Origin of the sequence: Streptomyces roseirectus (genome assembly GCF_014489635.1) — a bacterium.
GTDB lineage: Bacteria > Actinomycetota > Actinomycetes > Streptomycetales > Streptomycetaceae > Streptomyces > Streptomyces roseirectus.
Map to the genome: position 1 here is coordinate 6,481,208 of NZ_CP060828.1, position 56,379 is coordinate 6,537,586.

At 71.2% G+C, this 56,379-nt stretch carries 51 protein-coding genes and 3 tRNA genes (1 of these 54 running past the window's edge); 28 read left to right on the top strand and 26 right to left on the bottom strand.

Annotated features, from left to right (window positions below; genetic code table 11):
- A protein-coding gene (locus tag IAG44_RS27690; RefSeq protein ID WP_187749788.1) for a sensor histidine kinase crosses the window boundary here: on the top strand, positions 1–222 show its 3' portion. 1,278 nt of this gene lie to the left of the window's left edge; the window shows 222 of its 1,500 coding nt (coding positions 1,279–1,500); the start codon falls outside the window, past its left edge; its stop codon occupies positions 220–222.
- Between the two features lie 8 nt (positions 223–230).
- Here IAG44_RS27690 and nirD read toward each other — a convergent pair whose 3' ends face one another.
- From nirD to IAG44_RS27710, 4 genes are all read right to left on the bottom strand, one after another.
- A complete protein-coding gene (gene nirD, locus IAG44_RS27695) occupies positions 231–581 on the bottom strand; it encodes a nitrite reductase small subunit NirD (protein ID WP_187749789.1) in 351 nt (116 codons plus the stop codon).
- On the bottom strand, positions 578–3,166 hold the full coding sequence (gene nirB / locus IAG44_RS27700) for a nitrite reductase large subunit NirB (protein ID WP_187749790.1): 2,589 nt from the start codon (positions 3,164–3,166) through the stop codon (positions 578–580). The genes nirD and nirB overlap by 4 nt, the downstream gene beginning before the upstream one ends.
- A gap of 214 nt (positions 3,167–3,380) precedes the next feature.
- Positions 3,381–4,004: a biliverdin-producing heme oxygenase gene (locus IAG44_RS27705; RefSeq protein WP_187749791.1), complete on the bottom strand. Its 624-nt coding sequence runs from the start codon at positions 4,002–4,004 to the stop codon at positions 3,381–3,383.
- Complete coding sequence (locus IAG44_RS27710) at positions 4,001–5,107, bottom strand: polyprenyl synthetase family protein (protein ID WP_246562137.1); 1,107 nt, start codon at positions 5,105–5,107, stop codon at positions 4,001–4,003. The genes IAG44_RS27705 and IAG44_RS27710 overlap by 4 nt, the downstream gene beginning before the upstream one ends.
- 205 nt (positions 5,108–5,312) lie before the next feature.
- Here IAG44_RS27710 and IAG44_RS27715 point away from each other — a divergent pair, with 205 nt between their 5' ends.
- Entirely contained in the window at positions 5,313–6,095 is a 783-nt protein-coding gene (locus tag IAG44_RS27715; protein ID WP_187749793.1) for a sulfite exporter TauE/SafE family protein, read from the top strand.
- Positions 6,096–6,114: 19 nt separating this feature from the next.
- Here IAG44_RS27715 and IAG44_RS27720 read toward each other — a convergent pair whose 3' ends face one another.
- The 3 genes from IAG44_RS27720 to IAG44_RS27730 form a co-directional block, all read right to left on the bottom strand.
- Entirely contained in the window at positions 6,115–6,732 is a 618-nt protein-coding gene (locus IAG44_RS27720) for a class F sortase (protein WP_187749794.1), read from the bottom strand.
- A 113-nt stretch (positions 6,733–6,845) separates the two neighbouring features.
- Positions 6,846–7,367 carry a hypothetical protein gene (locus tag IAG44_RS27725; RefSeq protein WP_187749795.1) on the bottom strand — a complete coding sequence of 174 codons (522 nt, stop codon included), beginning with the start codon at positions 7,365–7,367 and terminating at the stop codon, positions 6,846–6,848.
- 209 nt (positions 7,368–7,576) lie between these two features.
- Entirely contained in the window at positions 7,577–8,038 is a 462-nt protein-coding gene (locus IAG44_RS27730) for a gamma-glutamylcyclotransferase family protein (protein WP_246562138.1), read from the bottom strand.
- Positions 8,039–8,155: 117 nt separating this feature from the next.
- Here IAG44_RS27730 and IAG44_RS27735 point away from each other — a divergent pair, with 117 nt between their 5' ends.
- A complete protein-coding gene (locus IAG44_RS27735; RefSeq protein ID WP_187749797.1) occupies positions 8,156–9,802 on the top strand; it encodes a M4 family metallopeptidase in 1,647 nt (548 codons plus the stop codon).
- Between the two features lie 66 nt (positions 9,803–9,868).
- Here IAG44_RS27735 and IAG44_RS27740 read toward each other — a convergent pair whose 3' ends face one another.
- Positions 9,869–10,273, bottom strand: coding sequence for an ATP-binding protein (locus IAG44_RS27740; protein WP_187749798.1), 405 nt, complete (start codon positions 10,271–10,273; stop codon positions 9,869–9,871).
- Positions 10,274–10,409: 136 nt separating this feature from the next.
- Between IAG44_RS27740 and IAG44_RS27745 the strand changes: the two genes are divergently transcribed.
- A complete protein-coding gene (locus IAG44_RS27745) occupies positions 10,410–11,297 on the top strand; it encodes a helix-turn-helix domain-containing protein (protein WP_187749799.1) in 888 nt (295 codons plus the stop codon).
- A gap of 4 nt (positions 11,298–11,301) precedes the next feature.
- On the top strand, positions 11,302–11,481 hold the full coding sequence (locus tag IAG44_RS27750) for a DUF397 domain-containing protein (RefSeq protein WP_187749800.1): 180 nt from the start codon (positions 11,302–11,304) through the stop codon (positions 11,479–11,481).
- A gap of 205 nt (positions 11,482–11,686) precedes the next feature.
- Here IAG44_RS27750 and IAG44_RS44575 read toward each other — a convergent pair whose 3' ends face one another.
- The 4 genes from IAG44_RS44575 to IAG44_RS27770 form a co-directional block, all read right to left on the bottom strand.
- Complete coding sequence (locus IAG44_RS44575) at positions 11,687–12,190, bottom strand: type II toxin-antitoxin system RelE/ParE family toxin (RefSeq protein ID WP_343075753.1); 504 nt, start codon at positions 12,188–12,190, stop codon at positions 11,687–11,689.
- The gene (locus IAG44_RS27760; RefSeq protein ID WP_187749801.1) at positions 12,073–12,441 is read right to left on the bottom strand and encodes a VOC family protein; all 369 of its coding nucleotides are present in this window, start codon (positions 12,439–12,441) and stop codon (positions 12,073–12,075) included. Before IAG44_RS27760 ends, IAG44_RS44575 begins: the two co-directional genes overlap by 118 nt.
- 97 nt (positions 12,442–12,538) lie before the next feature.
- Positions 12,539–13,024, bottom strand: coding sequence for a GNAT family N-acetyltransferase (locus IAG44_RS27765; RefSeq protein ID WP_187749802.1), 486 nt, complete (start codon positions 13,022–13,024; stop codon positions 12,539–12,541).
- Positions 13,021–13,554, bottom strand: a complete 534-nt coding sequence (locus IAG44_RS27770; RefSeq protein WP_187749803.1) for a hypothetical protein — start codon at positions 13,552–13,554, stop codon at positions 13,021–13,023. The genes IAG44_RS27765 and IAG44_RS27770 overlap by 4 nt, the downstream gene beginning before the upstream one ends.
- Before the next feature lie 208 nt (positions 13,555–13,762).
- Between IAG44_RS27770 and IAG44_RS27775 the strand changes: the two genes are divergently transcribed.
- Complete coding sequence (locus IAG44_RS27775; RefSeq protein ID WP_223006899.1) at positions 13,763–14,059, top strand: hypothetical protein; 297 nt, start codon at positions 13,763–13,765, stop codon at positions 14,057–14,059.
- Here the strand turns inward: IAG44_RS27775 and IAG44_RS27780 are convergent.
- From IAG44_RS27780 to IAG44_RS27800, 5 genes are all read right to left on the bottom strand, one after another.
- Positions 14,046–14,564, bottom strand: coding sequence for a hypothetical protein (locus tag IAG44_RS27780; protein ID WP_187749804.1), 519 nt, complete (start codon positions 14,562–14,564; stop codon positions 14,046–14,048). The genes IAG44_RS27775 and IAG44_RS27780 overlap by 14 nt on opposite strands.
- Complete coding sequence (locus IAG44_RS27785; RefSeq protein WP_187749805.1) at positions 14,561–16,123, bottom strand: hypothetical protein; 1,563 nt, start codon at positions 16,121–16,123, stop codon at positions 14,561–14,563. The genes IAG44_RS27780 and IAG44_RS27785 overlap by 4 nt, the downstream gene beginning before the upstream one ends.
- The gene (locus IAG44_RS27790) at positions 16,123–17,589 is read right to left on the bottom strand and encodes a hypothetical protein (protein WP_187749806.1); all 1,467 of its coding nucleotides are present in this window, start codon (positions 17,587–17,589) and stop codon (positions 16,123–16,125) included. Before IAG44_RS27790 ends, IAG44_RS27785 begins: the two co-directional genes overlap by 1 nt.
- Before the next feature lie 20 nt (positions 17,590–17,609).
- A complete protein-coding gene (locus tag IAG44_RS27795; RefSeq protein ID WP_187749807.1) occupies positions 17,610–18,731 on the bottom strand; it encodes a hemopexin repeat-containing protein in 1,122 nt (373 codons plus the stop codon).
- 220 nt (positions 18,732–18,951) lie between these two features.
- A complete protein-coding gene (locus tag IAG44_RS27800; RefSeq protein WP_187749808.1) occupies positions 18,952–20,439 on the bottom strand; it encodes an MFS transporter in 1,488 nt (495 codons plus the stop codon).
- Positions 20,440–20,919: 480 nt separating this feature from the next.
- Between IAG44_RS27800 and IAG44_RS27805 the strand changes: the two genes are divergently transcribed.
- From IAG44_RS27805 to IAG44_RS27815, 3 genes are read left to right on the top strand one after another with little or no spacing between them, the layout of a single operon-like run.
- Complete coding sequence (locus IAG44_RS27805; RefSeq protein ID WP_187749809.1) at positions 20,920–22,440, top strand: amino acid adenylation domain-containing protein; 1,521 nt, start codon at positions 20,920–20,922, stop codon at positions 22,438–22,440.
- The gene (locus IAG44_RS27810; protein WP_187749810.1) at positions 22,437–23,684 is read left to right on the top strand and encodes a ferredoxin reductase domain-containing protein; all 1,248 of its coding nucleotides are present in this window, start codon (positions 22,437–22,439) and stop codon (positions 23,682–23,684) included. Before IAG44_RS27805 ends, IAG44_RS27810 begins: the two co-directional genes overlap by 4 nt.
- Positions 23,685–23,698: 14 nt before the next feature.
- Positions 23,699–24,466 (top strand): enoyl-CoA hydratase-related protein, encoded by a 768-nt coding sequence (locus IAG44_RS27815; protein ID WP_187749811.1) that lies wholly within the window; start codon positions 23,699–23,701, stop codon positions 24,464–24,466.
- Here the strand turns inward: IAG44_RS27815 and IAG44_RS27820 are convergent.
- Positions 24,453–25,139: a SanA/YdcF family protein gene (locus IAG44_RS27820; RefSeq protein WP_187749812.1), complete on the bottom strand. Its 687-nt coding sequence runs from the start codon at positions 25,137–25,139 to the stop codon at positions 24,453–24,455. The genes IAG44_RS27815 and IAG44_RS27820 overlap by 14 nt on opposite strands.
- A 391-nt stretch (positions 25,140–25,530) precedes the next feature.
- Here IAG44_RS27820 and IAG44_RS27825 point away from each other — a divergent pair, with 391 nt between their 5' ends.
- The 4 genes from IAG44_RS27825 (at position 25,531) to dnaG (ending at position 31,058) form a co-directional block, all read left to right on the top strand.
- Positions 25,531–26,295 (top strand): sirohydrochlorin chelatase, encoded by a 765-nt coding sequence (locus tag IAG44_RS27825; protein WP_187749813.1) that lies wholly within the window; start codon positions 25,531–25,533, stop codon positions 26,293–26,295.
- 115 nt (positions 26,296–26,410) lie between these two features.
- The gene (locus tag IAG44_RS27830; protein WP_187749814.1) at positions 26,411–27,757 is read left to right on the top strand and encodes a deoxyguanosinetriphosphate triphosphohydrolase; all 1,347 of its coding nucleotides are present in this window, start codon (positions 26,411–26,413) and stop codon (positions 27,755–27,757) included.
- 88 nt (positions 27,758–27,845) lie between these two features.
- Entirely contained in the window at positions 27,846–29,102 is a 1,257-nt protein-coding gene (locus IAG44_RS27835) for an NAD(P)/FAD-dependent oxidoreductase (protein ID WP_187749815.1), read from the top strand.
- A gap of 60 nt (positions 29,103–29,162) precedes the next feature.
- Entirely contained in the window at positions 29,163–31,058 is a 1,896-nt protein-coding gene (gene dnaG / locus IAG44_RS27840; RefSeq protein WP_187749816.1) for a DNA primase, read from the top strand.
- On the opposite strand, the gene IAG44_RS27845 is transcribed toward dnaG, so the two are convergent.
- Entirely contained in the window at positions 31,029–32,021 is a 993-nt protein-coding gene (locus IAG44_RS27845) for a nucleotidyl transferase AbiEii/AbiGii toxin family protein (protein ID WP_425508473.1), read from the bottom strand. The two genes, dnaG and IAG44_RS27845, sit on opposite strands and share 30 nt — an antisense overlap.
- On the bottom strand, positions 32,009–32,581 hold the full coding sequence (locus tag IAG44_RS27850) for a hypothetical protein (RefSeq protein WP_187749817.1): 573 nt from the start codon (positions 32,579–32,581) through the stop codon (positions 32,009–32,011). The genes IAG44_RS27845 and IAG44_RS27850 overlap by 13 nt, the downstream gene beginning before the upstream one ends.
- Before the next feature lie 137 nt (positions 32,582–32,718).
- On the opposite strand from IAG44_RS27850, the gene IAG44_RS27855 reads away from it, so the two are divergent.
- Positions 32,719–33,984 carry an RNA polymerase sigma factor gene (locus IAG44_RS27855; RefSeq protein ID WP_187749818.1) on the top strand — a complete coding sequence of 422 codons (1,266 nt, stop codon included), beginning with the start codon at positions 32,719–32,721 and terminating at the stop codon, positions 33,982–33,984.
- A gap of 39 nt (positions 33,985–34,023) precedes the next feature.
- Here the strand turns inward: IAG44_RS27855 and IAG44_RS27860 are convergent, their stop codons facing one another.
- The 4 genes from IAG44_RS27860 to IAG44_RS27875 all read right to left on the bottom strand — a co-directional run bounded on the left by IAG44_RS27860 (position 34,024) and on the right by IAG44_RS27875 (position 39,791).
- Entirely contained in the window at positions 34,024–35,952 is a 1,929-nt protein-coding gene (locus tag IAG44_RS27860; RefSeq protein ID WP_187749819.1) for an ABC transporter ATP-binding protein, read from the bottom strand.
- Positions 35,952–37,685: an ABC transporter ATP-binding protein gene (locus tag IAG44_RS27865; RefSeq protein ID WP_187749820.1), complete on the bottom strand. Its 1,734-nt coding sequence runs from the start codon at positions 37,683–37,685 to the stop codon at positions 35,952–35,954. Before IAG44_RS27865 ends, IAG44_RS27860 begins: the two co-directional genes overlap by 1 nt.
- Positions 37,686–37,872: 187 nt before the next feature.
- Positions 37,873–39,327, bottom strand: coding sequence for an FGGY family carbohydrate kinase (locus tag IAG44_RS27870; RefSeq protein ID WP_187749821.1), 1,455 nt, complete (start codon positions 39,325–39,327; stop codon positions 37,873–37,875).
- Between the two features lie 173 nt (positions 39,328–39,500).
- Entirely contained in the window at positions 39,501–39,791 is a 291-nt protein-coding gene (locus tag IAG44_RS27875; protein WP_187749822.1) for a YtxH domain-containing protein, read from the bottom strand.
- A 139-nt stretch (positions 39,792–39,930) separates the two neighbouring features.
- Between IAG44_RS27875 and IAG44_RS27880 the strand changes: the two genes are divergently transcribed.
- The 4 genes from IAG44_RS27880 to IAG44_RS27895 all read left to right on the top strand — a co-directional run bounded on the left by IAG44_RS27880 (position 39,931) and on the right by IAG44_RS27895 (position 43,326).
- Positions 39,931–40,003: transfer RNA gene (locus tag IAG44_RS27880), tRNA-Asn, on the top strand.
- Between the two features lie 5 nt (positions 40,004–40,008).
- Positions 40,009–40,081, top strand: a tRNA-Asn gene (locus IAG44_RS27885).
- Between the two features lie 189 nt (positions 40,082–40,270).
- Positions 40,271–40,344 (top strand) — tRNA-Ile (locus tag IAG44_RS27890).
- 1,416 nt (positions 40,345–41,760) lie between these two features.
- Positions 41,761–43,326: a carboxylesterase/lipase family protein gene (locus tag IAG44_RS27895; protein ID WP_246562139.1), complete on the top strand. Its 1,566-nt coding sequence runs from the start codon at positions 41,761–41,763 to the stop codon at positions 43,324–43,326.
- A 72-nt stretch (positions 43,327–43,398) separates the two neighbouring features.
- On the opposite strand, the gene IAG44_RS27900 is transcribed toward IAG44_RS27895, so the two are convergent.
- The gene (locus tag IAG44_RS27900) at positions 43,399–45,249 is read right to left on the bottom strand and encodes a glycosyltransferase (RefSeq protein ID WP_187749823.1); all 1,851 of its coding nucleotides are present in this window, start codon (positions 45,247–45,249) and stop codon (positions 43,399–43,401) included.
- A gap of 752 nt (positions 45,250–46,001) precedes the next feature.
- Between IAG44_RS27900 and IAG44_RS27905 the strand changes: the two genes are divergently transcribed.
- Positions 46,002–46,235, top strand: a complete 234-nt coding sequence (locus tag IAG44_RS27905) for a type II toxin-antitoxin system VapB family antitoxin (protein ID WP_187749824.1) — start codon at positions 46,002–46,004, stop codon at positions 46,233–46,235.
- Positions 46,232–46,639: a PIN domain nuclease gene (locus tag IAG44_RS27910; RefSeq protein WP_187749825.1), complete on the top strand. Its 408-nt coding sequence runs from the start codon at positions 46,232–46,234 to the stop codon at positions 46,637–46,639. The genes IAG44_RS27905 and IAG44_RS27910 overlap by 4 nt, the downstream gene beginning before the upstream one ends.
- Before the next feature lie 15 nt (positions 46,640–46,654).
- On the opposite strand, the gene IAG44_RS27915 is transcribed toward IAG44_RS27910, so the two are convergent.
- Positions 46,655–47,929 (bottom strand): tannase/feruloyl esterase family alpha/beta hydrolase, encoded by a 1,275-nt coding sequence (locus IAG44_RS27915; RefSeq protein ID WP_246562140.1) that lies wholly within the window; start codon positions 47,927–47,929, stop codon positions 46,655–46,657.
- A gap of 199 nt (positions 47,930–48,128) precedes the next feature.
- Between IAG44_RS27915 and IAG44_RS27920 the strand changes: the two genes are divergently transcribed.
- The 8 genes from IAG44_RS27920 (at position 48,129) to IAG44_RS27955 (ending at position 56,372) form a co-directional block, all read left to right on the top strand.
- A complete protein-coding gene (locus IAG44_RS27920; protein WP_187749826.1) occupies positions 48,129–49,214 on the top strand; it encodes a sensor histidine kinase in 1,086 nt (361 codons plus the stop codon).
- On the top strand, positions 49,208–49,837 hold the full coding sequence (locus IAG44_RS27925; protein WP_425508474.1) for a response regulator transcription factor: 630 nt from the start codon (positions 49,208–49,210) through the stop codon (positions 49,835–49,837). The genes IAG44_RS27920 and IAG44_RS27925 overlap by 7 nt, the downstream gene beginning before the upstream one ends.
- A gap of 229 nt (positions 49,838–50,066) precedes the next feature.
- Complete coding sequence (locus IAG44_RS27930; RefSeq protein WP_187749828.1) at positions 50,067–51,587, top strand: FG-GAP-like repeat-containing protein; 1,521 nt, start codon at positions 50,067–50,069, stop codon at positions 51,585–51,587.
- A gap of 226 nt (positions 51,588–51,813) precedes the next feature.
- Positions 51,814–52,722 carry a DUF6807 domain-containing protein gene (locus tag IAG44_RS27935; RefSeq protein ID WP_187749829.1) on the top strand — a complete coding sequence of 303 codons (909 nt, stop codon included), beginning with the start codon at positions 51,814–51,816 and terminating at the stop codon, positions 52,720–52,722.
- A 23-nt stretch (positions 52,723–52,745) separates the two neighbouring features.
- Positions 52,746–54,014 carry an ABC transporter substrate-binding protein gene (locus tag IAG44_RS27940; protein ID WP_187749830.1) on the top strand — a complete coding sequence of 423 codons (1,269 nt, stop codon included), beginning with the start codon at positions 52,746–52,748 and terminating at the stop codon, positions 54,012–54,014.
- Positions 54,011–54,937: a carbohydrate ABC transporter permease gene (locus IAG44_RS27945; protein ID WP_187749831.1), complete on the top strand. Its 927-nt coding sequence runs from the start codon at positions 54,011–54,013 to the stop codon at positions 54,935–54,937. The genes IAG44_RS27940 and IAG44_RS27945 overlap by 4 nt, the downstream gene beginning before the upstream one ends.
- Positions 54,934–55,788 carry a carbohydrate ABC transporter permease gene (locus tag IAG44_RS27950; protein ID WP_187749832.1) on the top strand — a complete coding sequence of 285 codons (855 nt, stop codon included), beginning with the start codon at positions 54,934–54,936 and terminating at the stop codon, positions 55,786–55,788. Before IAG44_RS27945 ends, IAG44_RS27950 begins: the two co-directional genes overlap by 4 nt.
- A gap of 59 nt (positions 55,789–55,847) precedes the next feature.
- Positions 55,848–56,372, top strand: coding sequence for a hypothetical protein (locus IAG44_RS27955; RefSeq protein WP_425508534.1), 525 nt, complete (start codon positions 55,848–55,850; stop codon positions 56,370–56,372).
- Positions 56,373–56,379 lie beyond the last annotated feature (7 nt).

Below are 56,379 nucleotides of genomic sequence, written 5' to 3' on the forward strand. Positions count from 1 at the left end.
GACGCCCCCAAGGGCGGCACCGGCCTCGGCCTCGCCCTCGTCCAGCGCCTGGCCCACGCGAGTGGCGGCGAGGCCCTGCTGCGCACCGCCCCGCTGGGCGGGCTTGACGCCTTCGTGCGCCTGCCGGTGGCGCCAACTGCCAAGCAGGGCGGCGGAAGTGGCGGACACACGTCGGCGCACCGCCCGGTGAGAGAACTCCAGGCGGTGCGCGGACAGGGGTAGTCGGGGGTTCAGCCGAGCCGGACCTCGTACGTCGCGACGCTCACGTCACCGTCGTCCAGGCAGGCGCCGCTCGTCAGGTCGAAGCGCTGCTTCAGCAGGGGCGAGGCGACGAACGGGCGGCCCTGGTGGGTGCCGGTCAGGCCGCGGGAGAGAACTCCCGCCCCGCTGAAGGGATCCCGGTTGTCGATCGCGTACAACTCGCCGCCTCGGTCCCGGAACACGGCCACCTGACGGCCGTCCGGCAGCAGCGCGGCGACGCCCCGGCCCGGCAGCAGCGCGGAGAGGTCACAGACCGTCAGCCAGCCTTCGTCCAGGCTGACTTGGACCTTCAGGTCGGTCGTCTCGGGCGCCAGGGTCATCGCTGGACACTTCCTTCCATGGGACGCATGCCGATCGACAGCAGGGGCAGGTCGGGCTTGATCTGGTCGCGCTCCGGGACGAACCCGACGACCGGGTCGGGGGTGTCGGGCGCGTTCACGAACGACACGAACCGGGCCAGTTTCTCCGGGTCGTTGATGGTCTCGGCCCACTCGTCGCGGTAGTTCGCGACGTGCGCGGCCATCAGCGACTCCAGCTCCTCGCAGATGCCGAGGGAGTCCTCCACCACCACGTCACGCACGTGGTCGAGGCCGCCGGGGATCCGCTCCAGCCAGGTCGAGGTGCGCTCCAGACGGTCGGCGGTGCGGATGTAGAACATCAGGAACCGGTCGATGAGCCTGATGAGTTGGGTGTCGTCGAGGTCCTGCGCGAGGAGGTCCGCGTGGCGCGGGGTGGCGCCGCCGTTGCCGCCGACGTACAGGTTCCACCCGTTGGACGTCGCGATGATCCCAAAGTCCTTCGACTGGGCCTCCGCGCACTCGCGGGCGCAGCCCGACACCGCCGACTTCAGCTTGTGCGGCGACCTCAGGCCCCGGTAGCGCAGCTCCAGGTCGATCGCCATCCGCACCGAGTCCTGGACGCCGTAACGGCACCAGGTCTGGCCGACGCAGGACTTCACCGTGCGCAGCGCCTTGCCGTACGCGTGCCCCGACTCGAAACCGGCGTCCACCAACCGGGCCCAGATCAGCGGGAGTTGTTCGACGCGGGCGCCGAAGAGGTCGATGCGCTGACCGCCGGTGATCTTCGTGTAGAGGCCGAAGTCGCGGGCCACCTCGCCGATGACGATCAGCTTCTCCGGGGTGATCTCGCCGCCGGGCACGCGCGGCACGATCGAATAGGAGCCGTTCTTCTGGATGTTGGCGAGGAAGTGGTCGTTGGAGTCCTGGAGCGCGGCCTGTTCGCCGTCCAGGATGTAGACGCTCGCGCCGATCACCGGGGCGAGGGAGGCGATGATCGAGCCCACCGCCGGCTTGCAGGTCTCGCAGCCGTCACCGCCCCGCGCGCCTTCGCGGCCGTAGCGGTCTAGGAGTTCACGGAAGGTGTTGATGCGCAGGGCGAGGACGATCTCGTACAGCTCCTCGCGGGTCTGCCCGAAGCAGCCGCACAGGCCCTTGTCGACCTCGACGCCGCTCGCCTCCAGCTCGGCGGTGACGAGCTGGCCCAGCACCTTCACACAACTGCCGCAACTGGTACCGGCCTTGGTGCATTTCTTGACCTCGGGGACCGTGGTGCACGCGTGCTCGGTGACCGCCCCGCGGATCGCGCCCTTGGTGACGTTGTTGCAGGAGCAGATGACCGCCTCGTCCGGCAGCGCGGACGGCCCCAGCTGGGCGCCGCCGCTCGAACCGGCGGGCAGGACAAGGGACTCGGGGGCGACCGGCGGCACGGAACCGGTGAACGCCCGCAGCGTGCCGTACGCTTCGGCGTCGCCGACGAGGATCCCGCCGAGCAGGGTGCCGTCGCGGGCGATGACCAGCTTCTTGTAGAGGCCGGAGCGGGCGTCGGAGTAGACGACCTCGAGGCAGTCCTCGGCCGCGCCGTGCGCGTCACCGAAGGAGGCGACGTCGACGCCGAGCAGCTTCAGCTTCGTCGACAAGTCCGCGCCCAGGAAGGCCGATTCGTCCTGCGCGATGGTCGCCGCGACCGTCTCCGCCTGCTCGTAGCCCGGCGCGACGAGTCCGTACACGCGGCCGTCCGCCGCGAGCGCGCACTCGCCGATCGCGAACACCGCCGGGTCGGTGACCGTACGGCACTGCTCGTCGACCGCGATGCCGCCGCGCTCGCCCACCGACAGGCCGCAGTCCCGGGCGAGTTGGTCGCGCGGGCGGACCCCGGCGCTGAACACCACCATGTCCGTGGCCACTTCGGACCCGTCGGAGAGCTTCATGCCGGTGACCGCGCCGTCCGCGCCGACGACGATCTCCTGCGTGCCGGTCCCGGTGTGGACGCTCAGGCCCATCTCCTCGATGGTCCGCAGCAGCGCCGCGCCACCGCCCTCGTCGACCTGCACCGGCATCAGCCGGGGCGCGAACTCCACGATGTGCGTGCTGAGTCCGAGCCCCTGCAGCGCGCCCGCCGCCTCCAGGCCGAGCAGCCCGCCGCCGACGACGGCACCGACCGTCGCCCTCGCCTTCGCGTACTCCTCGATCGCGAGGAGGTCGTCGATCGTCCGGTACACGAAGCAGCCGGCCGCGTCCTTGCCGGGCACGGGCGGCACGAACGGGTAGGAGCCGGTCGCGAGGACCAGGGTGTCGTACTCGACTCGCAGGCCGGAGCGGGCGGTTACCGTCCGGGTCTCGCGGTCGACGGTCTCCGCCGGGTCGCCGACGTGCAGCTCGATGCCGTGCTCGGCGATGAACTCCATGTCGGTCATGGACAGCTCCTCGGGGCTGGTGCCCGAGAAGTACGAGGTGAGCTGCACGCGGTCGTACGCCGGACGCGGCTCCTCGCACAGCACGACCACGCGGTGCGTGGCGGTCAGGCCGCGCGCGGCGAGCGCTTCGAGGAAGCGCTGGCCGACCATGCCATGGCCGACAAGCACGATCGTGGGGGTGTCCGTGGGCATCAGGAGCCTCCGTCGTTCGAGGTCATGACGTCGAGACTGCGGCGCGGAGGTTACCCGGCCGCATCACGTCTGTTTCCCACGGGGAACGCTGCCCTCAGCGGGGGCCCGTACGGGGTGTGAGGTCCCGGAGCGTGCCGCGCCGGGACCTGTGAGGAAACCAGTTTTCCCAGGTGAAGAGGGGTACTACGGGTCTACCGGGAGGGTATTACGGGGTCTACGGGTGGGCCGGGGACAGGGCCCGGGACACCGCCGCCGTGTGCGCGTACGCCCGCTCGGCGGCCCGCACCGCCCGTTCCCGCTCCCGCGCGCCCGGCAGAGCCTCGTCCAGCCGGGCCGCGACCGCCTTCCAGCGCGCCCGGTCCCCGCTCCCGTAGTACGCGAGCCCGGCGCCGTCGCTCAGCCCGTACGCCGCCGACACCGGGCCGCGCAGGTACAGCGCACCCATCGTCGACCCCTCCAGCACATAGAGGAACCCGAGCAGCCCCTCCGGCTCCGTGCGCGCCGTCTCGCGGACGTCCCCGGTGAACGCGCGCACCTCGGCCGCCACCAGCGCGGGCCGGGGCAGCACCCCGGACGCCGCGAAGTGCCCGAGGTCCCGGTCGAGGTACGGCACCTTCGCCAGCTCCGCCGACCACACCCGCGCGACGGCCGGACACGCCGACCGCGTCAGCTCGTCCTCCAGCGCCGCCAACACCGGCCGGTAGGCGGCGAGTTGGCCCACGTACAGCTCGACCGGCAGCGAGCCCGCGAGCATCGCGACGGCGAACTCCGTGTGCTCCAGCGTGTCGTGCCAGCCCCGGGTGCGGGACCGCAGCAGCCCGACCGCCGAGCCGTTCACGCGCCGCTCCGTTCGGCGAGCGTGCGGTGGAGGCGGTCGATGAGGTGGCCCTTGCGGTCGATGGTCAGGTCGAAGTAGGCGGCGCTGTAGGGGGATCGGCACACCGAGTGGACCGTCTCCTTCGCCGCGCGCTTCAACTCCACGGCGTCGGCGGCGAGTCGGAGGAGGGTCGCGTCGAGCTTGGGGTGCGTGAGGACGTAACTCCGCAGGTCGGCGCTACTCAAGTTGGCGTCAGTACGCGGTGGTTCGGCGTCGAGCAGTTCCAGGAACACCCGGTTGCCCAGCCCGTCGAAGTCCTCGTGGGTGTTCGCGCCGCCGAACTCCGGTACGACGTCGGTGAGATCGTTGAAGAGCTGGCTCGCCAGGCCCAGCCGGCGCATCGCGTCGGCCAGCGCCTCCCGGTCCCGCTCCCGGACGCCGAGCGCCGCGAGGGCCGCGTCCAGCGGCATCCAGAACAGGGTGCCGGTCTTGAGCGCGGCGACGGACTCCCAGAAGCGGACGCGGTCCGCGTGCGGCGCGGTCAGCAGCGCCTCGCGCGTCACGTCCGTACGGGACGCCAAGTCGCCGGCCTGGCCGGTGAAACCCCGGCCCACGCTCTCCAACAGGGCGGCCACAGCAGCGGGTTGGCCCGCGTGCCGCAGCGCCGCCGTCACCAGCCAGGCCCCGGTGTTCAGGGCGATCGGCACACCGTGCGTGGCATGCAGCGCCGGTTCGCCGTACCGGACCGCGCTGCCGTCCTGGATGTCGTCGAGCGCGACGGCCGCCTTCAGCAGGATACGGACGGCGACGGCGGTCCGCCGGATCGCCGCGAAGTCGTCCGCGTCGGTCAACTCGCCTGGAAAACCCCGGTAGTTGCGGTACGCCCAGTACACCATCGACGGGCGCAGCGGTGCCGTGCCGCCGGGGGCGTCCGGTCTCGGCGGCAGCGCCTGCTGGCCCACCTTGGAGCCGAGGGCGTCCTCGATCGGGGCGTACAGGGTGCGGCGCAGAGCGTCGGCGTACACCTCGCCCTCGTCGCCCTCACCGCCGTCCGCGAGCGCGTCGACGAAAGCGCGCAGGTCGTCCTCCAGGAGGGCGGCGTCCTGGCGGACGATCTTTTCCACATCCGTAGCAACCGGTTCCACATAGGCAGCATCGGGCCCGTGAGCCGGTTCGGTCCAGATGCCCTTCTAGCCATCGATTCGACGGACGACGGCATGTCTTTGGCTGGGAAAGGGCGTTTGCGCGCGGCGATCCAGGCCCCGCCGAACCTCAGGACTCCCTCAGGTCGATGGACGCTGCACACATCCCGTCCGTAAGGTCGCGATCATGCCCGACATACCGCTGACCACCCTGTTGCTGCTCTGCCTCGCCGCGCTCGCGGCGGGCTGGATCGACGCGGTGGTCGGCGGCGGGGGGCTCCTGCTGCTCCCGGCGCTCCTCCTCGGACTGCCCGCCGGGACGCCGGCCGCGCACGCGCTCGGCACCAACAAGGCCGTTGCGATCGTGGGGACTTCGGGGGCGGCGGTCACGTACGTCAGGAAGACGCGGGTGGACGTCCGGCTCGCCGTCCGCATCGGTGTGGCGGCGCTGATCGGGTCGTCCGGGGGTGCGTTCCTCGCGGCCGGGATGAGCACCGAGGTCCTGAAGCCGGTGATCATGGTCGTGCTGCTCGCGGTCGCGGGGTTCGTGATCGCGCGGCCGGCTTTCGGCACGGCTCCGGCGACCGGGCCGGCGGGGCCGCGCCGGGTGCTGGCGGCGATCGGGCTCGCGGGGGTGGGGATCGGGTTCTACGACGGGCTCATCGGGCCCGGCACCGGGACGTTCCTGGTGCTCACGCTGACCGCGGTGCTTCACCTCGACCTGGTGAGCGCGTCGGCCACCGCGAAGATCGTCAACTGCTGCACGAACGCGGGGGCGTTGGTGACGTTCGCCGTGCAGGGGGCAGTGATCTGGCAGCTTGCCGCGCTCATGGCGGTGTTCAACCTCGTCGGCGGGACCGTGGGAGCGCACACCGCGTTGAAGCGGGGGAGCGGGTTCGTGCGGGTCGTCCTGCTGACGGTCGTGTTCGCGCTGGTGGTGAACATGGCGTACGAGCAGTGGCTGGCCTGAGCCTCGGGTACTACGGGTATCACCGGGTCCCCGTCAGGTGCGCGAAGACCACCACGTTCCCCTGATAACCCGTAGTCCTGGAGTAGGGGCCCCCGCAGGTGATCACCCGTAGCTCGGGGCGGTCGGCGGCGCCGTACACCTTCTCGTCGGGGAAGGCGCTCGCCTGGTACACCTCGACGGCGTCGACGGAGAAGAGGGCGACGGTCCCGTCCCGGCGCTCGACCTCGATGACGGCGCCCTTGCGGAGCGCGCCCAGGGAGTAGAAGACGGCGGGGCCGTCGGCGTTGTCGACGTGGCCCGCGACGACGGCCGTCCCCGTCTCGCCGGGCGTGGTGCCGGCCTCGTACCAGCCCGCGAGGTTCTTCTTCGCGGCGGGCGGGACGTCGAGGCTCCCGTAGGGGGTGAGCCCCAGGCCCGTCAGGGGCGCGTCGACGCCGATGGACGGGATGCGGATGCGGTCCGGGGGAGAGGGCGGCAGCGCGGGCGCCGACCGGGGGTCGACCACGGCGGAGCGGGCCTGCGCGGCGGACGGCTGCGGCGGCGCGTGCTCATCGGCGCCGTGGTGCAGCAGCCAGGCGCCCGAGCAGAGGGCGGTGACGGTGACGGCCGCTATCGCGGTGTTGCCGACCCTGGGCATGGGACGTTCCCCTCTCCTCGTCTGGTCCCCGTACCCCCTCCGGGCCACGAGGGGCGTCGGACCCGGAGGGGGAGGGGGATGCGGTACCGGAGGACGGACAGCGGAGGGGTCCGTCAGATCCCGTCGCCTCTCGCCCGGCGATGCAGGAGCCAGGTACCGCCCGCGGCGGCGACGGCGAGTGCCGCCACGCCGGCCGCGGTCTGCACGGGGTCGGGACCGAGCGCGCCGCCGACCCCCGTCTTCACACTCCCTCTCGGATACGCCGGCCGGCGGGCCGTCGCGAGCGTCACCACGAGGTCGCCGGTGACCTTCCTGCCGCCCTCGGCGCACGCGGCGACGATCTCGTACGTCCCCGGCTGCGCGCTCGGCGGCACCTTGAACTGGCCGATGGCGTCGCCCTCGTGGGTGGACGGCGCGAGCGTGAACCGGCCGGCGCCCACCGCGCTCGCGTCCCCGGCGGCCGTCCCGCCGTCGCCGCAGGCGGTGGTGTTGACGGTGACCTGCCCGCCGGGGACCACGGTCGACGGGTACACCTCCAGACGGTCGCCGTCCCCGCCGTACGCGGGCGCCGCGGCCCCGCTCGCGGCGGCCACGGCGAGCGCGGTGCCGGTCAGCAGCCGGACGGTACGTCGCATCGGTGCTCCTCCGAGCCTCGGTCGTGCCTCTGCTCTTCCGAGGTAAGAGGCAGCGGGGCGGGAGCGCTTCCTGAGGGGATGTCAGAAAGGGGATGAACGGGTGGCGGAGGTACGGCGCCGCGGCCGGTGTTTCAGCAGGTCACGGGGGTTTCGGGGCGGGGGTGCGGAAAACCTTCCGGGGGAGGGGTGAACGGGTGACCGACACACCGTCAGCTCGACGCGCGTCCGGTACCGGTTTGGCGCAGGGGCCCGCGCCGGGTGAGCCAGTCACCCTCCGGTACGAGGGTGCCGGTGCGGCGCAGGCGGGCGGTGACGCGGGGGCCGGCGAGGTAGACCCAGGCCCGTACGACGTCGGAGCCACGGCCCCGTACGACGTCTCGGGTAACTCTCAGGTAGGGGCTGTCCGGGTCGTCCGCCCGGTATTCCTCCAGGAGGTCCAGCCCGCCGAGGACGTCGGGGTAGTACTCGGGTCGGACGGTGACGAGGTCCCCGTGGACGAGTCCGCCGGGCGCCTCCACGGCGTACGGGTATCCCGGGCCGTCGTACAGCACCGCGCCGGTCAGCCGCGCGGGCTCCTCGGTGAGGGTGCGGCCGGACAGGAACAGGGCGTGGTTGGCCTCGCCGGGGCGCAGAGTGCCGTAGACGAAGAAGGGGAGCGGCGCGGGGGTCACGGAGGGATTCTCTCCCGGCGCTCCCCACGGGCGCGCTATGGACATGACAACGCGCGGCGCCTATAAATCGCAGTCGGCGTCAGCGCCACCCCCACTTACGCGTACCCGAGGAGTCAGATGAGCCCGTTGAGGCAGCACGTCCGAGGTTCCCGTCTCGCCGCGGCCGGCATCGCCGCCACCACGGCCACCCTCATGGCCGCCGTCCTGAGCCCCGTCGCCGACGCGGCCGACCGGCCCACCCGCGCGCAGGCGGTCGACAACGCGGCGAGCGCCGTCGCCGAGCGCGCCGCGAGCCTCGGCCTCAACTCGGCGCAGGGGACCAGCGTCCGGGACGTGGTGGTGGACAAGGACGGTGCGCAGCACGTCCGTTACGACCGCACCTTCCGTCAACTCCCGGTGCTGGGCGGCGACTTCGTGGTCCACCTCGCGCCCGACGGCGAGTACCGGGGCGCCGACCGGGCGACGCGGCACACCATCGCGCTGGCGTCCATAACCCCGGCGGTGTCCGCGCCCAAGGCCGCCGACACCGCCGTCAACGCGCTGCGCGCGGCCCACCTCGGCGCCGGGATCTCCCAGGTGAAGGCCAAGCCCCAGCTGGTCGTCGACGCCCTGCACGGCGCCCCGAAGCTGGCGTGGAAGACCGACGCCGTCGGCCTCGACTCCCAGGGCAACCCGGTCGCCCGCACCGTCGTGACCGACGCGCGCACCGGTACCCAGATCGACGCCTGGGACGCGATCGAGACGGCCGCCGGTGACGGCCAGTCCCTCTACGGAGGTACGGTCCCGCTGGAGACGACCCTCTCGGGTACGACATACCAGCTCAAGGACCCGACCCGGGGCAACACCTACACCGGTGACGCCGAGAACAAGACCGACCTGTGCATCTTCGGCATCTGCATCAGCCGCGCCCCCGCGACCCTCTTCACCGACGCGGACAACCACTGGGGTACGGGTACTACGGGGAGCAGGGCCACCGCCGCCGTCGACGCGCAGTACGGCACCGACGTCACCTGGGACTACTACAAGAACGTCCACGGCCGCAACGGCATCGGCAACGACGGCAAGGGCTCCTACAACCGCGTCCACTACGGCAACAACTACAACAACGCGTTCTGGGACAACAGTTGCTTCTGCATGACGTACGGCGACGGCGACGGCAGGCAGCTCGGCCCGCTGGTCTCCCTCGACGTCGCGGGCCACGAGATGTCCCACGGCGTGACCTCCAAGACCGCGAACCTCACGTACTCCGGTGAGTCCGGCGGGCTCAACGAGGCGACGTCCGACATCTTCGGGACGCTGGTCGAGTTCCACGCCGCCAACTCCAACGACGCGGGCGACTACCTGATCGGCGAGAAGATCGTCCGCTCCGGGTTCGGGCGGGACGCGCTGCGGTACATGGACCGGCCCAGCCGTGACGCCAACTCCGCCGACTACTGGAGCAGTTCGGTCGGCAACCTCGACGTCCACTACTCCTCCGGCGTCGCCAACCACTTCGCGTACCTCCTCGCGGAGGGCAGCGGCACGAAGACCATCAACGGGGTGACCTACAACTCGCCCACGTACAACGGCTCCACGCTCACGGGGATCGGCCGGGCCAAGCTGGGCGCGATCTGGTACCGCGCGCTCACCGTCTACATGACGTCCTCCACGAACTACGCGGGCGCGCGGACCGCGACCCTCAACGCCGCCCGCGACCTCTACGGCACCGGCAGCGCCGAGCACAGCGCGGTCGCGGCGGCCTGGAGCGCCGTCAACGTCAACTAGCTTCTCCTGCAACGCGAAACGGCCGTCCTGGCACGCGACTTGACCCAGGGCGGCCGTTTCCTTCGTTCACACCGTGTCCAGCTCGCACCACACCGTCTTGCCCACGACCAGCTCGCTGACTCCCCACCGGTCAGCGGTCTCCTCGACGATCAGCAGTCCCCGGCCGAAGTTCTCGTCGGGGGTGGCGGTACGCGGCGTCGGCAGCAACTCGCCCCTAGCGTCGGTGACTTCGATACGGAGCGCCTTCTCCGTGAGGAACAGCTCGACACGGAACAGCCGCCCGCGCAGGGTGCCGTGGAAAATGGCGTTCCCGCCGAGTTCGGATACCAACAGCCCCGCCCTGTCGGCGAGTTCGGGGTGACCCCAGTCGTGGAGCAGGCGCTGGGTGCGGTGGCGGGCGTGGGTGACGTTCTTGGGGTAGGGGGTGTACTCGGCGAGGTCGTGACGCAGGGGTTCTACGGGTGCGGTCATACCGCTGCCTCCACTGCTGTGTGATCGGTACGTCACCGAACGTAGAGCGGCGGGAACCTCCATCGCAAGATGGGAAAGGAGGAATTCATCCTTTCGGGGTTTGCATGGGAGGTGGCGTCGGGTCAGACTGATCGCTGTGAGCACACAGCAACTGACGCAGGGCAACAGCACTTCCTCGGTCCTCGGGCGCCGACTCGGCGGAGAACTCGCCAAGTTGCGCCTCGCCGCCGGCCTCACGCAGGGCCACGCCGCCAAGGTGTTGACGGCCTCGACGACCAAAGTGGCCAAGATGGAGGGTGGTTGGGTCTCCATGCGGGACCCGGACATCCGTGCGCTGTGCGAGCTGTACGCCGTCCACGACCCCGGAGTCATCGGCGGGCTCCTGGAGTTGGCGCGGGTCGACCGGGAACGCCGCCGGGCCAAGGGATGGTGGGACGACTACGCGATGTCCGGGGTCGCGCAGGAGTACGTCGCGTTGGAGAACGCGGCCACGGCCATCAAGGCGTGGCAGCCGGGCTACCTGCCGGGTCTGCTCCAAACTCCGGATTACGTAAGGGCGTTGAGGCGTGCGCCGATGTCCGTGGTGACAGAGGAGACGCAGCCGGACGATGAGTTCGTCGAGTCGAGGCTCGCCCGCCAGCGCCGTCTTCACGAGAAGCCGCTGCTCACGTACCAGGCCGTGATCTATGAAGCCGCACTCCGCAACATCCCCGGCGGGGTGGCGACCGTCAGGGGGCAACTCGAAGAACTGCTGAGGGCGACCGAAGCGCCGAACGTCACCTTGCGGGTCTTTCCGTTCAGCGGCGGAACCCACCAGGGTTTGAACGGCCCTTTCACCATCATCTCGTTCGCCGAACCGGGTGCCATGGACGTCGTCTACATGGAGTCACCCTTCAACAAGCGCTGGGTGGAGGGAGGGGAGGACGCGGCTGCTTACGATGTTCTGTTCGAGAAGATCGCCGTACACTCGCTGAGTGAGCGAGAGTCGGTGACGTTGCTCGACAAGCTACGTAAGGAACTGTGAGTCCGTGTTCGAGTACCGCAAATCCAGCTACAGCCATGAAGACGGCGAGTGCGTCGAGGTCGCCACCAACCTCCCCACCTTCATCGCCGTACGCGACTCGAAAACCCCCACCGGCCCCAACCTCCGCCTCACCCCACCCACTTGGACCACCTTCGAAACGGCCCTGCGCGAAGGCGCTCTCTGAAGGGAACGGGGTTCCCGTGCCGCCCAGCGCCTTGACGTACGCGGCGAGGGTATCGACCTCGCTAGTTCGGCGAGGCGGTGCACGCGGGACGCCAGGATCATCGCCTGCGCCCCTTCCTCGATCTGCTTCTTCTCGGCGTCGGTGAAGGCGAAGTCCTCGGCCAGGTCTCCCCAGGAGACGGCCTGCGGGTCCTTGAGGTGATCTGTCACCGTGCCCCGTCCTCTCCGTCGATGCGCTTCAGGTGTTCCGCGTACGCCTGCTCTGCCTGGGGTACCGCGACGCGGTACCAGCCGGACCAGTTGCCGGCCTTGTCTCCGCCGACGAGGATCACGGCCTGGCGGTCCGGATCGAAGACGAACAGTAACCGCACCTCCGTGGCCCCGGCCGAGCCGGGGCGCAGTTCCTTGAGGTTCGGCAGCGTCGAACCCTTGATCGTGTCCACCAGGGGGCGACCCAGCGCCGGCCCCTCCTCCTGGAGAGCGGTGACGGCCTGGCTGACCTGGAGGAGGGTGTTGCGGTCGGTGCGGCGCAGGCTGACGTGGGGATTCGCTCCGGCGACTGCGTGAGCGGCCTCGCCTGGAGGCGCGTGCCTCAGTCCACCGGCGCCACCCGGATCAGGTTCCCGTCCGGGTCCGCGACGACGAACGTCCGGCCGAACACGGCATCGCGCGGTGCGCTGACCACCCGGACGCCCTCCTTCGCCGTCCACTCCTCGAACCGGCGGTCGATGACGTCCGCCCCGCCGGGCAGCGTGACGCACACCTCGCTCGTTCGGCGTACCTCCGGGGTAAGCCCCTCACCCTGCTCGCTCCACACCGACAGCGCCGCGCCCCCGCCGAGGTCGAACGAGATGTACCGGGGCGACTCGAAGGTCGGCTTGATCTGAAGCAGGTCCGCGTAGAAGCGGGCGGCTTCCGGCGCGTCGGTGACGTAGACGATGAACACGATCGAGCCCGACATGGCTAACTCCTAGGTCGTACTGGCTGAACGACTTGGAGTCTCCGCCCCATACCTGACAGGTACCGTCAAGTTTTCTCGGGAACCGGCGGCGCGCACATCACGAACCTCCCCCGACCTCCAGATGGAACCGCACCTTCTCCTTCGCGCGAGCCCCCAACCGGTCGTAGAACCTGATCGCGTCCGTGTTCCACGGCGGGGTCTGCCACTGGACCTGTTCGAGCCCCAGCGCGCGGGCTTCGGCGACCACGGCGGCCACCAGGAGGGGGCCGACCTTCAGACCCCGGTGGCCCTCGCGGAGGAATAGGCAGTCCATGTGGAGGTACTCCGCCCCGTCCCACGTGGAGACCTCGGGAGCGCACGAGGCGTATCCGATGATCTCCGTCTCGTCCAACTCGGCGACGAAGCAGCGCAGTCGAGGGGACGGCGTGCCGAACAGCAGCCTCTCCAGTCGCCGGGCGAGGTCCGGGGGAGGGGCCGCCGCGCGCTCGAACTCGGCGTGCTCGGCGGCCAGCCGGGCCACCTGAGGGAGATCGGCGACACCCGCGCGACGCACCCGTACCCGTACCTCTGCGGGACCACTCATCGGACGTCCCCCTCCAGTACGTCATATCGCCAGGCCGCGAGCCGTTCCTCGACCCCGCCCCGCCCGTCCAGCACATGCCGCGCGAAGGCGTCCCGCTCATGCGCCAGGACCGCCGCCTCCCACACGCACGGCGCCAACCCCTGCCGCCCCGGCCGGAGTTGCCCGGCATCCCCGGCGGGCCCGGTGAAGATCGCGAGATCGGACATGTACCCCTCGATCCAGGTCTGCACCAGCACGTAGTCCCCGTCGCCGCCCGCGTGCACGAGCAGCACGGACAGCCCCAGCGACCCCCGTGACCGCGCCGACGCCAGATACTCACCGGCAACCCGCAGCCCACTCCCCGCCTCCACCTCCGTCACCCTCCGCCCCGGCGCCTCGATCGCATAGACCTTCACCAGATGCCCAGCCACCTCCCGACTCCCCAACGACCGCACCGTACGTGCGTGATACTCCTCGGCCAACGCCACCAACGCGTCCTCGTCGACAGCACTCAGAGCCTGGCTGAGCTGGGATCCTGCGAGTTCGGTCATACGGACATGATGCACAACGCCCCAGCAGCTTCGTCCCGAGAACCCCCAGGGGTCACTTGACGCCCACTCCACCACCCGCCGACCCTTGTCGCTCAGCCCGACCGGCGGCGCGAGAGGCGAAGCGAGATCAGTGAGTGGGGCAACGGGGTCACGAGGAACCGGAGTTCGGATCGGAGTCGTCTGCGGCGGGCTGACCTCGGTCGCCTCCGTGGCCGCCATCGGACGCGTCTGGAGCGCGTGCGACGTGGGATCCGGCGCCGCGGCGAACTCCCTCGCGCTGGCGGCGATCGCCCCCGTCGTGTGGCTGGCCGTGACCCTGTCCTGGGTGCTCGTGTGCGGCTCGGTCGGGCGGGTTCACCGGGGCGCGGCACTGGTGGCGGGGGCCCTGCTCAACGCGTGGCTGCTCTGGTTCTCCGTCGTCTGGCTGGGCGTCCTGGACTCCTACCCCGACCCGAACTGCCCAGGAAACGTCCCCGCCTGGTGGCCCCGCCTCATTCCCGCGTGACCTTCAGATACACCTCGGCCACCACAGCCAACTCCGCTCCCAGCACCATGAGTTGCCGCCCCGGAGACAGCCGCCCGTCCGCCGTCACCGGCACCACCTCGTCCACCCCCAGCACCGGCGCCTCCCACCCGGAGAACCGCACCCGCAGCCCCTGCTCGAAGGCGTCGGACGTGTGCCAGAGGAACAACTGGTCGTCGCCGAAGAGGAGGTAGCGCGGGCCGGGGGAGACCGAGTCGTGGTGGAGGACCTTCCGCGGCTCTACTGTCATGTGGCCCAGAGACTCCCCGTCCACATCGACCCGCCCGAGGAACAACTCCCCGGTGTAAGGCGCCGCCTCACCCACGCGGAACGTCAACTCCCCGGCGGTCCCGTACAGTTCGCGAGCCGTCCGGTACAGATCGGACGTCGGCCGGACCCGGGCGAGCGTCAGGAACCCCTCGCCCCCCAACCGCACGGCGTACACGGTCCCCACCCCGAGGAGCAGCCAGTCCCCCCGCGCGCTCACCACTCCAACGTCCCGTCAGGATCAGGGCACTTGGGCAGGCGTCGGCAGACGAGTCCGGCGATGAACACGTCGTCCTCCTCCGTGTCGGAGGTCCAGGCGGCGGAGGACGTCATCTCGTACTCCTGGAACCGGATGGAGAGGGTGGGCCCGTGGCTGACGACCTGGACCTTGACCAGCTTGCGCCGGGGAGTGCGGACGGCGAAGACGGCGCCGTCGCTCAACTGGCCCCCGGCGATGGGGGAGTGGGCGTAGGGGAGGACGTCGAGAGCGTGCCCGTCGAGGGAGTCGTAGTCGACGAGCCCGAGGGCCGCGAGCCCGGTACGGGGATGGCCGGGAACCAGGGTGCCACCGGACCCGCCCCACTCCCAGCGATGGTCCGCGATGTCCATCGTGACGTGCAGCCGCCCGGTGTCCCACTCGCACGTCGTCATCGGCGAGAAGTTGTTCTCCCCACTGCCGAACGCCGTGTACTGGTGCGCCTCCCGGGTCAGATGAACCTTGCGGGCGAGCGCGATCGACTCGACGTAGGACGGGCAACGCCCCTGCGGCACAGCGCCACCGTCGCTCAACTCCCGCACCCCGGACGAGAATCGCCACGCCCGCGACCCGAACAGCTCCATCGGCGGATCCAGCCAGGGCCGCAGCACCGACACCACCCGGTACTCGAACGACAGGGAGGCGAAGGAGTCGTCCGAGGCCCGCGACCCCAGCGCCGCCCCGAACTCCTTCGGCGCCCCCGGGGCGAGCGTGAGGAACAGCTCCCGGTTCATCGTCACGGCTGTCCAGGGTGTGTCGAGCGCGGCGGCGGGGGAGTAGTAAGTCGGCGCGTAACGAAGCCCGTTGGGGGCCGTCGAGAACTGGCCAGGGATGTTCGGGTTGAACGTGTCCCGGTGCCGTTTCCACACCCCCGACGGCGACTTGGCCGCCAGCTCCGACGACTCCCGCAGCGCGTCGTCGACCTCGGCCTTGTGGCCCACCGTCTGCCACGCGTCCATCGCGTCGTCCCGGGCCTGCCGCAGCCGGGGCTCGTCGACCCGCGTCCACTGGTCCCGCACGGCCTGATCGGACGACAGCGCCGCCGCGCTCTCGGCCCGGTGGTACTCGGTGTCCGCGTCCAGCCACGCCTGCCGCGTCGCACGGTACGCGCGCAGCTCCGGCGACGGGACGGGCGTCCCCGTCGCCGGATCGGAGTCGTACAGGTACGCCAACGCCCCGTCGTAGCGCGCCCGTTCGTCCGCCGTCAGCGCGCTGCGCGCCAGGTCCGCGCCCAGGACCTCGCCGTACACGTCCCACAGGTGCACGGTCGCCGGCGGACGCCACAGCGGGTGGGTCGGGACCCGGTTCACCAACTCCCCGAACTCCGCGAGGACGTTGGCCCTGCGGGCGTCCAACGCGCCCTCGAAACGGAACTCCGCGTCCTGGTACACCAACGGGGTCACCGGCAGCGACACCAGGTGGTCCGCGTCCGAGAGCATGTGCCAGAAGTGGATCCCCAGGCCGTACATCGACGCCGCGTCCACGGGGGACGCGGCCCACACGTCCAGCGCCTCGGCGTCCATCAGACCAGCGACCCGGGGTCGATGCCGTCGAGCAGGTTGGGCGTCTTGCCCAGCAGGTGGTTGACGAAGCCGATGATCTGCATGCCGGGGATCCTGATCGTCGTCCCGTCGTTCTCGAAGTGGTAGCGCCGGTCCGACTCCTGGTGGCTGTAGCTGCCCCGCGCGCGGAACGGCCCGAAGCCGACGCTGGCGCTCGCCGAGAACGAACTGTCGTACGTGTGCAGGGCGGAGGCGAACGACGCCGAGCGGATCGTCACGTCCTTCACGAAGATCGCCTGGAGCGGATAGCCGATGAACCGGCCCTGCGGGGGAGTTCCGCCGTCGGACGGCATCTGGTCGTAGTTCCAGCCGTGCCCCTTGCGCAGGTCCCACCCCCGGTTCTCCAGGAACTCCGGGTAGAACCAGGGTCGGACGATCTGTACCTGTGCGAGTTTGAACGTCATCGAGAAGTCGTCGACGGCGTAGTTGGAGTCGTACTCCGCCGACTGCGAGGACACCCCGGCGTTCGCGCTCCAGAACCCGAATCCGAAGCCGCCGCCCGCCGACCACGACGTGTTCTCGCTGTGCTGATGCGAGTCGACCTGGCTGTGGTAGACGCTGTACTCGGGCCAGCCGCTCGCCGTCGCGAAGTCGCCGGGTACGACGGTCGTGTAGAAGAACCGCTGGCCCGGACCGGACGCGCCGGTGAGCGTGCCCATGTCGTAGAACGACTCCAGGTTGCGCTTCCACAGCAGCATCGACTTCTCGGTGGTCTGGTCGATGTACGCGTGGATCTGCTCGACTTCGTTCTTGTAGCCGCTCGTTGTCCAGTCGTCCATCGCGGCGGCCACCTGCATCCGGTACAGCTCCGCGTTGTTGGACCAGTCGGCGACGGCCTGCATGCCCGCCTCGCCGGTCGCGGTCTGCGCGGCCGTCCGCTTCGCGTTGTAGGCCATCGCGGCCTGCGTATACGCCTGCATCCCGGCCTTGTACGCCTTCTGCATGGGCGAGTCCTCGGTGACCTGCTTCTCCTCCTCGGTGATGATGTCCTTCACCGTCTTGGACACCCGCAGCAGCCCGCGCATCCGCTCCAGCCGCTTCTTCTGCTCGTCCGTGAGCTGATCGTCGATCACCAGCGAGAACTTGAGGATCTGCCCGTAGATCTCGCTCAGCCGCGCCCCGCTCGCGTTGCGCCACACCCCCTCCTGCCGCTCGGTCGAGTACGCGGACGTCACGTCCGGGATGTAGTCGATCAACGACGCGAAGTTGTACGCCTGTTGGAGCAGCAGCCGCTGCTCCGCCACATCGCGGCCGGACGCGATGCCCTCCGCCGCGAACCTGAAGTCGGCGGGCTCGTACGGCAGTCCGGGCATGCACCAGGTGATGAACGAGTTCTTCGCCGGCGGCACGGACCCGTCGCCGCCGGTCAGGATCGCGTAGAGCTGGTTGCGGAAGAGGTTGCCGAGGTCGGCCAGCTTGTATGCCATGGCGGATCCGCCTTTCCGGGTTACCGGTGCGCCTCGATCGAGCGCATCGTGCTCGCGAGGACGTCGGAGTAGTTCGGCGCCGTCGCGTAGCCGGCCGCCGCGACGGCCCGCGCGAACGCGTACGGGTCGCCGGTGTGTTCGAACGCGGGCGCGTAACGGCTGTTGCCGCGCAGGAATTCGCCGTGCGCCGAGAACGCCTCCTCCGGGGACGGGTACACCCGGAACCAGTCGCGCACGTCGTAGTCGTAACGCCCGTCGGGCCGGGGCGTCACCGAGATCACCTCCGGGAACTGCACGTCCGGACGGCTCAACACCTCGTGCGTGCGCACCAGTTGACGCGTCTCGGGCGGGTCGGACGCCTTCGCCTTCACGCCGAAGAAGTTGTTGCCCGGCGCCTTCTCGCCCCACCCGGACTCCAGCGCCGCCTGCCCCAGCGTCACCAGCGCCGGCACCCCGGTCGCCGACTCGCTCGCGTCCGCGTAACTTCCGTACCGGGCAACGAAGTCGCCCACCTTCGAGGGCGCGGACGCCGCCGCCGACCAGACCGCGTCGTACGGGCCGACGAGCCCCGCCCACTGCTCGGACACGGTCTGCGGGACGCCGTCCTGCCGTTTGGTGCGCCAGTCGACGCTCACGTACTGCGTGCCCTTGAAGAAGTAGGCGTGCCCGTTACCGGGGTTGAGCGCGCCGTCGAGCCCCGAGCCGACCCAGCCCGCGTCGACGCCGGACCAGCCGTCGGCGATCGGCTTGGGGTAGCCGGGGTCCTGCCGGTCGCCCGGCAGGTCGTAACGGGCGTACTGGGCTCCGCAGAAGAAGTAGAGCTTGCCGTCGCCCCAGTTCATCACCGCGTCGATCGTCTCGAACGCGAGCCCCGCCCAGTTCCCGCTGATCGGCAGCGGGTAGTCGGCCTCGACCTCGCGCGTCTCGTACGGGATCCGGACGTACTCGGCGCCCCGGAACACGTACAGGTACCCCTGGCCGAGGTCCACCGCCCCGTCGATCCCCTCCTCCCAGCCCGGCGGCAACCCCGCCCAGGTGTCGGCGAGTTGCTGGTCGAAGTCCGGGTCGGCGGAGTCGGTGTCGATGTTGAAGGTCCGCACCGTCGAACCGGTGAGGAAGTACGCCTCGGGTACGCCGCCCATGCCGTGCCCCTTCCTTCTGGGTGGGTCTGTACTCGTTTCTAACGGGCCTGGTCAGGTGAGCGCTTGAGGTACTGGTCCCGTTCCTGTCCCATCCGCCTGGGGTCTCGGTCCCTGGATGTCTGTCCCACCGGACGTCACCTCGTGTCCCCTCCGGCGTTCTCGTTCGGGTGAATGCGGAAGGCCGGCGTCCCCGAGGGGGACACCGGCCCTGGCGTGCGACTCAGGCCGCCAACTCAGCTTTCTCCCTGGTCACGTCGTCCTCCTTGGCGCCGTCCCGCATCACCAGCACCGCCACCACGGCCGCCACCAGCACCCCCACCGCGCTCACCGCGAACGTCATCCCCATCGCCCCCGTGAACGCCTCCCGCGCGCTGCCCAGCACCCCCGGCTCCGTGGCCCCGGCGATCGACCGCCGGGCCGCCTCGGGCGCGTCCGCCGGCATCCTCGCCGTGTACCCGCCGGTCAGCAGCGAGCCGAGGATCGCGATGCCGAGCGCCGTACCCGCCTGCTGGATCGTGTCGTTGAGCGCGGAGCCGACGCCCGCCTTGTCGGCCGGGATGGTCCCCATCAGCGCGGCGACGGCGGCCGGCATCGCGAGCCCGGCGCCGAGACCCAGAAGTCCCAGCGAGACGGCGGGAGTTGTGAACCCGCTGTCCGCGCCGACGGTCGTCAGCAGCGCGAAGCACGCGACCATGACCAGCATCCCCGCGAAGATGACCCGCCGGTTGCCGAACCGCGCCGACAGCTTCACGCCCAGCCCGTTGCCGACGAGCGCGGCGATCGCCAGCGGCAGGAACGCGAGCCCCGCCTTCACGGGCGAGTAGCCCAGCACGAACTGGAGGTACTGCGTCAGCACCAGCAGCAGCCCGCCGTTGCCGATCTGGACGAGCGCCAGCGACAGCGAACCGCCCGTGAAATCACGGTGCTTGAAGAGGACGAGCGGGACCATCGGCGCCGGGGTGACGTTCTCCCACACGACGAACCCGGCGAGGGCCACCACCGCGACACCCAGCGTCAGCGCCGAACGCCCCCCGAACGCACCGTGGTTGGGGATCTCGATGATCCACCACACCAGCGCGGTCATCCCGGCCGCCGACAGCACCGCGCCGAGCGGGTCCGCCTTCTGCCAGGGCGCCCTGGACTCCGGCATCAGCGTCACGCCCGCGACCAACGCCAGTGCCACGACAGGGACGTTGAGGAAGAAGATCGAGTGCCACGAGAAGTGGTCGATGAGGACGCCGCCGAGCACCGGGCTGCCGACCAGGCCGAGCATCGACACCGAACCCCACGCGGCCATCGCCTTCGGCCGCTCCTCCTCGTCGAAGACCGTGATGAGGATCGACAGCGTCGACGGCATGATCAGCGCCCCGCCGACGCCCATCGCGACCCGAACGGCGATGACCTCGGCGGGAGTTGTGCAGAACGCCGCCGCGAGAGAGGCCGCCCCGAACAGCACCAGCCCGATCAGCATCACGCGCCTGCGCCCGAACCGGTCGCCGAGGCTGCCTGAGGTGAGCAGCAGGCCCGCGAAGACGAGGACGTAGGAGTCGAGGATCCACTGCGTGTCCTGCGCGCTCGCTCCGATGTCGGCGGTCATCGACGGCACCGCCACGGTCAGCGCCATGCTGTCGATCGTCAGCACCACCGTGCTCAGACAGAGCACGACCAGGATCCACCAGCGCCGCCCGGTCCTGACGTGTGCGTCCATCGGATTCCCTCCCCTTGCGTACACCGTTCGCTCAATGCGCACGGCGTTCCTTCCTGTTGTGCGCACACCGTACGCCGTGCGGAACGGTGTGCGCAAGCGGGCGGGGTCGACGCGGTGCGTTCCGGCGTGACGAGCGGTGTCACGGACTCGGCACGCATCCCCCCACCACAGTCGCCGCCGCACCCCACCCGAGTTGCTGATGCGACGGCTTCAGCCACAAGTGACTCATTCCCCCCGCTACTTGGCCGATCGCATACGGTTGAGGGTTGAAGAACCCCCGCTACAGTCGACCGACACGGGTGTCCCCGCACGGCCCCGCCGGCGGACGCACGCCCCGCGCGGCCCCACCCGGCCCGCGCAGCGCACCCGCACCATCCCGCACGGCCTCCGCACCATCCCGCACGGCGTTCGAACCCCCGGGCAGGCCCCAGACCAAGGCCATGTCACCGACACTCGAAGCAGCCAGGAGGTCCCCCGACCATGCCTCTGCGCCATCTCACCCCACATGACCAGCGGCTCTTCCTCCTCTACGGCACCGGCCCCGCCGCCTTCGTGCCGGACCCGCTGATCCACCGGGCCGTCGCCCGACAGGCGGCCACCACCCCGCACGCCATCGCCGCCGAACACCGCGGCACGACCCTCACCTACGCCCAACTCGACGCCAAGGCCGACGCGTTGGCCGCACACCTGCACCGATCCGGCGTCCGCCCCGGCGACCACGTCGGCCTCTTCGTGCGCCGCTCCCTGCCGATGCTCGTCGGCCTGCTCGGCATCCTCAAGTCCGGTGCCGCGTACGTCCCCCAGGACGTCGGCCTCGCGCCGCCCGCCCAACTCGCCCACGTCATCCGCACCGCACGCACCCGCGTCGTCCTCACCCTCGGCGAGTACGCCCACCGCGTCCCGCTCCCGCCGGGGCACCAACTCGTCGACCTGGACGAGCCGTTGCCGCCCGACCGGGCCCAACTCCCCGTCCCGAGGCCGGACGACGGCTGCTACGTCCTGTTCACCTCGGGCACCACCGGACACCCCAACGGCGTGAAGGTCACCCACCGCAACGTCGCCAACATCCTGCTCACCGCACCCGGTTCGCTCGGCATCGGACCCGGCGACCGGGTCGCCCAACTCCTCAACATCGCCTTCGACATGGCGGCCTGGGAAATCCTCGGCTGCCTCGCGCACGGCGCCACCCTGGTCGTCCGCGACCGGGACATCACGGCCGCCGCCCGCACGGCGACCGTCCTCATCGCCACCCCGACGGTCCTGTCCGGCATCGACCCGGCCGCCTGCCCCCGCGTCCGCACGGTCGCCGTCGCCGGCGAACCCTGCCCGCGCCCGCTCGCCGACACCTGGGCGCACCGGGCCGCGTTCTTCAACTGCTGCGGCCCCACCGAGACGACGATCGTCAACACCATGTCCCGCCACGACCCGAGGAACCCCCTCCTGACGATCGGCCGCCCCACCCCCAACAACACGGTGTACGTCCTGGACGCCGACCGCCGCCCCCTGCCGATCGGTGAGACCGGTGAGATGTGGGCCGGCGGGGACTGCGTCTCGGCGGGCTACCTCGCCAACGACCGTCTGAACGCCGAGCGTTACGCCCCCGATCCGTTCCTCGGTGGCGGCCGGCGCATGTTCCGCACCCGCGACCTCGGCCGCTGGACCCCGGACGGCCGCCTCGAACACCTCGGCCGCACCGACGACCAGGTCAAGGTACGCGGCTTCCGCGTCGAACTCGACTCCGTCTCCTCGGTGTTGGAGCGGGTGCCGGGCGTCGTGCGCGCCGCCACCCTCAAGCGCGACGACCGCTCGCTCGTCTCCTTCGTCTGCCCGGCGGACGTCGACCCCGACACGGCCCGCCGCGCGGTCGCCGACGCGCTGCCCTACTACTGCGTGCCCGATGATGTCATGCCCCTGACATCACTGCCGGAGACCGACCGGGGCAAGATCGACAAACAGGCACTCCTCCAACTCGCCCTGGACCGACCGGCGGTGGCCCGATGACGACGGAGCTGAACCGCACCGGCACCCCGCTCCCACCCCTCACCTCCCTGCCGCGCCGCCTGCTGAAGCACCCCCGGCTGATGCACTACAACCGGCTCGCGGCGACGGTGTTCCTGGTGAACGCGGTCTGCCTGTACGCGAGTTGGCCCGTGACCGAGCAGGGCATGGCGCACGCGGTCCTCACGAACCTCGCGCTGGCGATCCTCGTCCGCCAGCAGTACGTCATCAACTTCCTCTTCCGGGTGGCGACTTCAGCCCCGGTCAGTTGGCCGCTGCGGGTCCGCTGGACGCTGGGCAAGGTCTACCACTTCGGCGGACTGCACGTGGGCGGGGCGCTCGCGGGCACGGCGTGGTTCGCCGCGCTGACGCTCACGACGTCCAACGAGGCTGTGATGGCGGTGAGTTGGGTGCTGCTCGCGCTGCTGCTGGTCATCGTCGCGACCGCGCTGCCGCCCTTCCGGGCCCGGCATCACGACCACTTCGAGAAGATCCACCGCTTCGGCGGCTGGAGCGCGCTGGCCCTCTTCTGGACGCACACGCTCCTGACGGCCACGGGCCCCGTCGAACCCGCGGTCCTCGCGGTCGTCACGTTCAGCGTCGCGCTGCCCTGGCTGCGGCTGCGCAAGGTGGACGTCCGGGTCGAACGGCCGTCCCCGCACGTGGTGTTGGCCCGCTTCGACTACGGCGAGACCCCGTTCGCCGGGTCCTCCACGGCCGTCAGCCGCAGCCCGCTCAAGGAGTGGCACTCCTTCGCGAACGTGCCGTCGCCGGGGGAGCGGGGCTTCCGGCTCACGATCTCGCGGGCCGGTGACTGGACGGGGAAGTTCATCGACGACCGGCCGGCCAAGGTGTGGGTGAAGGGCATCACCACCGCCGGGGTCGCCAACATCGAGGTGCTGTTCCGGAAGGTCGTCTACGTCGCCACCGGCAGCGGCATCGGGCCCTGCCTGCCGCACCTGCTCGCCGCCGAGGTGCCCTCGCGCCTCGTCTGGGCCACCCGCGATCCGCGCGTCACCTACGGCGACACCCTCGTCGACGAGATCCTCGCCGTGCAGCCCGACGCGGTCGTCTGGGACACGTCCCGCCGCGGCAAGCCCGACATGGTCGAACTCGCCCACGCCGCGTACCGGGACTTCGGGGCGGAGGCGGTCATCTGCATCTCCAACAAGAAGCTCACCTGGCAGGTCGTCCACGGGCTCGAACGGCGCGGGATACCGGCGTACGGCGCTATCTGGGACTCCTAGAAAGGGAACTGACGATGCGTCATCTCAAAGTCGAGCGGTACGACGCCGTCGTGCTCGTCCGGCTGCACCGGCCGCAGGTCCTCAACGCGCTCAGCGCCGACCTGCTCGCCGAACTCCTCGACACCGTACGGCCGTTGGACGACGACCCGGAGGTCGGCTGCGTCGTCCTCACCGGCTCCGAGCGGGCGTTCGCCGCGGGCGCCGACATCCGGGAGATGGCCGGGAAGAGCGCCGCCGAGATGCTGGCCGAGGACTACTTCGGGGCGTGGGAGGAGTTCGCCGACCTCCGCGTCCCGAAGGTCGCCGCCGTCAACGGGGTTGCCCTGGGCGGAGGGTGTGAACTCGCCATGATGTGCGACCTCGTGATCGCGGGCCAGTCGGCGCGGTTCGGGCAGCCCGAGGTCAAGCTGGGGGTGATCCCGGGGATCGGCGGCACCCAGCGGCTGACCCGGCTGGTCGGCCGCGCCAAGGCGATGGACCTGATCCTCACCGGCCGCACCATGGACGCCGACGAGGCCCTGACCGCCGGGCTCGTCTCCCGCGTCGTCCCCGACGACCGCGTCCTGCCCGAGGCGCTGGCGGCGGCGGCCACCGTCGCCTCCCACGGCCGTCTCGCCGTCCGGGCCGCGCGCGACTGCGTCGACCGGGCGCTGGAGACGGGGCTGCGCGACGGCGTCCGCTACGAACGCCGCGCGTTCCACGGCCTGTTCGCCACGCGGGACCAGCGGGAGGGGATGACGGCGTTTCTGGAGAAACGCGCGCCGCGCTTCACCGGCCGCTAGCGAGCGCCTGCCCGATCCCCGGTTCCCTCGGGCCCAGGAACCGGGGGTCCGGGTCGAGGAGGACGTCCATCGCCGCCTTGCCCGCCGCGAACACCTCGCGGGCGCCGCCGTACAGCCACGTCGCGTCGCGCTTCTCGGCCACGCCGACGCCGTACGAGTCGATCCCCGCGGCCTCGCACAGGGCGACGGCCCTGCGGATGTGGAACCCCTGGCTGATCAGGACCGCGCGGTCCACGCCGAAGATCTTCTTGGCGCGCACGCACGAGTCCCACGTGTCGAACCCCGCGAAATCGCTCACCACGCGCTCGTCCGGCACACCGTGCCGCGTCAGGTACGTCCGCATCGCGTCCGGCTCGTCGTAGTCCTCCCGGCTGTTGTCCCCGGTCACCAGGACGACCTTGACGCGGCCCTCCCGGTACAGATCCACCGCCGCGTTCAGCCGCCCCCGCAGGTACGGCGACGGCTCGTCGTTCCACAATCCCGCCCCGAAGACGACGGCGACGTCCCTGCGCGGCGCGTCAGCCGTCGTCCCGAACCGCCCGGACGTCGACACGAACAGCCACGTCGACGGCAGCAGCGCCAGCACGCACAGCGCCATCACCCCCTGCACGAGCCGCCGCTGACCGGCGCGCGTACGCGGCAGACGCGGCCTCCACACCATCGGCTTCCCCATGAACACCCCTCCCCGGACACCTTCCACCAGGCAAGACGCGCTCTGACCGGGTTTGGTTCAGCGCGCCGACGCTGCGCGACCGGTGCCGCCGGGTGGTCCCTGCCGGACGGGGCGGGCGGGGCGTGGCGGCGTGGTGAGGCCGCCGGTCCCGGTGGTTCCTGTCGGACGGGACGGCCGGGCTGGAGCGGCGTGGCGAGGCCGTCACCGACCCCGGTGGTTCCTGTCGGACGGGGCGGGCGGGGCGTGGCGGCGTAGCGAGGGCCCCGCCGACCCCGGTGGTCCGGCGGGGCCGGTGTCCCTCACACCCCGGCCCCGCGCGCCGTGAACCCCCGGAAAACACCCGTGACGGTCGCGCAACCGGTCCGCAACGCCCCTGCGCGAGGATCGGGGCATGTCCAGCCAGCTCAGCTTCGTCGCCCGGAGGCGCACCGCCTCGCCCGCTCTGGTGGTCGTCGCGCACGGCAGCCGTGACCCGCGTGCGCTGCGGACCGTCGGCGCGCTCCTGGAGCGCGTGCGCGCGCTCCGCCCCGGGCTGCCGGTCCACCTCGGGCACATCGAGCTGAACGAACCGCTGCTGACGGACACGCTCGCGGGTCTGGAGGGCGAGGACGTGGTGCTGGTCCCGCTCCTGCTGGGCCGCGGGTACCACATCAAGCGGGACATCCCGGAGATGGCGGCGGCGACGCACCCCCACGCGCGCGTGGCGGGCGCGCTCGGCCCGCACCCCCTCTTGGTCGACACCCTGGTGTCCCGCCTGGACGAGGCCGGCTGGCCCTCGCGGGCGACGGACGCCGAACGCCGCGAAACAGCGGTCGTCCTCGCGGCAGCCGGCTCCCGCGACCCCGACAACGCGGCCGACACCAACCGCACCGCCCACCTCCTCTCGGCCCGCCTCGGCGTCCCGGTCGTCCCGGCCTACGCCTCCACCGCCGAACCGGCCGTCCCGCGCGCGATAACCGACCTCACCGCACGCGGGTACACCCGCATAGCCGTCGCCTCCTACTTCACCGCCCCCGGCCGCTTCGCCACCGAATCCGCCCAAGCCGCCCCCTGGCTCGTCTCCGCCCCCCTCGGCACCCACGACGCCATGGCCCGCCTCCTCCTCCACCGCTACGACGAGAACACAGCGGCGAACGGCAACAGCAACGCGGCATGACCTTGGGGTCGGAAGCGGAACCCCGGCCGGATCCCCCGACACCGGACGCCACCGGCGCGGGGTGAGCGCGGAGGGGTGCGGGCGAATTGTCAGTGGGTGCCCTTACTGTCGAAGCATGGAAGGCACCGACCCGAACCCCGACCCCGGCAGCAGCCACGCCCCGACCACCGACGCCGACTACCACCGCCCCGCCGACGACCCCGCGCACACCCCCTACGCCGGCCCCGCCACGGACCGCTGGGCCCCCGAGCCCGACAAGCGCCCGGGTCGGACCGCCTTCCAGCGTGACCGTGCCCGGCTGCTGCACTCCTCCGCGTTGCGGAGGCTCGCGGGGAAGACGCAGGTGGTGACGCCGGGTACGCAGGGCCCGGTGTGGGACGCGAGTCCGCGGACGCGGCTGACGCACTCGTTGGAGTGCGCGCAGGTCGGCAGGGAGCTGGGCGCGGCGCTGGGCTGCGACCCGGACCTGGTGGAGGCGGCCTGCCTGGCGCACGACCTGGGCCACCCGCCCTTCGGGCACAACGGCGAACAGGCGCTGAACGACTTCGCGAAGGACTGCGGCGGCTTCGAGGGCAACGCCCAGTCGCTGCGCCTGCTCACCCGCATCGAACCCAAGCGCTTCACCCCGGAGGGCTCGGTCGGCCTGAACCTCACGCGCGCGACGCTCGACGCGGCGACCAAGTACCCGTGGCCCAGAGGCGCCCACCCCACGGACCCGGCCTCGCCGAAGTTCGGCGTGTACGACGACGACCGCCCGGTCTTCGACTGGATCCGCAAGGAGTCCCCCGGCACCCGCGCGTGCTTCGAGGCCCAGATCATGGACTGGTCGGACGACGTGGCCTATTCGGTCCACGACGTGGAGGACGGCCTGCACGCGGGCCACATCGACCCGGCGTGCCTGTACGCGCGCGAGGAGCGCGAGGAGATCTTCCGCGTGGCGGTGGGCCGTTACGTCCCCGCGGACACGGATCCGGCCGAACTCGCCGCCGCCCTCGACCGCCTCCTCGCCGAGGAGTGGTGGCCGCACGGCTACGACGGCACGGCGGTCGCGCAGGCCCGCCTCAAGGACGCCACCAGCCAGCTCATCGGCCGCTTCTGCCTCGCAGCCGAGGGCGCCACCCGCGCCCGCTACGGGAGCGGGCGCCTCACGCGCTACGGCGCCGAACTCGTCGTCCCTCGCGAGATCCGCCTGGAGTGCGCCGTCCTCAAGGCCGTCGCCGACCGGTACGTCATGCAGCGCGCCGAACAGGAGCGCCTGCGCGCCGACCAGCGCATCGTGATCACGGAACTCGCCGAAGCGCTCACCGCGCGGGCGCCCTACGGACTCGACCCCCAGTTCCACGCGCTGTTCGTCAAGGCGCCGGACGACCGCTCCCGCGAACGGGTGATCGTCGACCAGATCGCCTCCCTCACCGACGCGTCCGCGAGGGCCCTGCACATACGGCTGAGAGGCCGCACCTGAGATCGCCCCGCAGGGGCACTACCCCTTCCCCCCGACCGTCGCGTGCGGGACGCTCGCACGTGACGGCACCCTTACGAGGAGGCATCAAGTGGTCGACGCGGATCAGACGTTCGTCATCGTCGGAGGCGGCCTGGCCGGCGCCAAAGCTGCCGAGGCGCTGCGGGCGGAGGGCTTCACCGGGCGCGTGATACTGATCTGCGACGAACGCGACCACCCCTACGAGCGCCCGCCCCTGTCGAAGGGCTTCCTGCTCGGCAAGGAGGAGCGCGACAGCGTCTTCGTCCACGAACCGGCCTGGTACGCGCGCAACGACATCGAACTGCACCTCGGCCAGACGGTCACCGCGATCGACCGCGCCGCGAAGACGGTCCGCCTGGGCGACGGCACGATCGTCGCGTACGACAAGCTGCTCCTGGCCACCGGCGCCGAACCGCACCGCCTCGACATCCCCGGCACCGGCCTCGCGGGCGTCCACCACCTGCGCCGCCTCGCCCACGCCGAACGCCTCAAGGGCGTCCTCGCCGCCCTGGGCCGCGACAACGGTCACCTGGTCATCGCCGGCGCCGGCTGGATCGGCCTGGAGGTCGCCGCGGCGGCCCGCACGTACGGCGCCGAGGTCACCGTCGTCGAACCCGCCCCGACGCCCCTGCACGGCGTCCTGGGCCCCGAACTGGGCCAGCTCTTCGCCGACCTGCACGCCGAGCACGGCGTCCGCTTCCACTTCGGCGCCCGGCTCACCGAGATCGTCGGCCAGGACGGCATGGTCCTCGCCGTGCGCACCGACGACGGCGAGGAGCACCCCGCGCACGACGTCCTCGCCGCGATCGGTGCGGCCCCGCGCACGGCCCTCGCCGAGGCCGCGGGGCTCGCCCTCGTCGACCGCGCGGACGGCGGCGGCATCGCGGTCGACGCGAGCCTGCGCACGTCCGACCCGGCCATCCACGCCGCCGGGGACGTCGCCTCGTTCCCGTTCTCCGACTCCCGGCTGCGCGTCGAGCACTGGGCCAACGCCCTCAACAGCGGCCCCGCCGCCGCGCGCGCGATGCTCGGCAAGGAGGTCACCTACGACCGGGTGCCCTACTTCTTCTCCGACCAGTACGACCTGGGAATGGAGTACAGCGGGTGGGCGCCGCCCGGCTCGTACGACCAGGTGGTGATCCGGGGGGACGCCGGGAAGCGGGAGTTCATCGCGTTCTGGCTGGCCGAGGGCCGGGTCCTGGCCGGCATGAACGTGAATGTGTGGGACGTCACAGAACAGATCCAGCGGCTGATCAGGAGCGGCGCCCAGGTGGACCCCGACGCCCTCGCGGACCCGAGCGTCGGCCTGGACACCCTCGGTATGTGAGTACAGGGGTACTGAAGGCACTGACGTTCAGTACCTTCAGTACCCCCGTAGAATTCCTGCGTGGCAGGACGGATCAACGACGAGGACGTGAAGGCGGTACGGGACGCGGTCCCGATCGACGCCGTGGTCTCCGAGTACCTGCAACTGCGCAACGCGGGCGGCGGCAACCTCAAGGGCCTGTGCCCCTTCCACGACGAGAAGTCCCCGTCGTTCCAGGTCAGCCCCAGCAAGGGCCTCTTCCACTGCTTCGGCTGCCAGGAGGGCGGCGACACCATCACGTTCGTGATGAAGGTCGACCACCTCACGTTCTCCGAGTCGGTCGAACGCCTCGCCGCGCGCGCGGGCATCACCCTCAGGTACGAGGAGGGCGGCTACAACCCCTCCCACCAGCGCGGCGAGCGCATCCGCCTGGTCGAGGCCCACAAGGTCGCCGCCGAGTGGTACGCGGAGCAGCTGGCCATCAGCCCCGAGGCCGACACCGGCCGGATCTTCCTCGCCGAGCGCGGCTTCGACCAGGCCGCCGCCGTCCACTTCGGCGTCGGCTACAGCCCCCAGGGCTGGGACCACCTCACGCGCTTCCTGCGCGGCAAGGGCTTCAGCGACAAGGAACTCCTCCTGTCCGGCCTCGCCCAGGAGGGCCGCCGGGGCCCCATCGACCGCTTCCGGGGCCGCCTGATGTGGCCCATCCGCGACATCGGCGGGGACGTCGTCGGCTTCGGCGCCCGCAAGCTGTACGAGGCCGACAACGGCCCCAAGTACCTGAACACGCCCGACACCGCGATCTACAAGAAGTCCCAGGTCCTGTACGGCATCGACCTCGCCAAGCAGCAGATCGCCAAGTCCAGCCGCGCGGTCGTCGTCGAGGGCTACACCGACGTCATGGCCTGCCACCTCGCGGGCGTCACGACCGCCATCGCGACCTGCGGCACGGCCTTCGGCGGCGAGCACATCAAGATCCTGCGCCGCCTCCTCATGGACAACGGCAGCGCGCGCGTGATCTTCACCTTCGACGGCGACGCGGCGGGCCAGAAGGCCGCCCTGCGCGCCTTCGAGGACGACCAGAAGTTCGCCGCCGAGACGTACATCGCCGTCGCCCCCGACGGCATGGACCCCTGCGAACTGCGCCTCGCCAAGGGCGACGAGGCGGTCGCCGACCTGGTCGAACCCCGCACGCCGCTCTTCGAGTTCGCGCTGCGCCAGATCGTCTCCCGCTACGACCTCGACACCCCGGGCGGCCGCGCCGCCGCGCTCGACGAGGCCACCCCGGTCGTCGCGAAGATCAAGGAACGCAGCGTCCGGCGCGAGGTCGCCGTCCAACTGGCCGGGCTCGTCGGCATCCTGGACCAGGAGTTCGTCGTCGACCGCGTCGGCTACCTGGTGCGCCGAGGCGGCGGGAACGGCGCCCCCGAGCGCGCCCGCAAGCGCCTCGCCGAACTCGACGACACCCCTCGCCCCGTCGTCAGGGGCCCCGCCCTCCAACTGCGCAACCCCGTCTACGCCACCGAGCGCGAACTCCTCAAACTCGCCCTCCAGCGCCCCGATCTGGTCTCCCCGGCCTTCGACGCGTACGGGGTGGACGAGTTCACCTGCGCCCCCTACGCGGCCGTCCGCCAGGCCATCCTCGACGCGGGCGGCGCCGAGTACGGCATCGAGGACCCGCAGGACTACCTGATGTGCGTACGCGAGGTCGCCCCGGACGACACCGTGCGCGCGATGGTCACCGAGCTGGCCGTCGAGGCGATCATGCGCCGCACCGTGGACGACGTCTACGCGGGCGCGCAGCTCGTCACCGTCCGCCGCCGCGCCGTCGAGCGCCGCATCCGCGACATCCAGTCCCAGCTGACCCGCCTCGCCACCGCCGGCGACCCCGCGCAACTGGCCGCCGTCCAGAACGAGTTGTGGGTCCTCCAGGAGTACGACCGGGCACTACAGGCGCACGGCGTCGCCGCCCTCTGAGCCCGTGGCGAAGGTCGGCGCCACCGCCCGCAGCAGGCGCCCCACGAACTCCTCCCGCGCGTCGGCGAACCGCGGGAACTCGACGACGAAGTGCCGCCACTCCACGTACCTCAGGGCCTCCACGACGTCCTCGTACAGGACGACCTTCCGGTGGTACTCCGGCCACTCGCCCCCCGCCTCGAACACCGCGTGCAGCAACGCGTACGGCAGCGGATGCCGCTCGGCGAGCAGGACGGCGTCGTACAGGTCCTTGCCCTGGGAGTACGTGTCGAGGGTCAGCCAGAGCATCTTCCACGCCAGCGACAACGCGGGCGTGGCCCCCGACAGCACGGCCCCGCCCGGGAGTTCGACCGGCTCCGGCTCCTGCGGCAGGCGCTCGCCGAAGACGAAGTCCAGCTGGACGTGCCCGCCGGGCAGCCCGGGAGCCGTCCACGGCAGGACCAGCCGCCGCCCCGGCACCCGCTCGTACGTCCAGATGTCCTCCGCGACCGCGCCCGCCGCGTCGAAGCCCTGTGCGGCCTCCTCGGCGGCTTTCGTGATGCCGTCGAGCATCCGGGTCGTCCGGGGGTCGTCGAGGCCCCAGGAGTGCGGTACGACGACGAAATCGAGGTCCCCGGGCTCACGCGCCGCGTCCCCGAACCAGGCCGTCATCAGCATGCTGCCGCGCAGGACGAGGCAGCCGGCCCACTCCGACCCGGCGATCGCGCGCAGGACCGTCTCCAGGGCCCGGCGCCGGGCCGCCCGCCACGCCTCGGCACGCTCCGGATCCGCGAAGGCGGGATCGGTCGCCCGGAAGGCGTTGCGGTGCTGCTTCATCGACGGATCGAAGACCAGCTTCTGCGTGAGGCCGTCACCGGGGACGGTCCGCAGGGTGCGCGGCAGATCACCGGCCCGCAGCGTCCCGTCGTCCAGCTCGCCGCGCGGCGAATCGGCCCCGGACTCCCACGCGTTCACGCGATCCACCCCTCGTCCACCGACTCGTCGCTGTCGTCCAGCACGAACTCCCGCTCCACGGACAGCACAGGCCACCCCTCCAGCGCCCGCAACAGCTTTTCCAGCGCCGCCCGAGCGCCCGCCGCGTCCACGCCCCGGCACCGCTGCGTCACGAACCGCTCGCCCTCCCGGCGCGCGTTGCGCGACAGGTGCGCCCCGAACGGCGCGACCAGAGCGGCGAGTTCACCGAGACCGGCGTCCCCGTCGACCCGCAGCTTCACGTGGTGCTCGAAGTAACGCCCGTCCCCGCACGGCCCGTCCGGCACCTCCGGGGCCCACGGCGCCGACTCGACCTTCACGCGCACGGGCGCGAACCCCGCCGCCCGCAGCCCGGCGGTCACCTCCCGCGCGCGGGCCCGCGCCGCGTCGTACGAGCCGGCGTCCAGCGTCAGCATCGGCTGGACCGGCATCCGGCCCCGCGCCAGTTCGATCACCGTGAGCTTCAGCCCCGCGCCGGACGCCCACGCGCGCAGGCGCGCCACGTCGGGATCGTCGACGGTGACGTGGATTTCGTACAGGGATTCGGACACCGCGCGATTCTCGCAGGCCGTCCCGCCCCACCCGTCACCCCGACCCACGCCGGTCACCGCCCGGTCACACCCCGGACTCAAAAAGTCACCGCACGCCCCTCGTGGCGACGATGTGTCGTACCCCACACTGGGGTGCGGTGCCTGAGTACTCGGAGCGCGGCCGATCCGTCCCCCACGGAGCCCTCACCCCCACGCCGACGCTCACCGCGTACGGGACGGACAGCGGCGCGGCCGTCCACTCCGCCCCCGAAGTACCGCTGCCGTACCCCCTGGCAGCGATCACCCTGGAGGTCGCCCCCGTGCAGACCCAGACGCTCACCCAGACCGACGCCGGTACCGGAGCGGAGCCCGACGCCGAGCCCGACGCGCTGGCCGCGGTGCCGGTGCAGGGCCCCGCCGCGCGCCACCCCGAGGCGGGCCCCCCGGCCGACGCGCTCGACGAACCCCCCGAGCCGCCGGAGCCCGCCCCCGCGCGCGCCGCCGACACCGGCGGGCCCTCCTCCGACCTGTTCCGGCAGTACCTGCGCGAGATCGGCCGCATCCCGCTGCTCACCGCGGCGGAGGAGGTCGAACTCGCCCGCCGCGTCGAGGCCGGGCTGTTCGCCGAGGAGAAACTGCTCAACACCCCCGACCTCGACAGCCAGTTGGCCCTGGACCTCGACCGGCTCGTGGTCATGGGACGGATGGCCAAACGACGGCTCATCGAGGCGAACCTGCGGCTCGTCGTCTCCGTCGCGAAACGGTACGTCGGCCGCGGCCTGACCATGCTCGACCTCGTCCAGGAGGGCAACCTCGGCCTCATCCGCGCCGTCGAGAAGTTCGACTACGCGCGCGGGTACAAGTTCTCGACGTACGCGACCTGGTGGATCCGCCAGGCGATGTCCCGGGCCCTCGCCGACCAGGCCCGGACCATCCGCGTCCCCGTCCACGTCGTCGAACTCATCAACCGCGTCGTCCGGGTCCAGCGCCGCATGCTCCAGGAGCGCGGCTACGAACCCACGCCCGAGGAGGTCGCCGCCCAGCTCGACCTCGCCCCCGAGCGCGTCGGCGAGGTCCTGCGCCTCGCCCAGGAGCCGGTCTCCCTCCACGCACCCGTGGGCGAGGAGGACGACGTGGCCCTGGGCGACCTCATCGAGGACGGCGACGCGGCGAGCCCCGTGGAGTCCGCCGCGTTCCTCCTCCTGCGCGAGCACCTGGAGGCCGTCCTGTCCACCCTCGGCGAACGCGAACGCAAGGTCGTCCAGCTCCGCTACGGCCTCGCCGACGGCCGCCCGCGCACGCTGGAGGAGATCGGCCGCATCTTCGGCGTCACCCGCGAACGGATCCGCCAGATCGAGTCCAAGACCCTCAACAAACTCAGGGACCACGCGTTCGCGGACCAGTTGAGGGGCTACCTGGACTGACGGGGGCGCGCCCGCGCCCCCGGCCAACCCCCGTCCGGCTCAGTCCACTTCGGCCACCGCCTCCGCGAACTGCGCCTTGTAGAGCCGCGCGTACGCCCCGCCCGCCGCCAACAGATCGACGTGCGAGCCCTGTTCGACGATCGACCCGCTCTCCATCACGAGGATCGTGTCCGCGTCCCGGATCGTCGACAGCCGGTGCGCGATCACGAACGACGTCCGCCCGTGGGCGAGTTTGGCCATCGCCTTCTGGATCAGCACCTCGGTACGCGTGTCGACGGACGACGTCGCCTCGTCGAGCACCAGGATCACCGGGTCGGACAGGAACGCCCGCGCGATGGTGATGAGCTGCTTCTCACCGGCGCTGACCCCGCTGCCCTCGTCGTCGATGACGGTGTCGTACCCGTCGGGCAGCGTACGGACGAACCGGTCGGCGTGCGCCGCGCGCGCCGCCTCCTCGATCTCCCCGCGGGTGACGTCCCGCGCCGCCCCGTACGCGATGTTCTCCGCGATCGTCCCCCCGAACAGCCAGGTGTCCTGGAGCACCATCCCGATCCCGGCGCGCAGTTCGTCACGCGACATGCGCGCGATGTCGACGCCGTCGAGGGTGATGCGCCCGCCGGAGACGTCGTAGAACCGCATGAGCAGGTTGACGAGGGTGGTCTTCCCGGCGCCCGTGGGCCCCACGATGGCGACGGTGTGCCCCGGCTCGACGACCAGGGACAGATCCTCGATCAGCGGCTTGTCGGGGTCGTACCGGAAGGACACGCCCTCCAGCGCGACCCGCCCCCGCAGCTCGGCCGGCCGCTCGGCCGGCACGGCGTCGGCCGACTGCTCCTCCGCGTCGAGGAGTTCGAAGATCCGCTCGGCGGACGCCACCCCCGACTGCACGAGGTTCGCCATGGACGCGACCTGCGTGAGCGGCATGGAGAACTGCCGCGAGTACTGGATGAACGCCTGCACGTCCCCGATGGACAGCGACCCGGACGCCACCCGCAGCCCGCCCACGACCGCCACCAGCACGTAGTTGATGTTCGACACGAACAGCATCAGCGGCTGCATGATCCCGCTGTTGAACTGCGCCTTGAACCCGGCCTCGTACAGCGCGTCGTTCTGCTCGGCGAACTGCTCGGCCGACTCCCGCTGCCGCCCGAACACCTTGACCAGCGTGTGCCCGGTGTACATCTCCTCGATGTGCGCGTTGAGCGTGCCCGTCGTGCGCCACTGCTGCACGAAGTGCGGCTGCGACCGCTTGCCGATCCGCGTCGCGACCAGCGCCGACAGCGGCACCGTCACCAGCGCGACCAGCGCCAGCAGCCAGGACACCCAGAACATCATCGCCAGCACCCCGATGATGGTCAGCACCGAGTTGATGAGCTGCCCCATCGACTGCTGGAGCGTCTGCCCGATGTTGTCGATGTCGTTCGTCGCCCGCGACAACACCTCCCCGCGCTGCCGTTTGTCGAAGTACGACAGTGGAAGGCGCGACAGCTTCGTCTGCACGTCCTCCCGCATCCGGTACACCGTCCGGTTCACGGCCCGGTTGACCAGCCGCGTCGCGAACGCCATCAGCAGCCCCGCGAAGAGGAACACCACCAGGGCGATCCCCAGGACCTCCCCGACGGCCTCGAAGTCGATGCCCTTGCCGGGCGTGAAGTCCGTCGACTTGAGCATGTCCGCGACGGAGCCCTGCCCGCTCGCGCGCATCCCGTCGAGCGCCTGCTCCTTGGACTCGCCCGCCGGCATCTGCCGCCCGACGATCCCCGCGAACACCAGGTCCGTCGCCCGCCCGAGGATCTTCGGCCCGACGACGTTCAGCCCCACGCTGATCACGACGCACGCCAGCAGCGCGTAGATCGTCACCCGCTCGGGCCGGAACTGCGCGACCAGCCGCTTGCCGGACACCTTGAAGTCCAGCGATCTGTTGTCGGGGCCCGCCCCGGCCATCATCCGTCCCGCCGGCCCGGCCATCAGGCAGCCTCCGCTTCCGTGAGCTGGGAGAGCACGATCTCCCGGTACGTCTCGTTGTCCGCCATCAGCTCGTGATGGGTGCCCGTCCCGACGACCCGCCCCTCGTCCAGGACGACGATCCGGTCGGCGTCCCGGATCGTCGACACGCGCTGCGCGACGATCACCACGGTCGCGTCGGCCGTCTCGCGCGCGAGCGCCGACCTGAGGGCGGCGTCCGTCGCGTAGTCCAGGGCCGAGAAGGAGTCGTCGAACAGGTAGATCTCCGGCCGCTGCACGAGCGTCCGCGCGATCGACAGGCGCTGGCGCTGCCCGCCCGAGACGTTCGTCCCGCCCTGCGCGATCGGCGCGTTCAGCCCGCCCTCCAGACGCTCCACGAAGTCACGGGCCTGCGCCACCTCCAGCGCGTGCCACAACTCGTCGTCCGTCGCGTCCGGATTGCCGTACCGGAGGTTCGTCGCGACCGTCCCCGCGAACAGGTACGGCTTCTGCGGGACCAGGCTGACGGCCTTGGCGAGCAGCTCCGGATCGATGTCGGCGACCGGCACGCCGTCCACCAGGACCTCGCCGTCCGTCGCGTCGAACAGCCGGGGCACGAGCCCCAGGAGCGTCGACTTGCCGCTGCCCGTCGAGCCGATCACGGCCGTCGTCTCGCCGGGCAGCGCCACCAGGTCCACCGCCTTCAGCACCGGCTCCTCGGCGCCCGGATACCGGAACCCGGCACCCCGCAGCTCCAGATGCCCGTGCCGGCGCAGCTCCCGCACGGGCGCGAGCGGCGGCACCACGCTGGACGACGTGTCCAGCACCTCCTGGATCCGCTCGGCGCACACCTCCGCGCGCGGGATCATCATGAACATGAACGTGGCCATCATCACGGCCATCACGATCTGCATCAGATACGCCAGGAACGCCGTCAGATCACCGATCTGCATCCCGCCGCTGTCGATGCGGTGGGCCCCGAACCAGACCACCGCGATCGACGACAGGTTCACCACCGTCATCACGATCGGGAACATCAGCGCCAGCAGGTTCCCCGCCTTCACCGACACGTCCGTCAGGTCCGTGTTGGCCTTCCGGAACCGCCCCTCCTCGTACGCGTCGCGCACGAACGCGCGGATCACCCGGTTGCCGGTGATCTGCTCCCGCAGCACCCGGTTGACCGTGTCCAGCCGCTCCTGCATCGACCGGAACAGCGGCCGCAGCCGCACCACGATCAGCGTCACACAGACCCCGAGCAGCGGAACGACGGCCACCAGGACGGCCGACAGCGGCACGTCAAGACCGAGCGCGAGCACGATGCCGCCGACGCACATGATGGGCGCGGAGACCATCAGGGTGAACGTCATCAGCACCAGCATCTGGATCTGCTGCGCGTCGTTCGTCGTCCGCGTGATCAGCGACGGCGCCCCGAAATGGCCCACCTCGCGCGCGGAGAACGACTGCACCCGGTCGAACACCGCCGCGCGCAGGTCCCGCCCGAGCGCCGACGCCGTCCGCGCGCCGTAGTACACGGCACCGATGTTCGTCACGACCTGCGCCAGCGAGATGGCGACCATCAGCGCGCCGTAGGTCAGGATGTAGCCCGTGTCCCCGTTGACGACGCCCTGGTCGATGATGTCGGCGTTCAGGGTGGGCAGGTAGAGGGTCGCGCTGGTCTGCAGCAGCTGCATCAGCACCAGCAGCGCGATGGGTTTTCGGTAGGGCCTGAGATAGGTCCGGAGAAGTCGTATGAGCACGCTACGTCTCTCGGCAGAGGGCGGATGGGGTGGTTCGACGAGGGGGCCTTCTGGTTGCCCCTGGCCCCTATCGTCGGACACTCCACCCGCGTTACCTCAACCGATTAACCCATCAGGTGGCCTTCTTGAGCTGACAGCGCAACCGGGAACTCGGCGGCCGCGCGGCACGTTGGAATGTACGGGAGCGTCAGTGCAGGGCCCCGGGATGGATCTGCTCCCGCACCGACACGAACTGCTGGCGCACGGCCTGACCCACGGCGAGATCGTCGCCCGGGTCGAGCACCTGCGCCGCCGCTCCCTGCCAGGCCGGAGGCGTCCTCGGATCCAGCGTCCCCTGCGACACCCCGAGCGCCCAGGCGGCCTGCCGGGCCGCCCCGATCGCCGCGTAGTCCGCCGGCTGCGGCACCACGACCTGGGCCCCGAACAGCGACGGCGCCACCGCCTGCACGGCAGGCAGTTCGGCCGCCGCTCCCAGCAGGAAGATGCGCCGCACGTCGACCCCGCGCCCGCGCAGCACGTCCAGCGCGTCCGCGAGCCCGCACAGCATCCCCTCGAACGCGGCCCGCGCCAGGTGCTCCGGCTTCATCGACTCCCGGCGCAGCCCCGTGATCGTCCCCGCCGTGTGCGGCAGGTTCGGCGTCCGCTCGCCCTCCAGGTACGGCAGCATCACCAGCCCGTGCGACCCCGGCGTCGACTGCGTCGCCAGCTCGGACAGCGTCTCCAGGTCCTTCACACCGAGGAGTTCGGCGGTCCCGCGCAGCGTGCGTACGGCGTTGAGGGTGGTGACGACGGGCAGGTGCATACCGGTCGCGTCCGCCAGGGAGGTGATCATCCCGGAGCTGTCGACCAGCGCCTCCGGGTGCACCGCCATCACCGACCCGGAGGCACCCAGCGACACGACCGCGTCCCCGAGCCCCAGGCCGAGACCGAAGGCCGCCGCCATCGTCTCGCCGGTGCCCGCCGAGATCAGCAGTCCCTCCGGCGTCGTCCCGGCCGCCTCCGAGGGCCCGATGACGTCCGGGAGCATCACCTGGTGACCCAGCGCCAGCTCCACCAGGTCGGGCCGGTAACCCCCGGACGCCGCCGACCAGTAGCCCGTCCCCGAGGCCCCGCCCCGGTCCGTCGTCCGCCGCGCCGGACGGCCCAGGAGCTGCCAGACGAGCCAGTCGTGGGCCTGGAGCAGGACGGCGGTGCGCGCGGCGGCCTCCGGGTCGCTCTTCGCGAGCCAGCGCAGCTTCGTCACCGGGTGCGCGGCCTGCGGGACGGCGCCCACCGCCTGCGCCCACGCGCCGCGCCCGCCCAGCGCGTCCACCAGGTCGGCGGCGGCGACCTGCGCGCGCTTGTCGCCGCCGGTCATCGCCGGGCGGACCGTGTTGCCCTGGGCGTCCAGGGGGATCACCGCGTTCTGCTGCGCGCTCACGCCGATCGCCTGCACGCCCTCCAGGAGGCCGCCGCCGGCCGCCTCGCCCAGGGACAGCAGCCAGGTCTGCGGGTCGACGTCGCTCGGACGCCCGCCGGTGCCCTCCGGGCCGTCCACCGGGTGCGGGGCGTAGCCCTGCCTGAGTACGGCGCCCGTGTCCGTGTCACAGACGACGATGCGAGTGAAATCGGGCGCACTGTCCAGCCCGGCGACTATCCCCATGGGTCGAATTCTGCCGTAGCGCCGCGCTGGCTAGGGCCGGTGAGGTGAGCGGAGGGTTCCGGCGATTTCGGGCGCGGGGCTCGTTGTGGCTGGTCGCGCCCGCGCGGCACGGCCTCGCGCCCCTGGAGAGCGGGGCCTGCGGGGCCTTCCCTTTCTCTCCAGGGGCGCGGCCGTCATGTGTTGCTCGTGCCCCAGTCGTCGTCCCCCGTCGTCGCGTTGCGCTCGCGCAGGGTGCGGACTCTGGTGGCCACCGAGTCCGGGAAGCGGGTGGTGACCTTCCCGAAGGTCCGGCCCGCGAACTCGCGGCCCTGGTGGACGGCCGACTCGGCCGTGTTGCGGACCGCGGGGTTCTGGGCGAACTGGCGGGCGGATTTCTTCAGTTGTTCGTAGCGTTCACGTCCGGCCCGGGTGCCGAGGACGTAACCCACGGCGAGTCCGGCGGCGAACGTCAGCCGGTAGCGCATGACGGCGACCCTTCCCTGGCTGTCGGCGGGAGTACCGATTGGCGAAGCACCCCCCTGCTTGCGCTAATGTATGTGTCGCAGCGAGCGGGCGCCCCCTGGCAAGTACCCAGGTGGCGGCGTTCGATGCGATCGAGAGCATTCCTCCGTAGCTCAATTGGCAGAGCAGCCGGCTGTTAACCGGCAGGTTACTGGTTCGAGTCCAGTCGGGGGAGCTCGGTCCTCCGTAGCTCAATTGGCAGAGCAGCCGGCTGTTAACCGGCAGGTTACTGGTTCGAGTCCAGTCGGGGGAGCATGCTGAACGAGGACCCCTTTGGGGTCCTTTTTCATGTCCGGTGGAACCGTCCGGCGCTCCACGCGGTCCTCCTGGACACGAAGGCGAGGTCAGCAGCCGTGCGAAGCCGACCATCCGGAGCGGGAGATCGTATGACCGGCTATGCTGCGGCAGACGGCGCGCACACATGTACGCGACACGCCGCTATGGGGCGGTAGCTCAGCCGGTTAGAGCAGCGGACTCATAATCCGTCGGCCGTGGGTTCGAGTCCCACCCGCCCCACTCTGCGCTACGCGAGAAGAAACCTTCTGACCTGCGTAAACGCTACAACGATGGCCGCCACCCGAAGGTGACGGCCATCGGTCGTCCGGGCGGATCAAGATCCAGGGGACACGCAGGGGACACGAGGCCGACCAGGGGACACGAGAGCCCGTCAGGCGGCCCTCTGGCGCCGGTTCCGTGCCCGCCGGGCGGCGCGTACGGCGCCCTTGGAGGCCCGTCATGCTGCTCCGTGTGGTGGTCCTGGTGGCCTTCCAGAACAGGTCGTACTGCTCAGGCCGGTCCCCGGTCGGCCCGCTGTAGGTGCGGGCCTGGAACCGGGGCACACCGTGCGGCTTGCGGCATTTCGGGAGGTTCGGATTGTCGTACGGGCAGCCGTGCGGGGAGAACCAGGAACGTGTCACCCGCTGATGGTCGGGGCTGTCGGGATCGCCCCGGGCGGCCAGGCGCGCGTCACCGCGAGGCATCTGGGGGCGGGTGTCGACGACCAGCACCCGGTGTTCCGCGCTGAGCCGGGATGCCACAGGCAGTCCGGCGGGATCGGCTCCGACAACGACGACCTCATATTCGTCAGTCCCTTCACTGAAGGTGAACGGGTGTGGGCGAGGCCCGAGGGGCTGAAGTCCTCGCGGCTGGGGGCTGGGGGCTGGGGGCTGTCGGCTTGCGGGGCTGCGCTGCGGTGGCCGGGTGTGGTCGGCGAGTTCAGGACACCCCATGGATTGACGCGTTCATGGCATAGACGGACTCGGTTCCATGCTGGACGCTGAGCCGTCGGAGCTTCGAAACCTCACGTAACACTTCGGTCTGCTGCCGGCACCGGCGGCACAAGAGGAGCTCGTATGGAGCTCGGTCGGACAGCGGGGAGAAGTCGCGGGAGCTGCCCAGGGTGGTGTCCCGCCGGGTGGTGCAGTCCTGCGGGTCCTGGCCTCCGCCCGGAGCAGGGGCGGCGGTCGCGTGTCTGCCCGCCGAGTCACCGGCTCCGCGCCGGTACACCACTCAGCGGGACAGGACCCTGCCCGGCTCCCGCGGCGTCGGATCGAGCCGCACGCTTTCGAGGCCGGTGCGCGTGCGGGTTCCGGACCGCGCCGGGCGAGGAGAACCGGTCACCTCGACGGCGCCGGCAGTGGACCGGTCGGCCGTGCCGCGAGGCCGGCGGCAGCTCCCGTGCCGTACCGGACCGCGCCTCCCCGCCGCCGGTCACCGTTCCGCGGCGGGCCTGCGGTTCCGTGGTCCACGCTGCTCCGGCCGGGACGCCGCTGAACCGGGCCCGCAGGGCGCCTTTCCGTTCCCCCGCGAGCGGTGTGCCGCCCCGTCCTTCCGCGCCCCGGAGTCCGGTACCCGCCACCGTCGGCCGGGTGGCGGGCCATGTCTGACGCCGGGTCCGCTCAGGCCCGGCCCCCGACCAGAGAGGCCCCCTTCATGACCGTCAGCAGAATCCGTACCGCGTTGGGCGGTGCGTTGGCCATGTCCCTCGCCCTCGTCGGCCTGCTGCCCGCTCCGGCGTCCGCGAGTGCGCCGAGCGTGGTGCGCACCGACAAGGGTGCCGTGCGCGGCGCCACCTCGAAGGGTGTCGAGAGGTTCCTCGGCATTCCCTACGCGGCGGCGCCCACCGGCTCCCTGCGCTGGAAGCCGCCGTCGGCCGTGGCGCCGTGGACCGGTGTCCGGGAGGCGGCCGGCTTCGGCGCTCCCTGCCCGGTGCTGCCCAGCGGCAACGGACCGCGCAGTGAGACCGAGGACTGCCTCGCCGTCAACGTGTGGCGGCCGGCGGGGGTGCGGGCCGGCGCCCGTCTCCCGGTGCACGTCTTCATCCACGGCGGCGGCCTGACCAACGGCAGCGGCTCGCAGAACGACGAGTCGAAGCTCGTCAGGGAGACGGGCGTCATCGGCGTCTCGCTCAACTACCGGCTCGGTGTCTTCGGCTTCCTCGGCCTGCCCGCGCTCACCGAGGAGGGCGGCGAGTCCGGCAACTACGGGTTCCTGGACCAGCAGGCCGCGCTGCGCTGGGTGCAGCGCAACATCGCCGCCTTCGGCGGGAACCCCGGTGCGGTCACCATCGGCGGCGAGTCCGCGGGCGGCTGGTCCGTCTGCGGTCATCTGGTGGCGCCCGGCTCGCGCGGCCTGTTCGCTCGCGCCATGATCCAGAGCGGCTCCTGTCCCAGCGGGCCGCAGAGCCGGGCGGAGAGCGCCGGGACGGCGTTCGCCCGGCAGGCCGGCTGCGGCGACACGGCCGTCCTCGACTGTCTGCGGACGACGCCGGCGGGGACGCTCCTCGACGCGAGCCGGGGCTTCTCGACCGGCTTCGTGGACGGGACTCCGACGTTCCCGACCCCCCTGCGTGAGGCGGTGGACAGCGGGAGGTTCGCCCGGGTGCCCGTGGTCGTCGGCGCCACGCGTGACGAGGGCCGCACCTTCGCCCAGGGGTACATAGGCGCGGGCAAGGACGCCTACCTCGCCTTCGTCCAGAGCGTCGGCGGCGCCCGTGCCGACGAGGTCCTTGCCCAGTACCCCTGGCCCGAGACGTCCGACCGGTTCACAGCGGCCTACCTCATCGGCGCGATCATGACCGACGCGGGGATGGTCTCGGGGATCGGCGGGTGCGGGCTCCGGTCGCTCGTCCGCACCTTCGAGCGGTACACCCCCACCTACGCGTACGAGTTCGACCACCGGACCGGCCCCGGCCTGACGCAGATACCCGGCTACGTCTGGGGCGCGGGCCACGCGGCCGAACTCGCCTACATCTGGCCCAGCTTCCACAACGGCACGCCCATCGCGCCGCTGTTCAACGCGGGAGAGCGCAGGCTCGCCCACGAGATGACGCGGTACTGGGGGACGTTCACGCGGACGGGGCAGCCCGCCTGGCCCGGCTATCACCAGGACAAGGGCCTGATGCTGGCGCTGCGGGCGGGCGGTACCAGCGCCCTGATCGACGACGGCCAGTACGCGGCGCAGCACCAGTGCGCGTTCTGGGAGACGATGCCGCTGTAGTTCTGAGCCGGCCGACGACGTCGTCCGCGCGAGCCCCCGCAAACCGGCCGGGGGCTCGCGCGTCGTGTCAGGTCACGCCGGTTCGGGGACGCGGGCGGGCGTCCGGGCCTTGCGGAGTTCGCGTTCCGCCAGGTACGACAGCGCCGGAGCCATGCTGAAGCTGACCGCCTGGTACAGGAGGGTGAGTGTCATGGCCACCGAGACGACGCTGAAGGGCAGCGCGGTGATCGCCAGGACGGCGAAGCCGAGGAAGAGGACGGCGAGGACGGTCTCCGCGCCGGCGCTGCTGAACACCTGGCTCCTGGGCTGTAGTTGGCGGAACTTGTCGGTGCGGGTCCACAGAGTCGGCCGGTTCAGCAGCGAGAACAGGGCCGCTTTCCCGATCACGTAGAAGAGGGCCCGCTGAGCCATGATCGCTCCGGCGAACTCGCGTGCGCTGAAGCCCATGACCTCGCGGTACACCGTCCACTGCAACAGCCGTCGGCCCGCCATCACGAAGAGGAACGGCACGTACCAGGTCACCGGCACCGGCCACACGTCGCCGTGCGCGACCATGGACAGCAGCATGGCCGGGGGCAGCGCCAGCCCGGCGAAGCGGAGGCCGCGCAGGGCGTTGATCAGGCCGTGGTTGGCGTGGTGGATCCGCTGCACGGTGTTCAGGCGCGAGGGGGTCCGGCCCGCTCCGGGACGGAACATGCGGGCGTGGGCGCGGATCTCCTGCACCGGACCGTAGGTCCAGCGGAACCGCTGCTTCTTGTAGCCGTTCCAGGTCTCCGGCACGAGACCCCGGCCGCGCGGCTGCTTGAGGTAGACCGACTTGTACCCGCTCGCGTGGACGCGGATGGCGAGTTCGGAGTCCTCGGTCATGCACCACTCCGCCCACCCGCCCGCCTTGTCGAGGGCGGCCAGCCGGATGACGGACATCGTGCCGACGGTGAGGCCCGCCCCGTGCTCGTCGAGCGAGACCATGTGCGCGGCGAAGAAGAGCGCGTACTCCGCGTTGGCGATCCGGGTGAAGGCCGACGACTCGTAGTCGCGGTAGGCGTGCGGGCACTGCACGAAGCCCGTCTCGGGGTCTTCGAGGTACCCCACGGTGTCCGCCAGCCAGTTCGGCTCGACGATGTAGTCGGCGTCGACCACGCCCACCACTTCCGCGCGCGGGGAGATGTGGGGCCGCGCCCAGTTCAGCGCGCCGGCCTTCGCGCCGGTGATCCCCTCCACGTGCAGGAACCGGAACCGCTCGCCCAGCCGGGCGCAGTGCTCCTCCACAGGGCGCCAGAGGGATTCGTCCACGGTGTTGTTGTCGATGACGAGCACTTCGTAGTCGGGGTAGTCCAGCCGGCTCAGCGCGTCGAGCGTGCCGATGACCACCTCGGGCGGCTCGGCGTGGATCGGGAGCTGTACGGAGACCATCGGGGCGAAGCCGGCCGGGCGGGGGCGCGCCGTCGCTCCGGCCCGGTTCCACCGGGAGCGCAGGAGGACTTCGGAGCCGGTGATCTCGTCGAGCAGGTCGGACGGGAGGCACACGATGGTCAGGACGGAGCTGAGCGTGACCAGGACGAGGGTCACCGTGCTCCCGCCCGAGTCGATCGCCCTCATCGCGAACGGCACCAGCCACAGCACCGGCAGGACGCTCAGGAACGCGCAGGTCACGACGGACAGGGCGCCGACGGGCCGGAAGGCGGGCAGCCGCCGGTGGGCCACGAAGCCGAGCGCCGTCAGGGCGAGCGCGGTGAGCAGACCCCACGTCAGGGAGCCGCCGAGGGCCACGCTCACCAGCAGCGCCGCGCCGCAGCACAGGGCGTGGACCGCGAGGGGGAAACGCTGTTCCCACGCGGTGGGCCGGGGACGCAGCGACAACGTGAGAATGGCGGCCAGTTGCGCCGCCGCCACGATCAATAACGTGGCGACCAGGACATTCATGAGGCTCCAACTTTCCGATGGGCTCCGATGGGCGCGGAGCGGCCGGACCGCGGCGCGACAGGGCACACCCGGGCAGGGGTGCGCGTCAGCACGCCGGGTTCGGGCCGTCGTCGGCCCTGTGACAGGAGGTGTCGGGGGGGCGTGCCGGACGACGCGGTCCGGGGCCGGTGCGGGGCATGGCGGACGCCTGCTGTCGCTCTGCGGCGTGCGGGTGGCGTCGATCGCCCCGCTGACGCTGACGTGACCCGAACCGCGTTGTACGGGTCAGACGCCGGGATGCCGCGGGGCATCCCTCCGGTTCAGCGCGCCGGCCCGACCGGGGGCACGCCGCGCCCGGCAACGCTGCCGGGCCTGTGGACCCGTACGAGGACAGGTCGACCGGCGGTGGAAGAAGCGCACGCGAACGTGCTCGCCGGTGTGCGAGCGGACGCGGAACCGGCGCGCGAAACCTCTCAGGACCGGAGTCCGGGCGGGGGCCTGTGCGCCGCCCGCCCGCCCCGCGTCCGGTCCCGCCGGTCCCTCACGCTCACGTACCTCCCTTTCCGAACTCGCTTCGCGTACCGCCGAGTTGAATCGTGCCAGGGGCAAACGGCCGTTTCCCGCCCCGCGCCCGGCGAGCGCCTAAGTACAGGGAAACCTGACGCGAAGCGTGCCTTGGCCGCGCTTCCCTCGGGGGTGTTCGTGATCGGCGGGCGTGCTCAATGTTGGTGATGTATCCTGGTGACATACATTATGGATGTTGGAGGTGTCTGATGTCCGTCACGCAGATCGATCTGGACGACGAGGCGCTGGCCGAGGCCATGCGACTCATGGGGGCCACGACCAAGAAGGAGACCGTCAACGCGGCCCTTCGGGACTACGTGGCGCGGATCAAGCGGCTCGAGGCCGCGGAGAAGCTGGCCGCGCGGGGCGCGCGGGGCGAGTTCGAGCAGGCCGCGGCAGCGCGTGACGCGGAGAAGCGTGCGCGACGCGGGGCCTTCGAGTGATCACGTATCTGGTGGACACCTCGGCTCTGTGGCACTTGTTCCGCACTCCGGGCGCGTTGCGTCCCTGGGAGGGGCACATCGCCGCCGGAGTGTTCCACCTCTGCGAGCCGACACGTGCCGAATTCCTCCACTCGGCGATCAGCCCGTCCCATCGGGATGAGCTGGCGGAGGAACTGGACGCGCTCTGCTCGCTCTCCCCGGTTCCGAAGAACGCCTGGCGTTGGGTCGACACCGCCCAGTACAAACTGACCCAGCAGGGCCTGCATCGCGCGGCTGGAGCGATCGATCTGCTGGTGTGTGCGACAGCCGTGCACCATGGGCACACCGTCCTCCACGTGGACAACGACTTCGCGACGGTGGCGGGAGTGCTCAAGGAAGTGCAGCAGCGGGACGTACGAGCCTGAACTTCTGGAGCCGGCTCACGCTGTCGGTCGCGTCCAGGTCTCCAGTTCGGTGAGCGCCGTGACGAAGGCGGGCAGCATCGGTGTGTACGCCTCGGGGTCTAGGGCGGTGAGGCCGTCGGTGTGGGTTCCGCCGGGGATGTGGTGGTAGCGGTGGAGGGGGGCGCGGCCTGCGGCGGTGACCATGCGGGCGTAGACGTCGCCGAAGGCGGCCGGTGGGGTGAGGGCGTCGAGGGTGCCCTGGACGCTGATCAGGGGGCGCTGGATGTCGCCGGTGAGGGAGATGCGCTCGACCGCGCGGTGTACCGGGTTCGGGCGGGTGGCGAAGTCGTAGTCCGTGTCGCAGCCGGGGGTGGTTCCCGCGGGGCAGAACGGGGTTCCGGCCTGGAGGGGGCCGTCGTAGCCGGGGTCGAGTTCTTCGCGGACGAGGCGCTGAAGGGAGTCCCACTGGGTGCGGTACAGGTAGCCCCACTGTTTCTCGGAGCCCGCCGGATAGCCCGCCGCGATGATCTCGTCGCGGGCGGACCGGTCGCCGGCGGCGAGGCGGGGGAAGGCGCGCAGGGCCGGCGGGAGGGTGGTGAGCAGGCTGCCCTGCGCGGTGAAGGTGAGGGCGTTCCAGTCGATGCCGCCCGTGTACAGCTCGGGGTGCTGTTCGAGCTGACGGCGGACCAGGTAGCCGCCCGCGGAGAGCCCGGCGGCGTAGGTGACGCGCGGCGGGCGCCCGTAGTGCCGGCCGGCGGCCTTCTTCGCGGCCACGGTGAGCTGCGTCGTCCGGCGGTGCCATTCCATGATCGCGTCACCGGGGCGGACGCCGTCCCGGTGGACCTCGGCGCCGGTGTTGCCCTTGTCGGTGCCGGCGTAGGCGTAGCCCCGGGCCAGCACCTGGTCGCTGATGATCGGGTCGTTGGCGTACTGCTCGCGGGTGCCGGGCGGGCCGGCGACGACGAGTCCGCCGTTCCAGTTCCTGGGCAGCCGGATGACGAACTGGCTGTCGTGGTGCCAGCCGTGGTTGGTGTTGGTGGTGGAGGTGTCGGGGAAATAGCCGTCGATCTGGACCCCGGGGACCCCGGACGGGGTGACGGTGTTCTCCGCGACCAGCCCCTTCCAGTCCTCCGGGTCGGTGTGCCCGGTCCGGACGGTCCCCGTGGTCGTCAGGTCGGCCAGGCAGCTGGAGACCGCGTACGCGGCTCCCGGAACCCGGACGCCGGCGCAGCGGTCCTCGTGGGCGACGGCCGCCGGAACGGTCAGCGAGGTCGCGAGCAGCAGCGGTGCGATGGCGAGACGGCGAAGCACGACGCCCTCCTCTCGGTGGGGAACATGACGCCTCGAAATCTAGAAACCGCAGGTCACCCTGGGTAAGTGAGAGACGGCCCGGTCGGCTGTGGCCGGAGGTCACATGACCTGCGGCCACACTTCGCACCGGTTTCCCCGACGGGCAAGGCACCGGGGCGCGGCCCCCCGTACGCTGCAAGGGCGCTCTGGAGGAGGCCCGATGCCGCGCCCCGTGCCCTGGATACCCGTCGTCATGTACGGCGCCGTGCTGCTCGGGGGCGTCTACTACGCCGTGATCGGCCCGGGACCGGGGGTGAGGACCGCCGGGTACGCGGCCCTGCTCGGCGCCTTGATCGCCCTGGACCGGCGGGAACGGCGGATCGCGCCGGGCGCGTTGTTCGCCGTCCGGGTGCTGCTGCTGTGCGCGGTCGCGGCCGTCGACGAGTCCGGACTGTCGCGCGTGCTGTTCGTCCTCGTGCCGTTCCTGGCGTTCTTCACGTACGGGCCCACGGCCGCGATCGGCCTCGGTGTCGGCTGTGTGGCGGCGCTGGCGGGCGCGTTCACCCTGTGGGTCCCGCACTGGCAGACGCGGGCCGAGTACATCTCCGACCTGCTGATGTTCGCCCTGGGGGTCGTGCTGGCCCTCACGATGGCCGAGGTCGCCGTCCGCGAGCGGCGGGCCCACGCCCGCCTCGAGGGCACCCTCGCCCAGGTCGCCGAGCTGTCCGCGGCGCGCGAACGCAACCGGCTGGCCCGCGAGATCCACGACAGCCTCGGCCACCATCTCACCGCGATCGGCATCCAGTTGGAGAAGGCCGAGGCGTTCGCCGACCTCGATCCGCCGGGCTCGGCGCAGGCGCTGTCGCACGCCCGCTGGTCGGCGGACCGCGCCCTGGACGAGGTGCGGGCATCCGTGCGCGCCCTGGGACCCGAGGCCGAGTCCGAGCCGGTCGGTCTCTCCCGGGCGCTCGCCGACCTCGTCCACCACCTGGACGGCGGGAGCCGCCGCGTCAGCCTGGAGATGGCGGGGGACGAACGCAGGCCGCTGCTGGTGCTGTACCGGGCGGCGCAGGAAGGGCTGACCAACGCCTGCCGGCACTCCGGCGCCACCGAGATCGGCGTGAAGGTCGTCTACGGGGAGCGCGGGGCCCGCCTCCAGGTGGCCGACAACGGCACCGGGTTCGACCCGGCCGGCGAGCGGTTCGGGCTGACGGGACTGCGCGAACGGGTCCGTCTCGCCGGGGGGACCATGGCCGTCGACAGCTCGGCCGGCGGCACGGTCCTCACCGTCGAGGTCCCGTGGTGAGCGGGGACCGGGACGTCCGGGTCTTCGTCGTCGACGACCAGGACCTGGTGCGGGAGGGCATCACCGCGCTCCTCGGCATCCAGCCCGGCATCGCGGTGGCGGGCAGCGCGCGCGACGGGGCCGAGGCCGCCGAAACGGCCCCCGCCTGCCGGCCCGACGTGATCCTGATGGACGTCCGGATGCCCGGGATCGACGGCGTGACCGCGACCGGGCTGCTCCTGCGCGCGCTGCCCGGGTGCAAGGTGGTGATGCTGACGACGTTCGACGACGACGAGTACGTCACCCGGGCGCTGAAGGCCGGCGCGGTGGGGTACCTGCTGAAGAACCTGCCCGCGGCGGAGCTGGCGCGGGCCGTGCGGCTCGCGCACGCGGGGGTGGCGCAGTTCGACCAGACGGTCGTCGCGAGGCTGGCGGCCGGGCTGCCGGCGCCCGAACTGCTCACGCCCCGGGAGACGGACGTCCTGCGCCTCATCTCGGCGGGGGCCACGAACAGGGAGATCGCGTCGCGTCTGCACCTCAGCGAGGGCACCGTCAAGAACCACATCTCCCGCATCCTGAGCCGGCTGGGCCTGCGCGACCGGACGCAGGCCGCCCTCTACGCCAGGGACAACGGCCTCCTCTGAGCCCGCCGGCCGTGACGCAGATCACCGGCGCTCCATGCGGAATGTCGCCTCATGCACGGATTTACGCACTCGACTTGACGATTTCTTCATGCTGATATGACGCGCGGATGACGATCACCGAGGTCCGGTGGCGGACGTCCGGCAACAGGCGACGAACGGGGGCGCATTGAGGAACACACAGCGGAATGTCCATGAAGCCACAGATCTCGTGACCAGGAAGCCACGTTCGATGCACCTCTCCAGACGCTCCCGCACCGCCGCCTCGGCCGCCGCGCTCGTCGTCCTGAGTTCCGCCTCCGCCCACGCGCTCGCCGGCCCCGACGCCCCGCCGGAGCTGAACCACGTCGCGAAGATCACCGTCGGTGAGGAGAGCGCCTGCACGGGCACCCTCGTCGACCCGCGCTGGGTCCTGACGGCGGCCTCCTGCTTCGCGGCGGACGCGCGGCCCCCGGCGGGCAGACCCGCCGTCGCCACCACGGTCACCGTCGGCCGCACCGACCTGAGCCAGACCGGCACCACCACCTTGCCGGCGATCCAGCTCGTCCCGCACGCCGACCGGGACCTGGTGCTCGTCAAGCTCGCGGCCAAGGTCACCGATCCGGGCGTCAAGCCCGTCAAGCTCGCGACCACGCCCGCCGCGCCGGGGGAGGAGCTGACGAAGGCCGGGTTCGGCCGGACCCGGACGGAGTGGGTGCCCGACAAGCTCCACGCGGGGACGTTCACCGTCGCCTCCACCACGGCCACGGACGTCAACCTCGCCGGCTCCGCCACCGTCTGCAAGGGCGACGCCGGCGGCCCCGCCCTGCGCACCACGGGCGGCGGCACGGAACTCGTCTCCGTCACCTCCCGCTCCTGGCAGGGCGGCTGCCTCGGGACCGACCCCGCCGAGACCCGCACCGGCGCCGTCGACACCCGCGTCGACGACATCGGCGCCTGGGTCCAGCACGCCGTCTCCCGCGACCCGGACGACCTCACCGGCGACGGCAAGGCCGACATCGCGGCCACCCGGGACGACGGCATCCTGTGGATCTACCCCGGCACCGGCAACGCGAGCGGCGCCACCTTCGGCACCCGCTTCCAGGCCGGCACCAGCTGGGGGAGCCAGGACGCCGTCACCGTCGGCGACCTCGACAACGACGGCATCGGCGACCTCCTGTCCCGGCAGGCGTCGGACGGCACGCTGTGGGTGTACCCCGGCACCGGGAACGCGAGCGGCGCCGCCTTCAAGCCCCGCTACCAGATCGGGCGCAGCTGGCAGACCCAGGACGTCACCCGCGCCGCCGACTTCAACGCCGACGGCCTCACCGACGTCCTGACCCGGCAGGCGTCCGACGGCACGCTGTGGGTGTACCCGGGGACCGGGAAGCCCGGCATGGACGCGCTCGGCACCCGGTACCAGGTCGGCACCGGGTGGAAGAGCCAGGACCTCATCGTCGCCGGGGACCTCAACAACGACGGGCGGCCGGACGTGCTGTCCCGGCAGGCGTCGGACGGCACGCTGTGGGTCTACCCCAACACCGGCTCCGGGCGGGGCACGTTCGGCACGCGGTACCAGGTCGGGCGGAGCTGGCAGACGCAGAACGCCGTCCGCACCGGGGACTTCAACGGGGACGGGCTCACCGACGTGCTGTCGCGGCAGGCGTCCGACGGCACGCTGTGGGTGTACCCGGGGACCGGGAAGGGCGGGATGGAGACGCTGGGTACGCGGTACCAGGCGGGTAGTGGGTGGTCGTCCTACCGGATCTTCTGATCGGCGTCTGCTGAGCGGCGTCTTCTGAGCGGTCGAGGCTCCGCTCCGGTCATCGGGGCGGGGCCTTCGCGCGTCTGCCTGCGCTTCTTCGGCAGACGGTTCGCTTCCGTTTCTTTCGTCCGGTCCGTGCACAGGGGTTGTCCTGACATTCCGTCCGCCCCTAGGGTCACGCGAGCAAGCGCTTTCCCTCTGTCTTCCGGCAGGCTGTCTCTCGGCAGGAGCACGCATGGCGATCCGCGTCACTCACGTCCACGGGGAACACATCGCGGTCGAGGCCGCGAACGGCACCGAGATCCTGAGATACGTGTACCGGCCGGACCCCGACGCGTACGAGGCGCGCAAACCGTACGCGCATCCTTTGCGGACGCTGGGCGGGCGGCTGGTGAGCGGGTACCGGCCCAGTGACCACCGCTGGCACAAGGGGCTCCAGATGACGGCCAGTCATCTCTCGGGGCAGAACTTCTGGGGCGGACACAGCTACGTGCACGGCGAGGGGTACCTCGACCTGCCGGACCTCATCGGGTCGATGCGGCACGACGGGTTCACGGAGTTCACCGCCGACGAGCAACAGCTCGCGTTCACCGAGGAGTTGACCTGGGTCGAGAACGGGGGCGGCGAATGGGCCAGGGAAACCAGGGGAGTTCGCGTCCACTCCGTCGACGAGGCCGCCGGCGCCTGGGCGTTGGACTGGTCGATCCGGCTCACCAACCTCCGCGACGTCCCCCTCGCCTTCGGCTCGCCCACCACCGCCGGGCGTGAACTCGCCGGGTACACCGGGCTGCACTGGCGCGGACCCCGCGACTTCACGGGCGGCGTCGCGTTCGCCCCGGAGGGCGAGGGCGCCGAGAAACTGATGGGCACGCGGAGCGCGTGGCTCGCGTACACCGGTGAACACGACGACGTGGACGGCCACTCGACGCTCGTCTTCGAGCACGGGCCGGACGGCGACGCCGCGCACCACTGGTTCGTCCGCGCCGAACCCATCCCGACGGTCTCGTTCTCCTGGGCGTTCTTCGAGGAGTTCGAGCTGCCGCCGGGGGAGTCGTTCGCCTACCGGTACCGGGTGGTGTTCGCGGACGGCGCCTGGGACCGAGAACGCGTCGCCGGCCATCTCGCGGGACTCACCTGGACCTGAGGCACGAGGAGAGCGAGGCAGGCATGCACCGGACGAAGGGACTGCCGGCCGCCGTCGCGTTGCTGCTGTGCGCGGCGCTGGCCGGCTGCGGCGGCTCCGCCTCGGCGGACGGCAAGGTCGTGCTGCGGTACACCTGGTGGGGCAACCCCGACCGGGCCGAGCGCACGGAGAAGGCCGTGGCGCTGTTCGAGAAGGCGAACCCGGGGATCGACATCCAGACGTCGTTCTCCGGCTACGACGCCTACAAGCAGAAGCTCGCCACCCAGGCGGCCGGCGGCGACGCCCCGGACGTCATGCAGCTGGACTACCGGCAGATCGACCAGTACGCGGACGGCGGCGTCCTGCTCGACCTCGGCAAGGAGCGCGCCACGCTGCGGACTTCGCAGATCGACCCGGGCCTCCTCGCCACCGGCCGCGTCGACGACGTGCAGTACGCGATCCCCCAGGGGCGCGGCACCGAGACCGTCGCGTACGACGTGCGGACGTGGCGTGAGTCCGGCGTCCCGCTCCCCGAAGGATCCTGGACCTGGACCCAATGGGCCGAGCGCATGCGGGAGTTGAAGAAGGCGACGGGGAAACCCGGCGCCACCGACCCCGGCTGGAGCGAGGACTGTTTCGAGGTCTGGCTGCGCGGCCAGGGCAAGACGCTCTACACCAAGGACAGGCAACTCGGATTCACCGTCGACGACTTGACCAGCTGGTGGACGTTCGCCGACGGCCTGCGCCGCGAGGGCGTCGTCTCGCCCGCCGAGCAGACCACCCAGCTCGACGGCACGGTCGAGAACACCCCGCTCGGTCGCGGCAAAGCCATCACGGACGCCAACTGGGACGCTCCGGCGAGCGGGTTCAAGGCGCTTCTCGACGGCGGCGTCGCCCTCGCTCCGATGCCGACCGGTGAAGACGGCACGCCCGGCCAGTACTTCAAGCCGTCGATGTTCCTCGGCGCCTCCGCCGATACCAAGTATGCGGCGGAAGCAGCCAAGTTCATCGACTTCATGATCAACGACCCGGGGGCGGCGAAGATCCTCGGTGCCACGCGCGGCATCCCCGTCAACGAATCGGTCCGTAAGGCCATCGAACCCGCGCTCGCCGACTTCGACCGGACGATCTCCGACTACCAGGCGTCCCTGGAAGGGAAGTTGAAGGACCCGCCGCAGGCGCCGCCCTCCGGCGACAGCGCGTTGCAGACCACCTTCCAGCGCGACTACGACCAGGTGTCCTACGAGCGCATGTCGCCCCGCGAGGCGGCCGAGAACTACGTCACCGAGGCGAAGGCGGAGCTGCGGTCATGACCACCACCATCGCCCGGCCCGCCGAGGCGCCCCCGGCGGCCGCCCGGCCGAAACGCCAACGCGAGGGCGCCGCCTGGGTGTTCCTCTCCCCGTGGGTGCTCGGCGCGATCGGCCTGACGCTCCTGCCGATGGCCGTCTCCCTGTATCTCTCCTTCACCGACTACGACTTGTTCAACCCGCCGCACTGGGTGGGCCTGCGCAACTACACGCAGATGTTCACCGAGGACCCCCGCTACTGGCGCTCGGTCGTGACGACCCTGACGTACGTCGTCATCGCCGTTCCCCTCCAACTCGCCCTGGCCCTCGCCGTCGCGCTCGCGCTGAAGTCGATGCGACGCGGGCGCGCCTTCTACCGCTCGGCGTTCTACGCGCCGTCCCTGCTGGGCGCGTCGATGTCCATCGCCCTGGTGTGGCGGGCCATTTTCAACGACGGCGGCACCGTCGACAACCTCCTCGGCACCGGCGGCTGGGTCAACAAGCCGGGCTGGTCCCTGCTCGCCGTCGCGCTGCTGACGGTGTGGCAGTTCGGCGCGCCGATGGTCATCTTCCTCGCCGGACTCCAGCAGATCCCGGGGGAGTTGTACGAGGCGGCGGCGGTCGACGGGGCGAGCCGGTGGCGGCAGTTCGTCTCCATCACCGTCCCCATGCTGTCCCCCGTCCTGTTCTTCAACCTGGTCCTGCAGACCATCCAGGCGTTCCAGGTCTTCACCCCCGCGTTCGCGATCAGCGCGGGCAAGGGCGGGCCGGCGGATTCGACGCTCGTCTACACGATGTACCTGTACGACCGGGGGTTCGTGGCGTCGCACATGGGCTATGCGTCGGCGATGGCGTGGGTGTTGCTGGTGGTGATCGGGGTGGTGACGGCGGTGTTGTTCCGGACGTCTCGGGCTTGGGTGTTCTATGCGTCGGAGGGGGAGCGATGAGTTTCGTGAAAGGGGTCGCGGTGAACCGCAACCGCCTTGCCCTGCACGTCGGTTGTCTGGCCGCGCTGCTCGTCATGCTGTATCCGCTGGCCTGGCTGCTGATGACGTCGCTGAAGCCCGCGAACGAGGTCATCGCCAGCCTCGACCTGTGGCCCAGCCATCTCGAATGGTCCAACTACTCCACGGCACTCGACGGTGTGAACGGGGTCTCCGTGACCCGGCTGCTCACCAACTCCCTGCTGATCGCGGGCGGTGCGGTCCTCGGCAACGTCATCAGTTGCTCGCTCGCCGCCTACGCGTTCGCACGGCTGCGGTTCCGGATGCGCGGGCCGCTGTTCGCGTTCATGATCGCGACGATCATGCTGCCGCACCACGCCGTGCTGATCCCGCAGTACATCATCTTCAACAAACTCGGCCTGGTGAACACCTATTGGCCGCTGATCCTGCCCAAGTTCCTCGCCACGGAGGCGTTCTTCGTCTTCCTCATCGTGCAGTTCATGCGCGGGCTGCCGCGCGAACTGGAGGAGGCGGCGCGGATCGACGGGTGCGGGCCGTTCCGCAGCTTCTTCCACATCATCCTGCCGCTGACCCGGCCCGCGCTGATCACCACGGCCATCTTCACGTTCATCTGGACGTGGAACGACTTCTTCACCCAGCTCATCTACCTCTTCGACCCCGACAAGTTCACCCTCACCCTCGCGCTGAGGTCCTTCGTCGACGCCTCCAGCCAGTCCTCGTTCGGGCCGATGTTCGCGATGTCGGTGATCGCGCTGCTGCCGATCGTGCTGTTCTTCCTCGCCTTCCAGCGGTTCCTGGTGGAGGGCATGGCGAGTTCGGGGCTCAAGGGGTGAGCGGCGCGCGTGAATCGGGGGAGCTGTTCGGGCCTCGGTTCTCCCTGTTCGCCGACACGATGAGCGTCGGTCTCGCAACAGCTGTGTCCTGCCTGCCCGTTGTCACGATTCCGGCCGCGCTGTCCACTGCCTGTGCGGTTCTGCGGGGTGCGGGTGAGGATCGTCCGGCGACCGCGGGCCGCTACTTCGCGCTGCTGCGACGGCGGTTGCGGGCGGGGGACTTGCTCGCGGGCTGTGTTGCTGTTGCCGGGGTGCTGTTGTTTCTGGCCGACCTTGCGTTGGCGCGGGCCGGGTTGCCTGGGGGTGCGGGGTTTGCCGCGTTGGCGGGGGTGATCGGGTGTGGTGCGTTGTTGGTCGCGTTGCGGGCTTGTGCTCGTCCGGAGTCGGTGACCGACTGGACTGCCGCGCTGCGTAGGGCGGTTGGGGACGCGGGGCGGGATCTCGGGGGGAGTGCGCTGATCCTTCTCGCGGTGGTCACGGCCGGCTTGTGTGCGTGGATGCTGTTGCCGCTGGCGTTTCTCGCGCCGGGGCCGCTGGCGCTCGCGCTCACCGCGATCGACGTTCGAACTCCTCGTTCTGTGTAGTTCTGTG

What these genes read in the sequence shown, in the direction of transcription:
- nirD (WP_187749789.1), bottom strand. Translation starts at nt 581, where the DNA reads ATGACCCTGGCGCCCGAGACGACCGACCTGAAGGTCCAAGTCAGCCTG.
- nirB (WP_187749790.1), bottom strand. Translation starts at nt 3,166, where the DNA reads ATGCCCACGGACACCCCCACGATCGTGCTTGTCGGCCATGGCATGGTC.
- IAG44_RS27715 (WP_187749793.1), top strand. Translation starts at nt 5,313, where the DNA reads ATGCCCGACATACCGCTGACCACCCTGTTGCTGCTCTGCCTCGCCGCG.
- IAG44_RS27720 (WP_187749794.1), bottom strand. Translation starts at nt 6,732, where the DNA reads ATGCCCAGGGTCGGCAACACCGCGATAGCGGCCGTCACCGTCACCGCC.
- IAG44_RS27725 (WP_187749795.1), bottom strand. Translation starts at nt 7,367, where the DNA reads ATGCGACGTACCGTCCGGCTGCTGACCGGCACCGCGCTCGCCGTGGCC.
- IAG44_RS27735 (WP_187749797.1), top strand. Translation starts at nt 8,156, where the DNA reads ATGAGCCCGTTGAGGCAGCACGTCCGAGGTTCCCGTCTCGCCGCGGCC.
- IAG44_RS27740 (WP_187749798.1), bottom strand. Translation starts at nt 10,273, where the DNA reads ATGACCGCACCCGTAGAACCCCTGCGTCACGACCTCGCCGAGTACACC.
- IAG44_RS27760 (WP_187749801.1), bottom strand. Translation starts at nt 12,441, where the DNA reads ATGTCGGGCTCGATCGTGTTCATCGTCTACGTCACCGACGCGCCGGAA.
- IAG44_RS27765 (WP_187749802.1), bottom strand. Translation starts at nt 13,024, where the DNA reads ATGAGTGGTCCCGCAGAGGTACGGGTACGGGTGCGTCGCGCGGGTGTC.
- IAG44_RS27770 (WP_187749803.1), bottom strand. Translation starts at nt 13,554, where the DNA reads ATGACCGAACTCGCAGGATCCCAGCTCAGCCAGGCTCTGAGTGCTGTC.
- IAG44_RS27785 (WP_187749805.1), bottom strand. Translation starts at nt 16,123, where the DNA reads ATGGACGCCGAGGCGCTGGACGTGTGGGCCGCGTCCCCCGTGGACGCG.
- IAG44_RS27790 (WP_187749806.1), bottom strand. Translation starts at nt 17,589, where the DNA reads ATGGCATACAAGCTGGCCGACCTCGGCAACCTCTTCCGCAACCAGCTC.
- IAG44_RS27795 (WP_187749807.1), bottom strand. Translation starts at nt 18,731, where the DNA reads ATGGGCGGCGTACCCGAGGCGTACTTCCTCACCGGTTCGACGGTGCGG.
- IAG44_RS27800 (WP_187749808.1), bottom strand. Translation starts at nt 20,439, where the DNA reads ATGGACGCACACGTCAGGACCGGGCGGCGCTGGTGGATCCTGGTCGTG.
- IAG44_RS27805 (WP_187749809.1), top strand. Translation starts at nt 20,920, where the DNA reads ATGCCTCTGCGCCATCTCACCCCACATGACCAGCGGCTCTTCCTCCTC.
- IAG44_RS27810 (WP_187749810.1), top strand. Translation starts at nt 22,437, where the DNA reads ATGACGACGGAGCTGAACCGCACCGGCACCCCGCTCCCACCCCTCACC.
- IAG44_RS27815 (WP_187749811.1), top strand. Translation starts at nt 23,699, where the DNA reads ATGCGTCATCTCAAAGTCGAGCGGTACGACGCCGTCGTGCTCGTCCGG.
- IAG44_RS27820 (WP_187749812.1), bottom strand. Translation starts at nt 25,139, where the DNA reads ATGGGGAAGCCGATGGTGTGGAGGCCGCGTCTGCCGCGTACGCGCGCC.
- IAG44_RS27825 (WP_187749813.1), top strand. Translation starts at nt 25,531, where the DNA reads ATGTCCAGCCAGCTCAGCTTCGTCGCCCGGAGGCGCACCGCCTCGCCC.
- IAG44_RS27830 (WP_187749814.1), top strand. Translation starts at nt 26,411, where the DNA reads ATGGAAGGCACCGACCCGAACCCCGACCCCGGCAGCAGCCACGCCCCG.
- IAG44_RS27860 (WP_187749819.1), bottom strand. Translation starts at nt 35,952, where the DNA reads ATGGCCGGGCCGGCGGGACGGATGATGGCCGGGGCGGGCCCCGACAAC.
- IAG44_RS27870 (WP_187749821.1), bottom strand. Translation starts at nt 39,327, where the DNA reads ATGGGGATAGTCGCCGGGCTGGACAGTGCGCCCGATTTCACTCGCATC.
- IAG44_RS27875 (WP_187749822.1), bottom strand. Translation starts at nt 39,791, where the DNA reads ATGCGCTACCGGCTGACGTTCGCCGCCGGACTCGCCGTGGGTTACGTC.
- IAG44_RS27895 (WP_246562139.1), top strand. Translation starts at nt 41,761, where the DNA reads ATGACCGTCAGCAGAATCCGTACCGCGTTGGGCGGTGCGTTGGCCATG.
- IAG44_RS27900 (WP_187749823.1), bottom strand. Translation starts at nt 45,249, where the DNA reads ATGAATGTCCTGGTCGCCACGTTATTGATCGTGGCGGCGGCGCAACTG.
- IAG44_RS27905 (WP_187749824.1), top strand. Translation starts at nt 46,002, where the DNA reads ATGTCCGTCACGCAGATCGATCTGGACGACGAGGCGCTGGCCGAGGCC.
- IAG44_RS27920 (WP_187749826.1), top strand. Translation starts at nt 48,129, where the DNA reads ATGCCGCGCCCCGTGCCCTGGATACCCGTCGTCATGTACGGCGCCGTG.
- IAG44_RS27930 (WP_187749828.1), top strand. Translation starts at nt 50,067, where the DNA reads ATGCACCTCTCCAGACGCTCCCGCACCGCCGCCTCGGCCGCCGCGCTC.
- IAG44_RS27935 (WP_187749829.1), top strand. Translation starts at nt 51,814, where the DNA reads ATGGCGATCCGCGTCACTCACGTCCACGGGGAACACATCGCGGTCGAG.
- IAG44_RS27940 (WP_187749830.1), top strand. Translation starts at nt 52,746, where the DNA reads ATGCACCGGACGAAGGGACTGCCGGCCGCCGTCGCGTTGCTGCTGTGC.
- IAG44_RS27945 (WP_187749831.1), top strand. Translation starts at nt 54,011, where the DNA reads ATGACCACCACCATCGCCCGGCCCGCCGAGGCGCCCCCGGCGGCCGCC.
- IAG44_RS27950 (WP_187749832.1), top strand. Translation starts at nt 54,934, where the DNA reads ATGAGTTTCGTGAAAGGGGTCGCGGTGAACCGCAACCGCCTTGCCCTG.
- IAG44_RS27955 (WP_425508534.1), top strand. Translation starts at nt 55,848, where the DNA reads ATGAGCGTCGGTCTCGCAACAGCTGTGTCCTGCCTGCCCGTTGTCACG.